Here is a 56,363-nt window from a genome sequence, read left to right as displayed (position 1 = left end):
GAAAGCCCCGCCTACCATCCTGCAGTCGCTGCGCGACGCGCCAGTCGCACCAGTGCCTGCCGTTCCCCACGGCCGTCGCGCAGCGACGGTGTGACTGTAGGCGGGGACTTCAGTCCCCGACCGCCCGTTCCATGATGCTTCGGGGACACCAATGAACATGCAATCGCCCTGGCATCTCACTGCGCATCGAACATCACGGGCAAGAGTCCAACCGGCCGAGATGCCGCGCGCCGAGGCTTCCAGGTACTACCATCTAGCCGAGACGCTCGTTGAAGCAGCAGACAGCCTCTACCGTACTCCCATTCCCGTCCGCCAGGAGCCTGATGTCACCCGCGATCCTCCCACCTCTCGATCTGGCTACGTTCGAATCGCTGATCGGCTTTCGGCTGGATCCCTTTCAGGCCGAGGCCATCGAGGCGTACCTGAGCGGACGGTCGGTGCTGGTGGCCGCCCCGACCGGCACCGGGAAGACGGCGATCGCCGAGTTCGCGGCGCTTGACGCCCTGCGTCGCGGTGCGCGCGCCCTCTACACCACGCCGATCAAGGCGCTGTCCAACCAGAAGCTGCGCGACTTTCGAGCCTTGATGGAGCGAGCGACGGAGCGAGGCATCCTGCCGCCCGGGCACGAGCCGGGCCTGCTCACGGGCGATATCGTCGTCAACCCGAACGGCAGCCTGCTGGTGATGACCACCGAAGTGCTGCGAAACATGCTGGTTCAGGGCCGCCGCCTGCCCGATGAGGCCGCCGTCGTCGTGTTCGACGAGGTCCACTACATGGGCGATCCCGAGCGCGGCACGGCCTGGGAAGAGTCGATCTTGCTCAGCCCCCCGGCGATTCAGCTGGTCTGCCTCTCGGCCACCGTTCCGAACCTGGAGGAGGTCGCCGACTGGATCAGAGTGGCCCACGGCGACCTGACGACGGTCCTCTACGACCACCGCACCGTGCCGCTGGAGCACCGGTACTTCCTGGACGGCAAGGCGGCAGTCATCGTGGACGCCGAGGGGCGGCGGCGCGCCAGTTTCCGGGGGGTCGGCGGTGAGCTGGCAAAAAGGATCACCCGGCCGGGCCAGTGGGGCAGCCCGCACGACGATGAGGATGAGCCGGGGCGGGGCGGGCGGGCCGGCGGCCAGCAGCCGCAGCAGCGCCGCCAGCCCGAGCCGTGGGAGGTGCTGCGGGCGCTGGAGAAGGAGCGGCTGACGCCAGCCATCTACTTCCAGTTCAGTCGGCGGGCCTGCGAGGAGGCCGCTGCCGCCTGCGTGGTGCTCGGGAACGTGCCGCACGGCATGGAGCTGGTCAAGGAGGCCAAGCAGCGGCTGGCCGATCTCTCGCCGGCCGACCGCGCGCTGCGCCAGATCGGACTGCTGTTCAGGCTGCTGCCGCGCGGCTTCGCTGTGCACCACGCGGGACTGCTGCCCGTCGTCAAGATGCTGGTGGAGGAGCTGTTCCAGTCGGGCCGGCTGCGGGCGGTCTTTGCCACCGACACCCTGGCACTCGGCATCAACATGCCGGCCCGAACGGTCGTCGTGGGCGAGATGTCGAAGTGGGACGGCAAGCAGCACCGCCTCATCACCCCGAACGAGTACCGTCAGATGACCGGCCGGGCTGGCCGACGCGGCATCGACGAGCGCGGCGTTTCGGTGATCCTCTACTCGCCGTGGGTCAGCTTCGAGCGGACGCTGGAGATCGTGACCGGCGAGCTACTGCCGCTCACCAGCGCGTTCAGCCCGAGCTACAGCACCGCCATGAACCTCTGGCAGCAGCCCGGCGACCAGGAGCGGCTGGCCGATCTGTACGCCCGCAGCTTCCGACGCTTCCAGCAGGACGCCCGCCTGGGCGACCTGACGTCGGAGCGTGACGCCCAGCGCGACCACTTTGAGCGGATGGCGACGCAGGCCGCCAGCGACCCGCTGACCTGGGACCTGGCGAAGGAGCTGGCCCAGACCGAGCGGGCGCTCGATCAGGCCCACAAGGCGGCGCGCAGCGAGGCCCGCGCGATGGTCTCGGGACTCGGGCAGGTGCTGGAGCGGTTCGGGTATCTCGCAGCCGAGCGTCCGACCTACAAGGCCTCGCTGCTGCGCTCGATCTTCGACACCAACGCCCTGACGCTGGCCGAGCTGATGACGCGGCGGATGCTCGACGGTCTCGAACCGGCCGAGATCGCCGAGGTCTGCGCCTGGTTCTCGTTCGACCGCGAAGCCCCACTGCGAGCGCTGCCGCTCACCAACCGTCTGCGGCGGCTACATGAAGAGGTGCTCGGCCTCCAGACCCGCGTCCTGGACGAGGAGCGCAAAGCCCGCGTCGAGGTCTCCCGGCCGATCAACGACGAGCTGAAGGGCGTGGCCCTGGCCTGGGCCGAGGGGGACGAGCTGGGCGAGATCGCGGAGCGGAGCCGGATCGTCGAGGGCGACCTTGTCGGGCTGCTCCAGAAGACGCTCGACATCCTGGGACAGCTGCGGGCGGCGCTCGAACACGCCGAGGTTCCGCCGCGCCGCGCGGATCGCCTCAACGTCGACGACCTGCTGGAGCGCATGGAAGAGGCCGACGGACTGTTGCGGCGCGGGGTGGTCGAGGAGTCGTACAAGTGGGCGCTGGAAGGCCCGCCCGAGGAGACCGAGGGCGATGCCGACTGGGTGCTGCCACCTGAGCCAGCGCCCGGCCCCAGCTATCCCGACCGTCGGCCGCCACAGCGTCGGCGGGGCGGCCCGAGCCGGTCGACGAAGCCGCGCGGGAAGCTGCGGCCGAAACGGCCCGGCCGCTGAGCACGCCCCGCACCCCAGGACCCAGGACCCACGACCCACGACCCACGACCCACGACCCACGACCCACGACCCACGACCCAGCGTCGACGATCTCTTACCCTTCGTTGACAGTTCGTTACGATCCGTCGAACCCCACGTTAGCACCCCTCCGCCATCCTGAAGCTGACGACAGCGCTGCACGTCAAGCTCAGCGGAGGACACCATCATGCGTACGTGGACCAGGGCGGTCGGGGCCGCCCTCTTGCTCGTCGGGCTGACGGCCAGCCAGACCTTTGCCTGGCCGCATCGTCTCGACGGGCGTCCGGAGCAGCTGGAGATCGGCGGGGACTCAGCGTACTACATCTGGACCGATGGCGAGAACGACTTCCACCTCGCCACGACCGGTCCAGGTCCGGAGCGGCGCTTTGTCGCCGTGATCCACACCAACGGCGAGTTCGAGGACATCGACCAGATTCGCCTGGAGGACGGCGACAGCTACGAGCTGCTCGACGGCGGCCAGAAGCTGATCGTCCGCTTCCAGACGGTGAATCACCTCGATTCCATCCAGTGGAAGGTGCGCGGCGGCGCCGGGCTGACCTTCGATCTGCGCGTGGACGGCCACCCGATTCGCCCGAACAACATCTACCTCGGGCACGAGGGGTACCACCCGTTCGGACCGATCTTCCGGATCGCGCGCTAGGTGGCCTGTCAGTCGTGAACGACCGGGTCGGGTCACTCGATGCTTCCCCCGTCATCCCGAGCGAAGCGACCCATTCGGCACGCTCAGGGCAAGCCTGAGACCTCCCCCGTCATCCCGAGCGACGTGAGGCTGCTCCCTTCACCGTCAGCCCGAGCGGAGTGAGCGTGCGAACGCAGTCGAGGGATCCTCCTCACGCCACTGAAGGAGAAGATCCCTCCACTCCGCTCGTGCCTCGCCGCGGTCGGGATGACGGACGGGTGTGCTCGTTCCTCGCGTAGCTTGCCCTGAGCTTGCCGAATGGGGTCGGGATGACGGACGGGAGGGCGTTTCTCGCTGCTGTCAGGTTGACGATGGGCACCGAGCAGCCCTGCGATTCACGCCTGCCGAGCCACTAGCGGCCCAAGCAGCTTCCTGGTGAGGAACCGTCACACCTTGAAGCGGTTCCTCGCCTGACCGCAAGCCTCGCCAGTCCGAGTACAATGGCAAGCGTGGGCTGCGCGCTTCGCAGACCAGTTGCCCGCCGCGCCCGGTGGCCGCCTCAGCCGGAAGCGGCCGGGTCAGCGACGGGCGGAGCCAGCACCTGTTCCGGGCGACCGCACAATCTGGGCTCCAGGGGGCAAGATGCGGTCGCTCGGCCTGCTGGGCCGCAATCGGGACTTCGCGCTGGTCTGGCTGGGCGGGCTGATCTCCCTGGCCGGCGACTGGGCGCTGCTGATCGCGCTGCCCGTCTACGCCTTCGAGGTCACCGGGTCACCGGTCTCCACCAGCCTGATGCTGGCCGCCCGGATCGTCCCGCGCCTGCTCGTGGGGCCGGTCGCCGGCGTGTACGTGGACCGCTGGGACCGCCGAAAGACGCTCGTCATCGCCAACCTGATCCTGGCGGCCTCGCTCCTACCCCTGCTGACTGCCCAGGGCGCGGACTCGCTCTGGCTCGTCTATCTGGTGGCAGCGGCCCAGGCGGGCGTTTCGCAGTTCGTGACGCCGGCAGAGAACGCCTTGCTGCCGCGCCTCGTGCCGAACGACGAACTGCTCGCCGCGAACTCGCTGAACGCGCTCAACAACAACATCGCCCGGCTGATCGGTCCACCGATTGGCGGCTTCCTGATCGGGCTGACCGGGCTTGCCGGGGTCGCCGTCGTGGATGCGGCCTCGTTTCTCGCGGCAGCACTGCTCGTCAGTGTGACGACGGGCGACACTCGCCCTCAGACGTCCGAACAGCCAACGCGGGCGACGTCGGCCATCGGCGCGGTCTGGCACGAGTGGCTGTCCGGCGTCCGGGTCATGTTGGGCTCACGCACGCTGTCGGTGCTGCTGGCGTTCACCTTCATCACCGCGCTTGGCGAGGGCATCATGGGTGCGCTGATGGTGCCGTTCGTCATCGAGGTGTTGGCGAGCGATGAGCTTGGCGTCAGCTGGGTGGTGGCGGCGCAGGCAGTCGGTGGGCTCCTTGGCAGCCTGGCGCTGGCGTGGTGCAGCCCGGCTTGGAGACCGGCCCGGATGATTGGCGGCGGGGCCATCGGGCTGGCGATCATGGACTGGCTGACGTTCAACTACTCGGTCGTGATCCCCGGTCTGTGGCCGGCGCTGCTGTTCATGGGGATCGTGGGGCTGCCGATTGCGGCGCTCCAGGTCGGCCTGTCCACACTCGGCCAACTTGCGACCGGGGACGAGTATCGCGGCCGGGTGATGGGCGGGCTGATGGCCGCCGCCTCCCTGTCCAGCCTCGTTGGGACCGGGCTGGCCGGTCTGCTGGCGGGCTGGCTCGGCGTGGTGGCGCTGCTCAACATCCAGGGGCTCGGCTACTTCCTGGCCGGCATCCTGGTGCTCATGATGATCCCGTCGCGGTCGCCAGATCCAGAGGTTGCCGCTACGGCGTCGTAGCGGCGGTCAGCCTCTGAACGAGAACAGCCCGATGCCGACCAGCTTGCCTCCCACGAACAGCCGGGCCTCGGCGAAGCCCGCCAGCCGGCCACGCCGCAGCACCGTCCCCTCGCCCTGGACTGTCGCGCCGTCGGCTGGCCGCATGAACTGGTACTGGCCCTCCACCAGCGAAGACAGCGGCAGGTCGAGGGCCTGCGCCGCCACGATGGCCGCTGCCCCGTACATCGCGCCGCCCTGAATGTGGCCGACTCGATTCGCCAGCTCGGGGCCGTTGGTCAGCTCGCCGACAGCGTGATCGTCGAGGGCCGGCTGCCAGCGAAAATGGAGCAGCTCCTCCGAGATGGAGGTGCCGCGCACGCGCGCCCGGTCCGCCGCCGCCTGGGCCGCCGCCACCGCCCGCGCCTCGTCGTCTGACAGTTGAGCGAGGGTCGGCACATCAACCGGCGGCATCTCGTCGTGCTCCCAGGGCATCGGGCGCTGGATCCAGCCGGTCGGCGGCGGCAACGCGGCGAACCAGCCCTGGGCGTGGCCGACCGGCCGTCCGCCAGGACCGACCAGCAGACAGCGGCCAGCCCGCTGCTCGGCCGGGTGCTCCTCGGCCTCGCCGTGCGCCACCACTGGCCCGCTGGTCGCCGTCGGCGGATGCTGCACCGTCAGAGTCGCCGTTGCGAGGCGCGAGCCGCGCTCCAGATGGGAGCGGATCGCGCCGCCGATGGCAAGGTCGGCCACGGTCGCGAGAGCCACGGGCGAGACGCCGGCCACACCGGTGGTCTCAGGCTCGCCCTCGACGGTCAGGTGCGACCGACCGCCCTCCGCGCCGCCGGCCCCGATCCCGATGAAGTGGCCGTAGAAGTGCAATCCGAGCGCTCGCGTACGGCCCACCGCCAGCAAAGCACGCGCCAGGATCGGGTCGTCGGTGGCGGGGGCAGGGGCGAGCGTTGAGGCGTCCGTCGTCGATGGTCGATCGCTCATAGCGTCGCCAGTGTAGCCGGTCGGGCCGGCCGACGACGATGCGGCCACCCCGGCTACCATGCGGCCTGGGAGGAACGACGATGCCAGACAACAGCCGACAGCCAACTCAGGATCAGTTGCTGGAGTGGATGCAATCGCTCTCGAACTGGGGCCGCTGGGGCAAGGACGATCAGAAGGGCACCCTCAACCTGCTCTCACCCGAGAAGACGAAGCAGGCGCTGGGGCTCGTGCAGGAAGGCGTCACCGTCAGTTGCGCCCGCGACATCACCTGGACGCCGGCCGCCGACATCACGCGTCAGCCACAGCACTTCATGATCGGCGGCGGCGACAAGTATCGTCCCGGCGAAGGCCCCGACCGACAGGCCGTGGTGGACTACTTCGGGCTGGTCTTCCACGGGCACACGATCACGCACGTCGACAGCCTCTGCCACTTCATGTGGGACGGGCACATGTACAACGGCGCGTCGTCGGCGCTGATCGACAGCCGCGACGGCGCGCTCAGCCACGACGTCAACGTCGCGAACAAGGGCATCCTGACGCGAGGCGTCCTGGTCGACGCGGCCAGGCTGCGCGGCGTCGAGTTCATCGAGCGCGGCGACGGCGTCGGCCTGGACGACATCGAGCGGGCCGAGCAGCAGTGCGGGTTCAAGATCGAAGAGGGCGACGTGCTGCTGATGCGGACGGGCCAGCTCGGCGCACGGGACAAGTACGGCGCCGTCGACGTGAACGTAGCCGGCAGCGCCGGCCCGAAGCCCGAACTGCTGCCGCTGTTCAAAGAGCGGGGCGTCGCCGTGATGGGCACTGATACCGGCAACGACGTCGCGCCATCGCCGTACCCGCGCTTCTCGAACCCGGTCCACCAGGTGGGGATCGTGGCGCTCGGGCTGTGGATCCTCGACAACGCCTGGCTGGACGATCTCTCGGAGGCCTGCGTGGCCCGCAACCGCTGGGAGTTCCTGATCGGCATCAACCCGCTGCGGCTGCCGACGGTGACCGGGTCGCCAGTGAACCCCATCGCCGTGTTCTAGCGCGCCACCGACTGAACTGGCCCTGCCTTACCGCTACGCCCTCGCTCCCGGTTCGCCGGCGCAGGGGGGGGCGAGGGCGTCCCGGCCCCCCAGTCGGCGTTCTGACCAGCGAAATGGCCGGCTCAGGCGCGGTGACCGAGGTAGGCGGCCACGATGGCCGGGTCATCGCGCAGGGCGGCAGCCGGGCCAGATCGCGTGATCCGGCCGCCCTCCAGCACGTGAGCCGTGTCCGCGACGGCCAGCGCCCGGCGGGCGTTCTGCTCCACCAGCAGGATCGTGGAACCCTGGGCCTTCAGGTCGGCGATCAGGCGGAACACGTCGGCCACGATCAGCGGCGCAAGGCCGAGGGACGGCTCGTCCAGCATCAGCAGGCGCGGGCGGGCCAGCAGCGCCCGACCAATGGCCAGCATCTGCTGCTCGCCGCCGGACAATGAGCCAGCTAACTGATAGCGGCGCTCGGCGAGGCGCGGGAAGCGCACGAACGTCGCGTCGAGGTCGGCGCGAACCTCGCGGTCGCGACGGGTGTACGCGCCAAGCAGCAGGTTCTCCTCGACGGTCAGCGGCGCCAGCACCTGCCGACCCTCCGGCACCTGGACGAGGCCCAGGCTGGCGATGCGGTCCGCCCGCCAGCCGCCGATCTCCTTGCCGTCGAAGCGCACCGAGCCGGCGCGCGGCACGAGCAGACCGCTGACGGTGTTGAGGGTGGTGGACTTCCCCGCCCCGTTCGCCCCGACCAGCGCCACGACCGTGCCGCTCGGCACCTCGAAGGTGACGCCGCGCAACGCAGCGATACCGCCGTACCACGTTTCCAGCCCCTCGACGGCGAGCAGCGGGTCGCTCACGGGCTTGCCTCGCGTCCGGGCTGCTGATCGGGCATGGGGAGGGGGAGGTCGCCGCCGTCGTCGTCGCCCAGGTACGCTTCGACGACGCGGGGGTCTTGCTGGATCTGGGCTGGCGGCCCTTCGGCGATCTTGCGGCCGAAGCTCAGCACAACCACCAGATCCGAGAGCCGCATGATCAGCTCCATGTCGTGCTCGATGACCAGCAGCGTCAGTCCATCGGCCCGCAGCCCCGCCAGGAACTCGGCGAGGCTGGCCGTCTCCGTCGCGTTCAGGCCAGCCGCCGGCTCGTCGAGCAGCAGCAGCTTCGGCCCGAGCGCCAGGCCGCGCGCGATCTCGACCCGGCGTTGATCGCCGTAGGAGAGCGCGCCAGCCTCGGACGCGGCAAGGTGAGCCATGCCCAACCGCTCGATCAAGGCCTGGGCCGCTTCGCGGGCTTCGCGCTCCTCACGGCGGGCGCGCGGCAGCCCGAGCAACGATTCGATCAGGGTGGCGTGCCGGCGCAGATGCCACCCGACCATCACGTTTTCCAGAACCGAGAGATCCGTGAAGAGGCGGATATTCTGGAATGTCCGAGCGACGCCCATCGCCGCGACGACATGGGCCGGCTGCCCGCTGAGCTGCAGTCCGTCAAGCTCGACGCCACCGCTGGTCGGCGGCGTCAGCCCGCTGACGACGTTGAGGAGGGTCGTCTTGCCGGCGCCGTTCGGACCGATCAGCCCGCAGACGGTGCCGGCCGCCACGTCGAACGAGACGTCCTCCAGCGCGGCCAGACCACCGTAACGGCGTGTCAATCCACGTACGGCGAGGCGCGGTGTGCTCGTCGGTCGACGCGCAACCGGATCGGAGACTCCCGGCGCGCTCACGTCGCCGGCTTTCGGCGCTTGAAGAGGCCGCCCCAGAAGCGCGGATCGGCCAGCCCACGGGGCAGGAAGATAATCGACAGCATGATGATCAGGCCGTTGACGATCTCCCGCTGCTCCTGCAAGAAGCGGAGCGTCTCGGGCAGCAGCGTCAGGACCGTCGCGCCGACCAGCGGCCCGCTCCAGTGGGCGACGCCGCCGAGGATCGCGTAGGCCAGGATGTCCACGGCCCGCGAAAAGACGTAGTTTCGCGGGTCGATCACGCGAATGATCGGCGTGCTGAGGACGCCAACGCCGGCCGCCATCATCGCGCCGAGCACGAAGGCCAGCAGCTTGTAGCGGACCACGTTGATGCCGAGTGTGGCGGCGGCCGACTCGTCCAGGCGGACGGCGGCAAGCACCCGACCCTCGTGAGACCGTCTCAGGACCGCCAGGATGACGATCAGCGCCAGCACGTAGAGCAGGAGGGGCCAGGTCGTCTCAGGCAGCCCGAAGACGATCCGCGGCGAGACGTACGGCAGGGTGATCCCCTCGGCTCCCCGGAAGACCGTCAGCTCGGGGTTGCCGCTGATTGCCCGCAGGATCTTGTCGCCGTTGAGGGCCAGCACGTTGACGATCTGCACGAAACCCAACGTGGCGATAGCGAGGTACACGTCGCGGAGCCGCAGCACGGCCAGCCCGAACGGAAACGCCACCGCCGCCGCCAGCACCAGGGCCACGAAGAACGAGACGAACAGCGAGACGCCGGCCTGACTGGCGAGCACGGCGGCGGTGTACGCCCCGATGGCCATGAAGCCGGCGTTGGCCAGCGAGAGCAGCCCCGTTGCGAGCGTCAGGTAGATGCTCAGGCCCAGTGCGATGTTGATCAACACGAAGTTGACAATCGACTGGTTGTTGGCGATCCACTCGAACATCGACGGATCAGGCTCGCACCGCGCGCCCGCGCCCGAACAGGCCAGACGGCCGCACCAGCAAGACGGCGATCAGCAGCGCGAAGACGAAGGCGTCGCGGAAAGAGCTGTCGAGGTAGGCCACGCTCATCACTCGCAGCATGCCGACCAGGAAGGCCGCGACGGCCGCGCCGCCCACGGACCCCATCCCGCCGACGATGATGACCGTCAGGCCGGCCAGCTCGACTTCGTTGCCCATCAGCGGATCGAGGCGATTGAACGCAAGACCGAGCAGCGCGCCGGCCGCGCCGGCCAGCGCCCCCGACAGGAAGAACGTCTGCCCCACCACGATATCGACGTTGATGCCCAGCAGCCGTGAGGTGCGGGTGCTCCAGGCGATGGCGCGGATCGCCCGCCCGACGGCCGTGCGGGTCAGCAGCAGGTGCAGGCCGACGATCAGCGCCAGCGACAGCCCGAGCACCAGCAGTTGGATCGGCGCGATGACGACGTTGCCGGGGAGTTGGTACGGCATGATCGGCAAGGCGGCCGGCGGGAAGCGCGACACCTGGTTGCCGAAGATCCCCTGCGCGAGGCTGATCAGGATGATCGACGCGCCGATGGACGAGATCATCGGGGCCAGCGGCGGCGCCTGCTGAGTGCGGATCGGAGTGATGGCGCGGTAGTCCATCACCACCCCGACCAGCACGATCGCGGCGCCGAGGCCGCCGACCAGCGTTCTGGCCTGCACATCCCACGGGCTCGCCACGCCGAGCAACAGCACCAGGAAGCCGCCCCAGAGGACCAGGCCGCCGTAGGTCAGAGCGCGCAGCGGCTTGAACGCCAGCAGGTCCAGCAGCACGGCCATCAGGCCGCCGGCCAGCATCGCGGCGGGCAGCGCCGCCCAGAACGGCAGCCCGAGCTTCGTGACCATCATCAGGCCGACGTATGCGCCCCACATGTACGTCGCGCCGTGGGCCAGGTTTACGATGTCCAGGGAGCCGAAGACGAGCGTGTACCCCATCGCGAAGAGGGCCAGCGCGCCTCCCTGCCAGAGGCCGTTGACGATCTGCTGAGGTAGCTGCTCCACTGGCCCAACGGCTCCAGAGCGAGTGCTCGGCGCAAGCCGGCAGGAGGGGGACGAAGCGTCCGCACATGATAGACGGGCGAGCCACCGGCCCGCCCGTCACGCGCTCGGGGTGAGTCGCGCCCCAGAACCCAGAACCCAGAACCCAGAACCCAGAACCCAGAACCCAGAACCCAGAACCCAGAACCCAGAACCCAGAACCCAGGCTACGCCTTGAAGACGGCGAACTTGCCGTCCTTGACCTCCTGGACGATGGGCGTGTGGACGGCCTCGCGGTTGGCGGCCACCGAGAACTTGCCGAGAATGGTGTCCACGTCCTTGAGCTTCGCCAGGGCGTCGCGGATCGACTGGCTGTCCGTCTTGCCGGCGTCGCGGATGGCCGAGGCCAACAGGTAGACGCCGGCGTAGGCCTGCGCCGCGAACTGATCGGGCGGGCTGCCGTACTTGTCCGTGTAGGCCTTGACGAACGCCTGGTTGCCCGGCGTCTCCGCCCCGATGAACCAGGCCGCCCCCGAGATCGCGCCCTCGGCGGCCGGGCCAGCCAGCTTGGCAAGCTGCGCCGAGTTGAGACCGTTGCCGCCGATGAACCGAACGCTGGCCGGGATGCCGAGCTGCCGCCCCTGCACCATGATGCCAGCGGCCTCCTCGGCCAGGGCCGAGAGGACGATCGCCTCGGGGTTCAGCGTCTTGATCTTGGTGAGCTGGGCCGAGAAGTCGGTGTCGCCCTTCTTGAAGGTCTCGGTGGTCGCCGTCTCGATCTTGAGATCGGCGAGGGCCTGCTTGAAGACGTCGTAGCCGCTCTTGGTGAAGGCGTCGTCCTCGCCGTACATCACGGCAACCTTCTTGTACTTGAGCGCTTCCGACGTGACCTTGACGGTGTTCGGCACCACGACCGACTCGGGCAGGCTGTCTCGGAAGATGTAGTCGCCGATCTCCAGGATGCCGTTCGCCGTGTTGGAGGTCGCCATCACGACGACCTTCTTGTCCTGGGCAATCGGGTCCGACGCGAGCGCCGAGCTTGAGAGCGTCGGCCCGAGGATGGCCGGCACCTTGTCCTGGTTGATGAGCTTCTCGAACGCCGGGATCGCGCCTTCCTTGACCGAGCGATCGTCCTCGAAGATCAGCTTGATCTTAGCCGCGCCAAGCAGGCCGCTGGCGTTGATCTCGTTCATCGCCAGCTCGGAGCCGTTCTTCTGCTGCGGGCCGTACACCGCCGCGCCGCCCGTCAAGGACCAGACAGCGCCGATCGGGATCTCGCCGGTCAGGTTGGCGGCCGGCTTGGCGGCCGGTGCCGTTGACGCGGCCGGGCTGGCAGCGGGAGAGGCCGCGGCGGCCGGTGAAGCGGCAGCAGCGGGGCTGGCGGCGGCGGCCGGGCTGGCCGCTGTAGCCGGGCTGGCCGCGGGCGCCGCGGCCGGGCTGGCGGGGGCCGCTGGCTTGGCGGCCTCGGTCGGCTTGGCCGGAGCGGCGGTCGGCGCGGCCGGGGTGGACGGACCACATGCCGTGGCCAGCAGACCCAGTGCCGCGACGCGCAGGAACTGTCGTCGCTTCAACATCTCTTCCCTGGACCCCTTCTCTGCAGGATGATGCGGATGGGCGCCACTCCTAAGGATGCGGAAATCGGCGCACACTGTGCCATCCAAACGACCGTCTGGATCGTATCTGCCTTGACTGCTCGGACCTGGACGAGACGGGCACAGTCGGCAATACTGGAACGAAGCGAGAATGGCGGGGATGTGCGGGTTTGCCGCCACCCTGCGCGGACACGGCGCGGAGGGATCCGAGGTATGCATCGGCGTGACCTGTTGAAGCGCGGCATCGGCCTGGGCCTGGGATTGGCGCTCTCGCCGCTGGTGGCTGGCAGCGTCCAGGCGCAGGAGCAGTGGGTTCAGACCTGGCAGCCAGCCGATCTCTGGTCGAACACGGGCCCGACGGCCATCAGCTTCGGCAAGGTCCGGCCGTTCACCTACCTGCGCCTGGAAGGGCCCGTCGAGAACAGCCGCGTCTACGTCTTCAACCCGAAGACCCAGGGGTTCGCCTATGTCGATGCCGGCCTGGTCGGGCCGAGCACCGCGCCCTCGGCGGCCTACCTGGCTGGCCCGCGCGTCCTGAGCAGCATCAACCTGCCGGCCCGCGCGTCTGGCACGGCCAGCATCTACCGCGAGCCCACCGCCGACGACCAGCTGTGGGCGGTCGACCTCGATCACAACGACGTGCTGCTGGTGCAGGATCTCGTCGAGGGCGAGGACGGCCAGCGCTGGTATCGGCTCCAGGACGGCACCTTCGCGATGGAGGATCAGGTCCGGCTGCCGGCCAGGATCGCGCCGCCAACGTCCGGCAAGTGGATCGACGTGCTGCTGCCTGGGCCGACCATCGTGACCGCCTACGAGGACGGCAAGGCGGTCTACTCGGCGCTGGCGATCCACGGCACGGCCGGCTGGGAGACGCCCATCGGCACGTTCCGCACGATCTCGCGGGTGGCGAACGAGCGGATGCGCGGCCCGGGCTACGATGTGCCCAACGTGCTGTTCACCCAGTACTTCACCGGCTCGGGCCACGCCATCCACCTGAACTACTGGTCGTCGAACTGGGGCTATGCCGGCAGCCACGGGTGCCTGGGCATGAGCTACGACGACTCGCTCTGGTTCTGGAACTGGGCGCCGCTGGGGACGCCGGTCGACATCCACGTGTAGCCCGAGGCCCTGCCGTCCGACGCCCGAAAAGCAACTGGCTCGCGCCCCTGCCTTCTGTGCTGGAAAGCGGGGGCGTGCTATGTTGCCGTCAGCAGTCGAGAGGACAAAGGAGTCTGGCGGCATGAAGGTCTACGAAGCCCTGGCGAACACCTTTGTCAAGGAGGGCGTGACCACCGTCTTCGGGCTGATGGGCAACGGCAACATGTACTGGTGGCACACGCTCGACCAGCACCCCGGCGTGTCCATCCACGAGACGCGCCACGAGGGTACGGCCCTCACGATGGCCGAGGGCTGGGCGCGCGCCACCGGCCAGCCTGGCATCTGCACCGTCACCCAGGGACCGGGCCTCAGCCAGCTCGCCACCTCGCTGATGGTGGCGGTCAAGGCCAACGTGCCGATGGTCGTCTTCGCCGGCGAGACGGCCCTCAGCGACCATGACGCGGTCCAGAAGATGGATCAGCAGAAGTTCGTCGACGCCACCGGCGCCGGTTTCGTCCCGATCTGGACAGCCGGCGGCGTGGACGACGCCGTCCGCGAGGCGTTCTTCCGCGCGCGGGTGGAGTCGCGGCCCATCGTGCTGAACGCGCCGATGGACGTGCAGCAACTGGCCTACGACGGCGAGGGCGACGAGTACGAGCCGTCCACGACGCTGCTGCCGGGCCTGCAGCGGGTCCAGCCCGATCCATCCCGACTCCGCAGCGCCCTGGCGACGATTGCCGAGAGCGAGAAGCCAGTCATCGTGGTCGGCCAGGGGGCGGCGAAGGCGGATGCCGGCGAGGCCGTGCTTCGGCTGGCCGACCGTATCGGGGCGCTGGTCGCCACGACCCTCCCGATGAAGGGCTGGCTGGGCGAGAACGAGTACCACGTCGGCGTGTCCGGCCTCTACGCCACCAAGACCACCATCGAGCTGTTTGCCGATGCCGACTGCGTGATCGGGGTCGGCGCGAGCCTGAACCACTACACCACCGAGCACGGCTACATCTTCCCGAACGCCCGCTACGTGCAGATCGATCTAAAGCCGGCCATCGTGATGGGCAACGGCAAGCGGGCCGACCACTACTTGCAGGGCGACGCCCGCCTGACGGTCGAGCTAATCGAGCAGCAGTTGGCGGCGCAGGGCCACGCCCAGACCGGCTATCGCACTGCCGAGACCCGTGCGATCCTCAGCGAATACGATCCCGACCCCCGCGAGTTCGAGCTGGAACCGGGCACGGTCGATCCACGCCGCGTCGCCGCGATGCTGGACGAGCGGCTGCCAGACGAGGTCGGCGTGATCCACGGGACCGGGCACTGCTCGGGCATCACGGCGATCTTCATGCGCAAGCCCCGCCGCCCGACCTGGACGATCAACACGTTCGGATGCATCGGGCAGGCGTTGCCGACAGGCATCGGGGCGGCGGTGGCGCTGAACGGTCAGCCGCTCGCCGTGGTGGACGGCGACGCCAGTGTGTTGATGCACGCCTCCGAGCTGGACACGGCGGCCCGACTAGGCGTCAAGCTGCTGGTGGCCGTCTTCAACGACGAGGCGCTTGGGGCCGAGTACCAGAAATTCGTCTCGAAGAAGATGGACACGCGCGCCTCCGTCATCACGACGCCGGATCTGGGAGCGGTGGCTCGGGCGTTCGGGTGTCGAGGGATGCAGGCCCGCACCCTCGAGGAGGTCCAGGCCGGCATCGACGAGTTCGTGGCAGGCGACGGCCCGATGGTGCTGGACATCCGTGTCTCGCGGAGCGTCATCAGCGTGCCGTACAGCCGGCTCTGGTTTGGCCAGGATGTCTGAGCCAGGCGGCACGGCAAGGGCATCGGCATGATCGAGATCCGCGAGCAGTTCGACGTTGCCGCCCCGCCAGATCGCGTCTGGCGGGTGCTCTCGGATCCGCAGGCCGTCGTCGGCTGTGTGCCCGGCGCCAGCATCGTCAAGGAGAATGAGGACGGGTCGCTGGACACGAGCGTCGTCGTCAAGTTCGGCCCGACCCGCGTGACGTTCCGCGTCCAGGCGACGCTCACGCTGGACGACGCTGCCCGCCAGGGGACCATCACGGCGCAGGGCAAGGACGGCATCGGCGGCACGCGGATGCGCTCGACGGCCCGATTCGGCGTGGTCCCCGGGCCGGCCGAGCAGGGCTCGCGGGTCACGGTCAGCGGGCAGGTGGAGGTGTCCGGGCGGCTGGCGTCGCTGATCGAAGGCGGCGCCAGTCTCGTCGTCCAGCGGATGTCGGGCGAGTTCGCGGAGCGGCTGGCGGCGCGCTGCTCGGCGTAGGCCGCCCGGCATCGCCCTCGGCCCAGCTACGGCGTCTTCGTCGGCGTCGCGATCACGAAGATCGACGGGCCGATGGGCTTGATGGCCGGCGTGCTGGCGGGCGCTTGCGGCTTCTCGGACGGCTTTTCAGCCGGCTTCTCTGCCGGTTTCGAGGCCGGCTTGGGCGCAATCGCCGGTCCGCTGCCGGGCGTCGGGGTCAGGGCGATCGCCGGCGCGGAGGTCGGAGCGGGAGCGCGCGGCCGGTCCGCCGGCGGACTGGTCGGCGCGGGCGCGGCCGGTGCGACGTTTGAGGTCGGCGGGCGCGGGGCTGCCGTCGTGGACGTGGTCGAGCTGGACGGCGCAGCCGCCGACCCACTGGCCGAGCCGCCGTTCGGCAGCCTGACCGGCGTGATGTAGTTGCCGACCGTGTTCTTCGGCAGGGCCGGGTCTGGCTGGGTCTCGAACGTCGGATCGTTGACGAGGTCATAGACATTCCGAGACGCGCTGGACATGGCGTCGTACAGCTCGTCGAAGTCCGCGATGCCGTCCGAGAGCAGGGCGATGACGAAGGTCGCGCGCGGCCCGTAGACGATAGCGACGTCGTGCGCCGCGCTCTCCCAGTTGCCGGTCTTGTTCGCGACGACGGCCTCGGCCGGCATTCTCACAGGGATGCGGTTGCGGACCTGCTGGCGGGCCATCAGGTGCACCATCTCGGCGCTGGTCTCGGGGCTGAGGGCCTGCCCACGAGCGATCAGCTCCAGCAGCCGGGCCATGTCGTAGGCGGAGGTCTTGAGGTCGTCGCCGCGCACGTGGGTGTGGGTCAGCCCCAGACCAGACATGTCCTCGTTGATGCGCGGACTGCCGACCTTCTTGGCCAGCATGTACGCGCCCGAGTTGTCGCTGAGCGTCACCATGCGATCCAGAGCGGTGCCGATGGTGATACGGGTACCGATAGGCCAGGGCAGCGACCCGAGATCCATCTCGGCGTCGTCGGGGCCGATGGTCATCTCCTCATTCAAGCGGAAGAGGTCGAGGTCACGCAGCTTGAAGACCTCGTACATCACCGGCAGCTTGTAGAGGCTGGCCGACTGAAACGGAAAATGCTCGTTGAGGGCAATGGTCTGCCCCGTCCCAAGATCCTTCACGTAGATGCCGAAGCGACCCGAGACGCCGCGAAACGGCGCGAAAACCGCCTCATGCAGCTTGCGGAGGTTGACTGCCTTCGGATCGGGTGTGGGGTCGGCCGGGGCCTGCGGCGCCTGGGTAGCCTGCACGGGCACCGCCGCGACCGGTGCACTGGCGTCCAGGGCCGCGGCGGTGCTCTCGGCAACGGTCAACGGCTCGGTGGCGTCAGCCGGGGTGGGCGGCGTAGCGGCCGGCCACAGCAGCAACACGGCCACCAGCAGCACGACGACGGCCAGTACGGCCGGACCGACAAAGCGCCGGTTCGACCTCGGCGGGGGGACGAGACGGACAGCCTGCTCCGGCAGGCGTCGTCGAGGGGCAACCGCTGGTATCGCTCGCTCCCGCGCTGAGGTCTGGGCGCTGCGTCAGGGACGCAGACCTCGGGCTGGGCGGTACGCGCGTGACGCTGAACCGACTACGGGCTTACCCACCAGTGGGTCATGTCCGAGTGTTCCCCTGCCCGCCGCCATGTGGCGCTGTGCCCAGTATAGGCGCTCCCGGGCAGTCCGGACCATTTCTTGCGCCGCGCATTCGCTCCTGACCGGGCAACTTCTGGCCGCGCTCATGCACCGGGCGCCCGCCGGCCCGGTGCATCCACGCGCTTCTGTCTGGCTAGATTGTCGCCAGGGTGGCGGCGACATCCTGCCACTTTCCGCCGGTCAGTCCGGGCATCGGGCCGAACGCCCACATCGAGTTGACGGAGACCACGGCGAAGACCGGCCCCTCGGCTTTGAGCAGCTTCGGCCACTGGTCGGCCAGCTCGTCCTCGGTGTCGATGCGGACCACGTGCTTGTAGCCTGCCCCCTTGGCGACCGTCGCCCAGTCCATCACGCCACGGCCGGGCGTCGGCTGGCCGCCGCTGGTGTCGTAGGTCGTGCCTTCCAGGACCACGTGCACCAGGTTCTTCGGCGCGAGGCTGGTGATGGTGACCAGCGAGCCGAAGTTCATCAGCAGCGAGCCGTCGCCATCGAGCACCACGATTCGCTTGTCGGGACGGGCCAGGGCCAGCCCCAGCGCGACGGACGAGGCCTTGCCCATGCAGCCCTTGATCGGCAGATCCAGGTCCGGACGGCTCGACATGGTGGGCCAGACCCGCGCCGACGACATGGTCGTGACCATCACCTCGTCGGTGCGGTGCTCGGCGATCATCTCCAGTGCCTTCGTTCCGACGATCATGCCCCGTACTCCCCACCGATCAGCACGGCAGTCGGACCCTGCGACTGCGCCCGCGCGTACATCTCCGGCACCACCCGCGCAACGTCGTCGTCGGTCTCGATCACCTGATACGGGATCTCCCAGGCTTTGAGGACCGGCTCCAGGAAGGTGGCCGCCGAGTCAGCAGACGGCCCGCCGCCCTCATACCCGCGATACCCGACCAGCGTGAGGATCGGCAGCTTCAGGTCGATCCAGAGGCCGCGAATCGAGTCACCCGACTCGTAGAAGCCGGTGTTCTGGATGCACACGACCGGCTTCTTGCCGCCAACCAGCAGCCCGAGGGCGATGGCGTGGGCCTCGCCCTCGCGCGTGACCGGCACCAGCTTTAGCTCGGGATCGTCGCTGAGCGACTGATACAGGTAGCCAGACTCGGTGTCTGGCAGCCAGACGAGGTGCGTTGCGCCACACTGCTTGAGCGTGTCGATCATCACCTGCGCGTTCAGAGGCGCGCGTTCGACGGCCACAGGCACTTCTCCACGGTAGCGGTAGGCATCTGAAATCGATGCAGTCGGGCTCCGGGCGGTCCTTCCCGATGATGGACGCCGCGCGCCACACTGACGCGCTCAGGATCGGCCATCAGTCCGCCCGGGGAATCTGGGGGAACGGTACCCGAACGGCCGGCATGCCGCCAACCGCCGCTACACTCCCGACCAGTGCTACGCTCCCGACGTTCGGACGGCCCGAGGTTCCGGGGATGGCCTGCGGTTCAGCGTCTCGCGGGCTACGAACGCCACCAGCAGCGATGACACGAGGTGGAGCGGCGCAAAGATGGCGAACGCCATGCTGGCGCTGCTCAGGCCGGCGATCAGGCCGCCGAGGATCGGCCCTGACAGCGAACCGACCTCGCCCACCGAGCGGCGGAACGCCTGGATCGACCCTCGGGCGTCAGGCGACACGATGTCGTAGGTGAACGAGGTCATCGTGCCGATAGCCAGCCCGGCCGACAGGCCCATCAGGACCGAGGCAACGGCCAGCCCGAGCGGCTCGGTCGAGACAGCGTACCCGACGAACGATGCGCCAGCCAGGGCGGCGGCCGGCACGACCGCCGCCTTCCGCCCGATCTTGTCCGAGATGAAGCCGGCCGGCACGATCATCAGCATCTGCACCAGGCCGGTCAGCCCGAACAGGTAGCCGACGTCCGACGCGGTGTACCCGAGGTCGGAGACCACATGGACCGGCAGCAAGCTCTGAACGCTGGTGCTGCGGAGCATCGCGCAGAAGGTGGCGAACATCACCACCTGAAAGGTCCGCAGATAGCCGGGCGCGATCGTCGAGAACGGCGAGCGTCGGCCGCCCCGAGGCGGCTCGCTCGATTCAGCCACCCGGGGGCGCGCCGAATGTCCGGCCGACCGCGGTGACGGGCGGTACGTCCAGCCAATCGCGCCAACGGCGACGGCGAACAGCCCGGCTGCCATGAACACCACGCCGTAGCCGAACAGGTCCGCCAGGCGGCCGCCCAGCACCGGACCGACTGTCGCGCCACCGGCCGAGACGCCGAAGAAGGCGGCGATCACCCGGCCGCGCTGCTCGGCGCGGATCGACTCGACGGCGGCGATCTCGCGGCCCAGGCTCCAGATGCCCTCGCCCGACCCGACCAGGGCCTGCCCCACCAGCACCAGGGAGAACCACGGCGTCAGGACGGTGCAGGCCAGCCCCAGCACGACAATCGATGGGCCGAGCACCATCGCGAAGCGCCGCCCGTAACGATCGACGATGTAGCCGGCCGGGAAGAGGCAGGCCACCCGACCGATCAGGTACGCCGTCACGCCCTGAGCGGCCACCTCTGGCGCCACGCCAAACGACCGCGCCACGATCGGCAAGGTTGGCAGCAGCATGCCCATGCCGAAGCCCATCAGGACGGACGGCAGGTAGATGCTGACGATGATGCGCCCGAGGGGCGAGAGCCTGATCGTCATGAGCGGGCCATCCCGGACATCGGAGCGCAGTCACCTCCACACCTGAGCACAGCGACGCCCTCCAGCCTCACGTCGGCGGGAGGGCGTCAGCACGCACGACAACGGAGCGAGATCGCAGAAGGGCGGGCTGCCGCGTCACCCGCCGGCCGGCGCCCGAAGGATTCGGGCCTAGCCCTGCCACTCCTTGGTGCCGCCCCAGATCGTCTCCAGGTTCTGCGCGGCCCACGGGATCTTCCCTCGCACGCTGTCTCGCACTTCCTCCATCCGGGCCTTGCCGCCAGCCTTGTGGAGCTTCTTGCCGATGTTCCGGACCTCGGTCGCCTGCGGGCTGGTCGGCGAGATGCCCCCGTCAGCCTTGACGTCCGGCACATCGTAGAGCGTGAGCAGCTGCGAAAGCGCGACCTGCGGATCGCCGTCGGCCGAGGAATCCTTACCACCGCCAAAGAGCTTGCTCAGGAAACCCATCGGTCCCCTCCCGATCCGAGTGTGTGCCCGAGCATGGTGACAACGTGAAGCCGGGGTCCGGACCGCTCGGAGCGGAGGGAGTATACTCCGCGAGCGCACAGCCTCAACGGGGTTCACGCTCAGCATGCAGATTCTGGTGACCGGCGCGTCCGGGTTCATCGGCCGCCATGTCGTCGCCGAGCTTGCTGGTGCGGGCCATACGGTCACCACGCTCCACCGCGGCGGGCCGCTCCACCTTCCTGACGGATCGACGCTGGCGCACGTTCAGGCCAGCGTCCTCGACCCGGCCGCGCGCGCGGCTGCGTTGCGCGTCGAAGCCATCGTCCACCTGGCCGGGCGCGGCGACGTGCAGGCCTCGTTCCGGGAGCCGCTGGCCTACAGCACGCTGAACGCTGGCGGGACCGCCGCTATCCTCGACGGCGCGCGGGAGTCGGCCGCCCACGTCGTCCTGGCCTCGACCCAGCGCATCTACCGTCCGACCGACGCCGTCATCCACGAGGACGCGGCCATCGCGCCGACTGACCCGTACGCCTACACCAAGCTGGTGGCCGAGCAGTGGTGCCGGATGTACGCCGAGCAGCTTGCGACCCCGACAACCGTTGTCCGCCTGTTCTCGGTGTACGGCCCGGGGCAGGTGGGTCAGGGAAACAGCGGCGTCGTCAGCATCTTTCTGAATCGAGCCCGACACGGCGAGACGTTGGCCGTCCACGCCGATCAGCAGCGCGATCTGACCTGGGTAGGCGACGTGGCGCACGGGATCAGGCTGGCTCTCGAGCGTCCGCCGACCGCCAGCCGGCCGGCACGGGTCTACAACCTCGCCACGGGCATCGGCACGACGCTCTACGGGCTTGCACAGATGGTCTGCGCGGCGGTCGGCTCGCGCTCGGAGATCGTGCCGCCGGCCGCGCGCTCCGACGAGGGCGACCGCGTGGCGGATATCTCGCGCGCGCGCGCCGAACTCCGGTACGCTCCTGCGGTCACGATTCAAGAGGGCATCGCCCGCCTCGCCGCCCAGGACACTGCATCCCGATGACCGCACAGATTCTGCTCAAGGCCCGACCCACGGCCGCTCAGTTGGCAGACCGTCTCCAGACGCCTGGCCTGGACGGGCTCGAACTCTACCTGGACACCGTCGATCTCGCGTCAGACGCGGCAATGGACGCCGTGGTTGGCAATCTGGACGCGTGCGGTCTTCCCGCCGAGTTCGTGCTGCTGGTCGAGGGGCCGATCCGCTCGCTGGACGGCGAGTTCTTCGATCTGACCCGCGACAGCGACGCCGACCGGGAGCTGTCACGGCGATTGATCTCGCTGGCGCAGCGAATCGGGGCGCGCGGCGCGAACGTGCACGCCATCGCGCCTGACGCCAGCCCTGCCAGCCTGACACTTGAAAACCGGTCGCTGCTGCTGGCGCGAGCGCTCGGTCCGACATGCTACTTCGCGGAGCAGGCCCTTGGCGCCGGCATCGTGCCGACGCTGGAGAACATGCCGCCGATCCTTCGGATGCGCGAGAGCGGCTACTTCTACTCGGCCATCGGGATGCCACCGCAGGACATGACCGAGCTTGCGCTGGCTGTCCCGGGCGTCAAGGTCATCCTGGACACCTCGCACGCCCAGCTCTACCTGAACGTGCGGCGGGGGATCGACGAACCGGTGCCGGGACAGGATCTTGGTCCGCTGCGGGCTTTCGTGCGAGACGCGCCCGGCGTGGACTCCCTCGACGCGTACCTGGACGCTCTCGGCGAGACGGCCATCGCCTGCCACCTCGCCAACGCCGGTGGGCTGCTGGGCGAGGGCCTTCCCTACGGCGAGGGCGACATCGACCTGGACCGGCTGCTGCCTCGGCTGGCCGAACGCGTCCGATACATCGTCACCGAGACGCTGGAACCCGACAACAACTGCGCTGACCTGATGCGCGAGGCCCGGAGTCGCGCGCTGGTGGCCCTGGGACGTTAGCTGATGCCGCTGCTCGATCCAACCCGACTAGACCCCGCTACCCTGCTCGGCCGCGACGAGCTGCCACTCGACTGGTCGGTGGCGAAGCGCGAGCTGGCCGGCGCACGCGTGCTGGTCACCGGCGCGGGCGGATCGGTCGGGGCGCGACTGGCCGAGATGCTGCTCGATCTGGGGCCGGCCCACCTGACGCTGCTCGATCACCACGACCATGCGCTCTTCGCGCTCCGCCGGCGGCTGGACGATCTCACCCGGGACCGAACTGATGCGCCGACCTGGAGCCTAGCGCTGGCCGACATCCGCGACAGCGCCCGCCTGACCCGCGTCTTCGACGCTGCCCGTCCCGACGTGATCTTCCACATGGCGGCCTACAAGCACGTGCCGTTCGGCGAAGAGTTCCCGGAAGAGACGTTCGGCGTCAACGTGCTGGCGACGGACCAGATCCTGAAGCTGGCGGTCCGGCGCGGCGTCACGCGGCTGGTCTATCCGTCGAGCGATAAGGCCGTGAACCCACCCAGCCTCTACGGCGCGACGAAGCGCCTGTCGGAGACGCTCGTCGGCGTGGCCGCCGCGACTGCTGGGCGGCAGTTCGTCGCGATCCGCTACGTCAACATCCTCGGGACGCACGGGTCGGCCATCGAGACGTTCGCGGCGCAGGTGGCCGAAGGGCAAGCGCTGACCATCACCGACCAAGCGATGACGCGCTACTGGATCAGTATGCCGGAAGCCGTCTGGCTGGTCGTGCAGGCAGCGGTGCTCGGCAAGCCCGGGTCGGTGATGATGCTCGACGTGCCGGACGAGGTGCCGATCCTCGACATCGCGCGCCGCGTCGAGCGACTGGTTGCGCCAGACGGTGAGCCGCTGCCGATCCGGGTCACGGGCCTGCGCCCGGGGGAGCGTCTCCGCGAAGAACTGCTGAGCGAGCACGAGACGTTCGAGTCTGGGCCATGCGGCGGCCTGCTGGAGGTCGTCAACCTGCGCCGCGAGGAGAACCTCGCCAGCGTGACCGACCATGTCGAGCGGCTCCGACGGCTGGCGGAGGACGGCGACGGCCCCCGCCTCAAAGCCGCCGCGATGAGCGCCGCCCGCGAACTCCAGTAGATCCGGTCGAACCTGCCATGCGTCAATCGCATGCTGTACACTGGCGTTCGTGCAGGAGCGAGGCGGCCCCCGGCGATTCGACGTTGCGTCACGGACGCTGATCGACAGCGATCCGGCCGGCTGGCTGACCTGGGTCGGGCTGCCGGTGGACGGCCCCGTCAGCACGATTGAGTCGGACGTCTCGACCGTCCTGGCCGTTGTGGACAAGGTGCTCCGCGTGGACGGGCCGACGCCCTGGCTGGCCCACCTGGAGGTGCAGGCCAGTCGCGACCGATTCCTGCCCGTCCGGCTGCTCCAGTACCACGCCCTCCTGCTGCACCGACACGACGTTCCAGTCGCGACGACGGTCGTGCTGCTACGGCCCGAAGCCAACGCTCCCGAGCTGACGGGCACGTTCGAGCAGCGCGGCCCCTCGGGCGATCCGACGATTCTGTTTCGGTACGGCGTCGTCAGGCTCTGGGAGCGTCCCGTTGACGAGTTGCTTGCCGGGAGCTTGAATGTCGCGCCGCTCGCGCCACTGGCGGCATTTCATCCCGACCGGCTCGCTGACGTGCTCGACCGCCTCGACGAGCGCTTCTCGAGAGAGTCGCCGTCACCGTCGCTGACGGACGAGCTCTGGGCCGCAACCCTGCTCATGATGGGTGTACGGTACACTGAAGAGCAGATACGCGGACTGAGCGAAAGGGTGCAGCGCATGCGGGAGTCCGTGACGTACCAGATGATCGTGAACGAGGGCATCGAGCGCGGGATCGAGCAGGGCATCGAGCGCGGTGAGGTGCGCGGGGCGCGGCGAATTCTGCTCGGCCTCGGCACCCACAAGTTCGGCCCGCCGGATCCGGAGACCAGCGAGGCTCTGGAACGGATTGAGGATGTCGCGGCCCTCGAACAGCTGGCAGAGGGTGTGCTCGACGCATCATCGTGGCCAGAGCTGCTGGCGAGATCGTCCCAGTAGCCTGCTGGCGAGCGGCATGGCAGACCAGGACAGGCCGCGGCGTGCGACGACCCGTCGCTGACCGGTACAGTTCGGCGGCATGGTCACCCTCTGGATTGTCGCGGTTGCGGCGCTGGCTGTTCTGACGAGCTACGTGGTAGTCGGCCTCGCCGTTCGCCACGCTGAGAAGCTTGGCGCCATCGACGTTCCGCGCGCTGGCGAGGTGCAGGTCCGAGCGGTTCCGCGCAGCGGCGGCTACGGGATGCTGGTCGCCGTCTGGCTTGCCGTGGGGTTTGCCGTGTTCGCGCGCCCCGCTGAGATCCAGGCCGCGCCCGGCGACGACTGGAAACTGCTGGGCGTGGTGCTGGGCAGCCTGCTCGTCATCCCGCTGGCGATGATCGACGACGCCAAGCGGCTCGGAGCGGCGGCGCAGTTCGGCGGGCAGTTCGCCATCGCCGCGATACCGGTCCTGTTCGGACTTCGCATCGAGAGCATCGCCTCGCCGCTCGGCTCGGCCGTCGAGCTGCCGGCCTGGCTCGGCATCCTGCTGACCCTGCTCTGGATCGTCGGGATGATCAACGCCATCAACTTGATCGACGTAATGGACGGGCTGGCGGGTGGGATCGCGCTGATGGGCGCTGGCGTGCTCTTCTTCCGCAGCCTGATGTTCGGGCAGTACACCATCGCCGTGCTGCCGCTGGCGCTGGCCGGCGCGACTCTCGGCTTTCTGCCGCACAATTTCCACCCGGCCCGGATCTTCATGGGCACGTCCGGCTCGGTGTTGCTCGGCTACTGGCTGGCGACGATGAGCGTGATCGGCGGGGCGAAGGTCGGCACGGCGTTCGTGGTGTTGGGCGTGCCGATCCTCAACACGGCCTGGGTGATCGGGCGGCGGGCGCTGGCCGGACGGTCGCCGTTCAAGGGCGGCGACAGCGAGCTGCTTCCCCAACGACTGCACGCCCTCGGCCTGAGCCAGCTACAGAGCGTGATCCTGCTCTACGCCATCTGCGGCATCTTCGGATTGCTCAGCCTGACGTTGCACGCGCCGCTGGAAGGGCCGTACCTGACCCCCCCGATGACCAAGCTCTGGCTGAGCATCGGCATGGTGGCGGTGATGGGCGTGGTGCTAGCAACCGTCACGTACCTGAGCGTCAAGCAGCGGCAGAAGACGATCCACAAGCTGTAAGCAAGCCAACAGCCATTGGCACCACGGTGGGCGTACACTGCCCGGAGGGAACGTAACGCTCGCCGACGGCGTCGTGTCGACCAGGCGTCGGACCGCGAACGATCGCAAGACGTACACCCATGGGCCGGCCGATCCGTTACTGCTGAACGATGCATCGCCTTACTCGCCTGCTCCTGCCCGCGATCCTGGCCCTGACGGTCGTCGGGTGGCCGCTTGCTGCGCCGACGCTTGCGGCCCCACCTGAGCTGCTGTACCTTGCCTTGGGCGACTCCGTACCCTCTGGCGCAGACCTGTCTGACGGGATCGGGTATCCGTACCGGCTCGGGCAGCGCCTGGCCGACGCCAGCGGCCGGCCGGTCCGCCTGCTGAACCGAGCGCGGGCCGGCGAGCGCAGCGACGGCGTGCTGTCGAGCCAGATGGACGATGTCCGAGCGATTCAGCCCGAGCTGGTCAGCGTGACCGTCGGCGCAAACGACTTCCTGGTTCCCGCGTTCGAGTGTGCCTCAGCCACGGTCGACAAGAACCCGCAGACGCGTTGCGACGGCATGACGCTCTTGCGCGCGGTGCCCCAGTACGAGAGCAACCTCCGCGCGATCCTTCACCGACTCTTCAGCGAGACGGGCGCGACGATCATCGTCACGACCTACTTCAATCCGTTCCCGCGCGGCTCGGCCTGCGCGCCCGGCACCACCGACGCCGCCCTGCGCTTCCTGAACAGCACCATCTCGGATGTCGCGGCCGAGTTTGCGCCACGCACGATGGTGGTCGATCTCGCGCCGCTCTTCAAGGGGCACGAGGGCCGCGAGCCGACCGGCTGGTTCTCGCAGAGTTCGCTGCGGGTCTCCTGCACGGACATCCATCCGAACGCCGACGGCCACGACGCCATCGCGACGGCGATCTGGGGCGGCCTCGCACCCCGCCTCGCCCTGGCTCCGTAGGCCCCGCTCCGCTACCAGGGCAACGCCGCCAGCCCCTCCACAGACGGCAGCGCGGCGCGGAGTTTCTTCAGGCGCGCGGCGGCCAGCATGTGCTCTTTGCGGGCGCGGCGGATCGCGCTGGAGACCTGGCGCGGCGCAGTCCCTCCCAGAATGTCGCGAGACTGAACAGAGGTGCGCGGCGTGAGCGGCGGCAGGCCGTCCGACAGCAGCGCGTGGTACTTCGCCAGCTCGCTGGCCGGCTGCCGCGTGAACGACGCGCCGAAATCGCGCACGATGGCCCCGACCACCCCGTGCGCTTCGCGGAACGGCAGGCCTGAGCGCGTCAGGTAGTCGGCCAGATCGGTGGCCAGCAGCAGCGGATCGGAGACGGCGGCGCGCAGGCCCTCAGGCCGAACCCGCAGCGTGGCGACCATCTCGGCGGCCAGTTGCAGGCAAGTCTGCACGTCGTCAACGGCCCGGAAGTACCCTTCCTTGTCCTCCTGCATGTCCTTGTTGTAGGTCATCGGCAGGCCCTTGAGGGTCACCAGCAGCTGCACCAGCGTGCCGACCGCCCTGCCTGACTTGCCACGGATCAGCTCGGCGGCGTCGGCGTTCTTCTTCTGGGGCATGATGCTGCTGCCCGTCGAGTAGGCGTCATCCATCTCGATGAAGCCGAACTCGGCGCTGCTCCAGAGCACCAGCTCCTCGCCGAGCCGCGACAGGTGCACCGCCATCAAGGCCATGATCGACAGGTGCTCGACCACAAAATCGCGGTCCGCGACGGCGTCCATGCTGTTGCCGGCCACCCGGCTGAACCCGAGCAGGCCGGCGGCGTACTGGCGATCCAGCGGGTACGGCGAGCCGGCCAGCGCGCCGGCCCCGAGCGTCAGCTCGTCCATCCGCGCGAGGCAGTCTTCCAGCCGGCTGACATCCCGCTTGAGCATCTCGGCATAGGCGAGCCAGTGATGGGCGATCAGGACCGGCTGGCCGCGCTGGACGTGGGTGTAACCAGGCAGGATCAGGCCACGGTCGCGCTCGGCCCGGTCGATGAAGGCGGCCTGGAGCGCGAGCGCAGCCGTGGTGCCGTCGCAGATGGCGGCGCGGCTCCACATCCGGAGGTCGTTGGCAACCTGGTCGTTGCGGGAGCGGGCGGTGTGCAGCCGCCCGGCCGCCGCGCCGATCATCTCGCCCAGCCGCCGCTCGACGAACGTGTGGATGTCCTCGTCGTCGGCATCGGCCGGGACGCCGCCCGCCGCGCCCAGCTCGGCGTGCAGCCTGACCAGCCCGTCGACGATGGCGCGGGCGTCTTCGGCCGGGATGATGCCCTGCCGGCCCAGCATCCGGGCGTGGGCGATGCTCCCGATGATGTCCTCTTCGTACATGCGTCGGTCAACGGGAAGCGAGTCGTTGATCGCCTTGAGGCCAGCCGCCTGGGCCTTCGTGAAGCGGTGCGAGTAGAGCGTGGCGCCGCCCGCTCCTTGCTGTGAGTCAGCCATCAGGCGTCTGAGCCTCCCTCATCGTCGGCGCGCTGGCCGGCTGCCAGGCGCATCAGTTTGTCAGTCGCGCCCGCGCCCAGCAGCAGCTGCGAGCGGGCCTGGTTGGTGACCGCCATCCCGGCGATCTTGATGAACCCGGCCGACGCCTCGCGGTCGAACTGGTCGCCCTCGCCGTAGGTGGCCAGCGCTTCGTTGTACAGCGAGTGCTCGGCCTTCCGACCGACGACCGCGCACTTCCCCTTGAACAGCTTGACCCGGACCGCGCCGTTCGCGAAGCGCTGGGTCGAGGCGACGTAGGACATCAGATCCTGGGTGTGCGCGGAAAACCAGAACCCGTTGTAGATCAGATGGGCAAGCTCGTTGGAGACGTGCTGCTTGAACCGCATCTGGTCCCGCGTGAGCGTCATCGTTTCGAGGGCGGCGTGCGCGTCGTGGAGGACGGTCGCGGCCGGGCACTCGTAGATCTCGCGCGACTTGATCCCGACGTAGCGATTCTCGACGTGGTCGATGCGTCCGACGCCGTGCGAACCGGCCAGGTCGTTGAGCCGTTCGACCAGGGCCGGCCCGTCCAACTCGTCGCCGTCAAGCGCGACCGGGATGCCGTTCCGGAACGCGATCTCGACGTAGCTTGGCTCGGCCGGCGTGTGCCGCTCGTTCATCGTCCAGGCGTACACATCCTCGGGCGGCTCGGCCCACGGATCCTCAAGAATGCCGGCCTCGATGCCCCGCCCCCAGAGGTTCTGATCGACGCTGTACGGGCTGCCGATGGTCACCGACACGGGGATCCGGTGCCTCTGGGCGTAGAGGATCACGTCCTCGCGCGTCCAGCCCCACTCCCGGACGGGGGCGAGCGTTCGAAGCTGTGGCGCCAGCGCGGCGATGGACACCTCGAAACGGATCTGGTCGTTGCCCTTGCCGCTGCACCCGTGCGCGATGGCGGTTGCGCCCTCCTGGAGCGCGTAGTCCACCATGATCTTGGCGATCAGCGGGCGGGCGAGCGCCGTGGCGAGCGGGTACTGTCCTTCGTAGATCGCGCCAGCCTGGAGGCTCGGCCAGACGAAGTAGTTGACGAAATCGGTCCTGGCGTCGTGGACGAACGCCTTCGTCGCGCCGATGCGGAGGGCCTTCTCCTGAATCGCTTCGACGTCGCGCTCGTTCCCGATGTCCACCGTGACGCAGACCACATCGACGTCGAGTGTCTCGCGCAGCCACTGGATCGCAACCGAGGTATCGAGTCCGCCCGAGTACGCGAGGATGACCCTGTCCATGCGCTGACCGCTCCCGAGCGGGAAGGATGCCGCACGGGAGCAAGCAGCGCAAGTGAGGAGCCGGGAAGAGCACGTCAGCCTGAAGAGCATGTCCTCTGAAGAGCATGTCGCCCTGAGGGCACGTCTTCTGGAGAGCATGTCATCCTGAGTGAAGTGAGCTTGCGAACGCAACGAAGGACCTCACCCGCTGTCCGTCAAGCCCGCGTCATACACCGATCCCCGTGTTCGTCGGCTCCCGCTGTCCGTCAAGCCCGCGTCAGCGGGTGAGGTCCTTCGCTTCGCTCAGGATGACAAGGGTACATCGCGCTCGTGCAATCAGCTCCGCAACTGTCTACTTGAAGTAGTACGTCTCGGGGTGCGCGATCATCGGGTTGTCCGAGACGGCGCTGTTCCACATCCGCTCGGGGACGTTCCCCAGGGTGTTCTTGACCACGCGGACGCCCTGCGAGGCCGGCGAGTTCGACACGATGCCGATCAGCCACAGCTCGTCCAGCGAGATCTTCATCGCCTCCTTGCCCATCCGGATGCGCTCGGTGTCGGGCTGGCCGGCCGCCTTCCGGTAGATGTCCATCAGCTCCTTCATCCGGGCCGGCGGCTCCTTGCCCTGCGCGCCGGCGCTCTGGAACCACACGCCGTAGAGCGGCCCAATCGGGCTGTTGGTGGTGTACGGGAAGAAGAACGGGTTGTGGCCGAAGATGTTGTCGGCACCCCACTGGGTGTCGAAGTAGATCTGTGTCTCGTTGTTCTTCAGGCGGGTGTCGGTCAAGCCGCGCTCCTGCTCCACCACGTCGCCCTGAATGCCGACCTTCTTCCAGTGCTGCGCGATCATCTCGGCGATGCGGGTGAACGGCAGGAACCCGACGTACGCTGTCATCTCGATCCGCAGCCGCTGACCGTTGTCCGTCCGCAGGCGGTACCCCTCGGCGTCCTTCTTCGTCAGGCCGAGCTTGTCCAGCAGTTCGTTCGACTTGTTGACGTCCAGCGTCGAGTGCAGCGTGCGGAACTCCGGTCCGGGCGAGAACAGCGTCTCATCGCCAGGGGCCGCCGACCCGATCTGACCCAGGCCCAGCACGAACGCCTCGTCGATCTGCGCGCGGTCGATGGCCTGCGAGAGCGCGATCCGGAAATCGCGGTTCGTCAGCCACTTCGCGACCTCGGGATCCTTCTCGTAGCTCTGGTTGCAGCAGAGGGCCACGTCCGCGCCCTGGGCCGACGGGTCCAGCCGGACGGTGTAGTTGCCCTTCTGCTGGTTCTCCAGCAGCACCGGCAGCTTGCCGATGTCGATGTGGCGGGCCTGCTCGTCGTACTCGCCGGCCACGGCGCGCAGGTTGGCGACCTCCAGGTTCTCGGCCAGCGTCATCTGGACCTTGTCGATGTACGGAAGCTGGTTCCCCTCGGTGTCCACCCAGATGCTGTACGGGTTCCGTTCGAGCGTCCAGGTCGGCGTGGTGATCGGCGTAGCCGTCTTCCAGGGCGTCAGGACCGGCAGCTCCTCGTTGCGGCAGGCGTCGTTGCGGTTCTTGAACAGGAGCACCCAGCCGTCAAACTTCATGTCCGTGGCGAGCTTGTTGACGGCGTCCTGACCGGCGTACTTCGGGTGGAACTGCTTCAGATAGTGCGCTGGCGCAAAGCCGCCCTGATTTTCACGCCCGAACCGCGCATGGTGGCCGATACCGAGCACCGCCGCCAGCACCGTCGGCAGCGCGAAGTACGGCTCCGGCGCGACAAACCTGACGGTCGTCTCGTCGCCCTTCTCGATCTTGATCGGTTTGCCGTTGATCGACATCGCGCCCATCGGCGTCGGGTTCAGATCCTTGTTCTGGTACACATCCTCGAACCAGAAGACGAAGTCGTCGGCGGTGAACGGCGTCCCGTCTGACCACTTGTGGCCCTTCCGCAGGAAGACCGTGGTGACCTTGCCGTCCTGGCTGACCTCCCAGCCCTTCGCGATGTTCGGGACCAGCTTGGTGCCGGTGTAGTCGAAGAAGAGGATCTTGTCGTTCTGCGCCGCACGATGGCCGTTGGAGGTGTCGAACGGGCCGGTGAAGCCGCGCCGCCAGGTGCCGCCGTACTTGCCAGTCTCCCGCAGCGGCTTGACCACCAGCGGCTCGGTCGGGAGGCGCTGCTCGACGGGCGGCAGCTTGCCGGCCTTGACCAGCTCCGCGAGCATCGGCGCCTCCTTGAACGCCTTGGGCGTCTGCCCGGCATCGAGGACGACCGTCGCCCCCTCGAGCTTGCCGATCAACTGTGCGCCCGGCTTCTGAGCGGCGCCACTCGGGGCGGGAGCTGCAGCGGCGGGCTTGGCCGCTTCCGCCGGCTTGGCGGCCTCAGCCGGCTTCGCGGCGGCCGGCGCGGTGGTCGGAGCCGCGGCTGCCGGCTTGGCAGCCTCAGCCGGCTTGGCCGCTTCGGTGGGCTTGGCAGCCTCGGCCGGCTTGGCCGGGGCAGCAGTCGGCGCAGGAGTTGGGGCCTGCGGCGCGCAGGCCGCTGCCAGCGGCACGGCGGCGAGCGTCACCACACCCGCGCGCAGAAAGAGACGGCGAGTAACACGGCGTCGTGTCGTCGAGACGGTCTCGGGGGACTCACGGCCACTCATGGCGTCGTGCCTTTCCTCTCTCCACCGTTGGAGAGGCGAACGCTCGGTGTCCAATGCCGGTCCTGACGGCGGCCACACTGCCGCCCCGCGTCGAGAGCGCGATTCCCTCCTACTGCTGGATCTCTATGGTGACACGGTCCGTGACCGGCAGCGCAGAAATCCGCACTACCGTCCAGTGCGGACCCAGGAACTCCCAGGCCGCCCTGATCGACTGGCCGTTGCGGCTGAGCGCCACGCGGGACGGCGGACCCGAACACCAGACCCGGACCGTCAGGTCGCGCGTGGACGGCTGGCCGGCATACCGCCCGCTCGTTGCCCCGACCTGTACCCGAGCCAGGCCTCCGTCGAAGCTGCTGCTGACCTCGGTGACGGCGCGTTCGCCCGAGCGGTACGCCTGGGACGTGCCATCGTCCTCGTAGAGGGTCAGCGCGCCGGAGCCGCCTGGGTAGGCCACCAGCGTGAGATCGTCCAGAGGGCGCTCGTCGGTGCGCTGCATGACCGGCCCGAGCGGAATGATGCTGCCGCCCCGCGCGAAGACGGGCACGGTGTCGAGCGGCGTCCGGGCGGCGATGGATTGACCTCCGTCGTACCGTTCGCCGGTCCAGAAGTCGAACCACAGGCCGGCCGGCAGGTAGACTGGCCACCAGTCTGCCCCAGCCCGCGTGAGCGGTGCGACCAGCAGGTCGGCGCCGAGCAGGTACTGGTAGCCCAGCTCCCAGACCCGAGGATCCTCCGGGTAGTGGAGCACCAGCGGACGCATCAACGGCACGCCGGTCGTGTGCGCCTCCCAGGCCAGCGCGTAGAGGTACGGCAGCAGGCGCATCCGCCACTGCATGTAGCGGCGGCAGATCGCCTCGACCTCGGGGCCGTGCGCCCAGGGGAAGTGGCGCTCAAGCTCCCAGCCGTGCGCCCTGAACAGCGGGCAGAACGCCCCGAACTGGAACCAGCGGACGTACAGCTCGCCGTCCAGGGCGTTCGGGTAAAAGCCGCCGATATCCGTGCCCCAGTACGGCACCCCGGACATCGCCAGCCCGAGCCCCAGCAGCACCTGCCCTTCAAAGGTCGTGAACGTCGTGTTGATGTCGCCGGACCAGGAGGCCGCGCCGAGCCGCTGCATGCCGGCCGCGCCGCTCCGACAGAGCATCCACGGTCGCCGGTCTGGACGGTCGCGCTCCTCGCCGTCGTGGAACGCCTTGAAGCGGTACAGGTCGAACGTGTTGTGCAGCAGGACGGCATCGCCGCGATGCATCGGCGCGGGGCCGGTCGGGCCTTCGCCGCCGTCCAGCCACCAGCCGGCCACGCCCAGGTCGATCAGGTGGCGATGCTGTTCCCACCACCAGGCGCGGGCCTCCGGGTTGGTGAAGTCGATGTAGCGCTGATCCTCCTGGTAGCGCTGTGAGCGGCGCGCCGCGTCGCCGTCTTCGCCGTCTTCGCCGGGCAGCGCTGCCGGACGGGGATAGGCCACGTCGAGCAGGAAGCCGCGCCGCTCGGCCTCGGCGAACTGTGGTGCGTCGGGGTGCAGGACCGGATACTCGTGGGTGATGACGTTGAGGTGGTGCTCCTCCTGGAGAGTCCGCATCGTCGCGGCGGGGTCGGACCACAGCTCCTCGTGGAACTCCAGGTGGCCGACCCCCTTGTTCCAGGCCTTCGAGTGGCCGTACGTCGAGAGCAGGATCAGGGCATCGCACGGCAGTTGCTTCTCGCGCATCGTCCGGGCAACGTCGAGGATGTCCTCGGTCTTCTGGAAGAAGCGGCTCGACTGCAGGAACCCGAGCGACCACTTCGCAGGCATGGCGGGGAAGCCGGTCAGCTCGGCGTACGCGCTCAGCACGTCGGCCGGCGTCGGGCCGCCGAGAATGAAGAGGTCCAGTGACGCCACGTCCGCCTCGTAGCGGAACGAGAGGCCGCCCCGGCTGGTGGCGGTGTCGAGACGCGCCATCGCCGCCGTGTCGAAGAAGAGACCGTAGGAGCCGCCCGGTGCGACGGCCACGACGAGCGGGATGCCGAAGTCCGATCCGGGACCGTGGCCGATCTGGGTGTTCCAGAAGATGCGCGAGGTACCCAGCCGGTCAAGCTGGAAGCCGCCGCCCTGCCCGAGACCGTAGAAGTGGACGTCGTCGTCGTAGCCGAGCCGGCTGCGCTGAAAGTGGAGGCTCACCCGGCTGCGCCGAGCATCCGTCCCCTCGTCCACGATTTTCTGCCGCGCGATGCCGCCGAGCGGGTGGGTGCTGAACAGCAGCCGGCCGCCCGCGTCAGAGACGGCGATCTGGACGGCCTGCCGATCGGAGCGGTCCACGTCCACAATCAGCCGGCCGGTGCTGATACGGTCCACGTTCGCTGTCGGCGCGACCGCATCGACGGCGGGCACGGCCGGCCAGTCCTCACGCTGGACGTAGGACGCCTCCTCGACGACCGGCGGCCCGAAGAGGCGGACGCGCACCGCTCCGGGCGTGACCGCACGGACCTCGATCTCGCTGCCCAGTGTCTCCACCCGGATCACCGGGCACGTCTCTGCCATGCAGACCTCTCCTTTGAGCTGACCGGATCGGGTGACGCGTTGTCAGGCGTCGGCGTCCTCACCGCACGACGACGGCCTGGGCGCCGCATCGACGGGAAATCCACGGTGCGGATCGTCGAGACTCGGCGGTTCAGCGTCGATGCCGTGGCGGCCACAGGACGCGCGATAGACGAGATGCCCGCGCACGGCCACGCTGGCCGGCCCGGACCTGAGCTTCATGAGACGCTCAACCAGCAGGCTCGCAGCCGTGCGGCCCAGGTCGTAGGTCGGCCGCGTGACGGTAGTGAGCGCCGGCCGCAGGTAGCGCGACATCTCGCGGGCATCGAAGCCGACGAGCGCCAGGTCTTCGGGCAGCCGCGGGCCACGCGCAACAGCGGCGTCGATAGCGCCCGCCGCCATAATGTCGTTCGCCACGAAGATCGCCGTCGGCGGCTCCGGGCCGTCGAGCAGGCTGGCAGTCGCCTCGAAACCGGACTGGACGGACCAGTCTCCCCGTCGGATCAACGCATCGTCGTAGCTCAGGCCGTAGTCGGTCAGCGCCCGACGGTACCCTTCAAGGCGGTCGCCGCTCGCCTGCCAGGCGGACGGCCCGGCGATGTAGGCGATCCGCCGGTGCCCGTGCCCGATCAGGTGCTCGGTGGCGATGTAGCCGCCGAAGATGTCGTCCGGCCCCACGAAGCAGGCGCCGGCCTCCGGCGGCAAGCGGCGATTGACAAAGACGGCGGGCAGACGGGCCGCCTCGACCTCCTCAGGGAGCCGGTCCATCGGGTGGTTGCTCACGTCCACGACGATCAACCCGTCAACCGACCGCTCCAGCAGCATCCCCAGGCCGACACGCTCCTGCTCCGGGCTGCTGACGCTGCTCAGCAGCATCTGGTAGCCACACCGACTCAGCTCGTCGTGGATGCCGCGCATCGCCTGCGAGCCGAACTCGGTCGCGACCTCCTGCACGACGACCCCGACGACCTTCGTCCGGCGCGAGCGCAGCGAGCGCGCCATCAGATTGGGGACGTAGTTGAGGGTCTCGGCGGCAGACCACACGCGCTCTTTGGTCTCCAGGCTGATGTCCGGGCTGTCGGCCAGGGCGCGCGAGACGGTGGCGAGCGAGACGCCCAGCTCCTTGGCGATGTCCTTCAAACCTGTCGCCATGCGCCGTTTTCCTCAAACGTTTGCGGTGACTTGCAGTCTAGTTCAGCGGGCCAGCGGCGTCAACCGAGGCACCGGGGCTGTCAGAGCGTCACTGCGACTCACGGCTCACCTGGCCGGTCACGTCCTCCCTCGCGTGGCTTGCCGACATCCCTGGCCGGCTCGTACGGTGTCCACACCGAGGCTGAACGAGACGATGCCCGAACCAACCGTCGACCACTCACCACTGACCACTGACCACTGCCGTGGGGTAGCCTGATGAACGATCTGAGCGCGGCCATCGCCGCCGTCCGCGACCAGTTGATCGCCGACCGACGCCATTTTCACGCCCACCCGGAGCTGGCGTTTCAGGAGCATGAGACGGCGGCCTACGTCGCTGCCCGGCTGCGCCACCTGGGCATCGCGATGCGCACTGGCGTCGGCAAGACCGGGGTGGTCGGCGTGATCCGAGGCGGCAAGCCAGGAAAGGCCGTGCTGCTGCGGGCAGACATGGACGCGCTGCCGATCCACGAGACCGGCGAGAAGCCGTACATCTCGAACCGTCCGGGCGTCATGCACGCGTGCGGCCACGACGGTCACACCGCCATCCTGCTGGCTGCGGCGGCGATCCTTCAGGAACGGCGGGAGGCGCTGCCCGGCAACGTGGTGCTGGCGTTCCAGCCGGCCGAGGAGTCGCCGCCGGGCGGGGCACAGGGGATGATCGCGGATGGCGCGATGGACGATCCGAAGGTCGACGCGGCGTTTGGGCTGCACCTGACCTCCGCGCCGGTCGGCACGGTCGGGATGCGGGCGGGCGCGGCCATGGCCGCCGCCGACTCATTCCGCGCCGAGATCGTCGGCCTCGGCGGCCACGCCTCGCGACCTCATCAGGCCGTCGATCCGGTCCTGATCGCCGCGACCTGCGTCACGACACTGCACACCATCGTCTCGCGGGAGGTCGATCCGCTCCAGTCAGCCGTCATCACCATCGGCACCATTCAGGCGGGCACCGTGCCGAACGTGATTCCGGCCACGGCCACCATGGCCGGCAGCGTCCGCACGTTCGATCAGGGCATCCGCGAGGCACTCGCGCAGAAGATCGAGCGGACCATCGTCGGGGTCGCCCGGGCCATGGGCGGCGACGCGACGGTGGAGTACCGCTGGGGCTACCCGGTCATGCGAAACGTCGCTGACATGACCGAGTTCGTCCGGTCCGTGGCCCTGGAGGTGGTCGGCCCCGAGAAGACGCGCGACAACCCGCCGATCATGGCCTCGGAGGACGTCGGCTACTTCATCGAGCGGGCCGGATCGGGCTGCTACTTCACGGTCGGGGTACTCAACGAGGCGAAGGGGATCACGGTGACCAACCACAACCCCGGCTTCGACATCGACGAGGACGCGCTGCCCGTCGGCGTCGAGATGCTGGTGCGCGTGGCCGAGCGGTACCTGTCACGGTAACAGAGCCCCTCACCACCCGGGGCTGAAGAGGCCCTCACACCACTGCGCTGCCCGGCGTGACTATCAGCCTTGCCGACATCATGCGCCTCTGCACGGGCAAGGGACGGACAGTCTCGGCCAGCCAGCTGCCGCAACCTCGTGCAAAACGTGCAACATGCAATGTCACCCTGAGCGAAGCGAAGGACCTCACCCGCTGTCCGTCAAGCCCGCGTCAGTGGGTGAGGTCCTTCGTTTCGCTCGCAGGCTGACTTCACTCAGGATGACAGTGAAGGATAAGAGCGGCACGGCGAGAGCGCCGCTCGTGAACGTCGAGCCAGCGAAAACGTCCCCTGGGCAGCGCTACCTGAGCCGCCCGAGCGGGATCTCGGACGGGGCCGAGCGACCCTGGCCGTCGTCCCAGCCGACGACAAGCCGGGCGCTCTCCGCGTCACCGCTGGGGAACCGCAGCCGCTCAAGCACGATCTGACCGGGCTGCCAGAGGTCGGTGGGCCAGAGATCGTCGAGGACCGAGCCTCGCTCCGTCAGCGTCTGCGGGCCGCCCGGGCCGTTCAAGATCACCTGCGCCGTCCGCGTCAGCCGACCGACCTTCGCCGTGCCCTGCCAGTGGAGCGTCAGCTCCAGCGTGTCGCCAGCGACGCGGCGGTCGTAGCCGTGCAGCCGCACGCCACCCACGTCCCGGTCGAGTACCTGCGACGGCTCTGGCGGACGGTCCAGCAGCAACATCGCCTCCGGGCCGGCCAGCCAGATCGCGTAGGGACGGCTGGCGCGGAGCGGACTCTGCCGCCCGACAAGCGCCTCCCAGGTGCCATCGTTGGAGAGGTCCAGCAGGTACGCTCCAGGGCGGCGCTCGGGCGGCCAGAGCTTGCCGGCGTAGCTGGGCGGGAAGACGTACACCTCGGCGCGGTCGGCGACGCTGCCCAGGGCGCGGCGGCTGGAGACGGTCGAGACGCCGGCCGGCAGCCGCTCGACAAGGTAGGCGTGCTGCTCGGCCCGGTCAGACCAGGCGAGGTCATTGGGATCGTAGTCGCCGCCGAGCGGCAGGTTGCTGTCGAGCAGATAGCAGGAGAGCGTCCCGGCGATCAGCGCCGCCACGCCGGCCGCTCTGAGCCAGCGTCCTCGCAACAACGAGAAGCCGACGACCGCCGAGAGCCAGATCGTCGGCAGCAATGGCGACGACCAGTGTCGGCGGAATCGTTCGCCCTTGTCGGCCAGCAAGAGCGTTGCCGCCTGCGGAGCGTCGATGATCAGGACGTGCGGCGCCAGCAGTGGCAGCCCGCCCGTCGGCGCGATCAGCCAGCGAATGGCGCGGGGCGTGCGGACCAGGGCAAGGTCGAGCAAAGTCTCGGCCGGGTGCTGCCGCAGTTGCGCGAAGTGATCCACCGACCGATTCTCGCCCGACGATGGCAGGGTGGATGGCTCGTGGAAGCGGGGCATCGCGACCATCGCCACCAGTCCCAGCCAGAGCAGCGAGAACGCCGCGAGCGCCAGCCCGATCCGACGCTGACCACGCCGCAGCGCCAGGAAGATGCCCAGCCCGAGCACGGCAAGCCCGGCCTCCTCCTCCATCGGGATGGCCAGGAGGGCCAGGGCAACTCCGGGCCGTATCCGATCCGTCAGGAAGAAGTAGGCCGCGAAGCTGAGCGGCAGGGCGGTCCAGGCAATCGGGTAGAAGGCGTCGAAGGCGACCTCGGTGACGGTCGGCATCAGGAAGTAGCCGGCCACGAAGAGGGTTGGCAGGCAGACTCCGCCGAGCCTGCGACGGGCCAGCAGGTAGATCGGCGTGGCCGCCAGCGCGAGCACCGTCGTCTGGGCCACGAACAGCCAGCGCGGATCGGGCTTCAGCGCGTAGAGCGGCCCGAGCACCGGCAGCAGCAGCGCGAGATGCTCGGCGAGATGTACCCGGTTCGATTCGAGCAGCGTGGTCAGGAACGGGCGGCCGTGGCCCGCGCCCCAGAGCATCTGCAGGTACACGCCGATGTCGCGCGAGGTGCTGTTGAACGTCTGGATCTCAAGAATCGAGTTGGCCGAGGCGTACCCGATCCAGACCAGCGCGATCAGGATCGACGGGAGCGCCGGCGCGCAGGCCGAGCGCCACCGCGGCGTGCGCTCGACGACCGAGCCGGCATCGGCGACGCCAGCATCGTGCGCGGTGGAGAGGGCAGGCTGAACGGCGATGGCACCAGCTCGATAGGGGCAATCTGGGCCGCGCGTCGGCTGCCCCTGGCGGCCGAGACCGGACGGCCAGCCCACCCGGAACGGTACGGAGTGCGGCCGCCGGGCGTCAAGGACGGTGAATATGCAAAGATTTCGCCAGAGGGCTTTACAGTTTTCACTGCCCTCGCTATACTGCGCGCCGTGACGCCCACGCACGACGAGTTGGGGAAGTCGGTGCGCGGGCGGTCTGTGGCGACCGCACGCACGGTCCATGACGCGACCGGCGAAGGCGGCAGATCCATATGGGAGGGCGTCAGACGTGAGCTTCGCTGACAAGACGCTGACCTGCCGAGACTGTGCCAATTCGTTCGTGTTTTCTTCGGGGGAGCAGGCGTTCTTTGCCGAGCGCGGACTACTGAACCAGCCGCAGCGCTGCCACCAGTGTCGTGCCAATCGTCGCCGCGAGCGCCAGGGCGAAGCGCCGCGAGAGCTGCACCAGGTGCCGTGCGCCGAGTGCGGCTCGATCGCACTCGTGCCATTCCTCCCGAGGCTGGACCGGCCGGTCTACTGCAGCACCTGTTTCGACAAGGTGCGCCCGATGGCCCAGGTCTGAACGGCCCAGATCTGAGCAGACAAGTACGGGACGCCCGACGATTGGCGGATGCCGTGGAACGGGTGCTGGACGGCACGGTGGCGGACGTGAACAGCCGGCTCGCCATCATGCTGGCGGCCGAGCGCCTGCGCCGGCACGGCCTACCGGCCTCGTCCTGGCACTCGACCAGGACAATGCTGATACGGGCTATCCGTCATCCCGAGTGAAGCGACCCATTCGGCAAGCTCAGGGCAAGCATCCGGAGCGACGTCGAGGGATCTTCCCCAATAGACCTCCCTTGCGTCCGAGGAAGATCCCTCCGCTCCGCCCGTGCCTCGCTTCAGTCGGGATGACAATCCCCTCAAGTCCAGCGTGGCGCAGTGGTGGCAGTGCCGGCGGCATTTCGTCGCGGCGCGGCCGCGGCCGGTACACTCGTCAGACCGAGGTGCCGCCGATGTCCGCTCACGCCGACCAGCCCACGCCCGCCAACCACCCGGACGCCAGGGGCGACGCGAGCATCGTGGCCCACGATCTGACGAAGGTGTACCGCGTCCAGCGCAAGCCGCCGGGCCTGCTCGCCTCGGTCAGGGCGGTCTTCTCGCGGACGTACAGCGACGTGCGGGCGGTGGACGGCGTCAGCCTGACCATTCAGCGTGGCGAGCTGGTCGGGTTTCTCGGGCCGAACGGGGCCGGCAAGACCACCACGCTCAAGATGATGGCCGGCCTGCTGGAGCCGACCGGCGGGACGGTCCGTGTGCTCGGCCACGAGCCGTTCAAGCGCGAGCATCAGTTTCAGCGCCGGTTCGCGCTGATCCTCGGCCAGAAGAATCAGCTGTGGTGGGATCTGCCAGCATCTGAGTCGTTCCTGCTCAACAAGGAGATCTACGGCGTGCCCGACGCCGAGTACCGCCGCACCCTGGATGAGCTGTCCGACCTGCTGGACTTGCGCCCGCTGCTGGATGTCCAGGTACGCAAGCTCTCGCTGGGCGAGCGGATGAAATGCGAGCTGGCAGCGGCCCTGCTGCACCGTCCCGACGTGCTGTTCCTGGATGAGCCGACCATTGGGCTGGACGTGGTGATGCAGCAGAAGATCCGCCAGTTCATCGGCGAGTATCAGCGGAAGAACCGTGCCACCATCCTGCTGACCAGTCACTACATGGACGATGTGAAAGCGCTCTGTGAGCGGGTGGTGGTGATCGACCAGGGGCGGGTGATCTACGACGGCGCACTGCGCGAGCTGACCCGTCGATTCGGCGACGTGCGGCTGTTGACGCTGGACCTTGAGGCCGCCGTCACCCGCGAGACGCTGGTGTCGCTCACGGCCGGCGGCGAGATCGTCCACTGGGAGCCGAACAAGGTGTCGGTGCGGGTGCCGCGCGAGGCGGTAACGGCGACGGCGGCACGGCTGCTGGCGAGCCTCCAGGTCCGTGACCTCGCGATCCAGGAGCCGGAAGTCGAGGACGTGATCCGCAGCCTCTTCAGCGGCGAGCTGCGTGAGCCGAATTCGGCAGCGTCGATTGCAGCCGGGCCGCTCCCCACCGCTGTGAGCTGACGATGCGGCTGTACCTCGTCCTGGCCCGCATGGCCGTGGCCGACGCGATCCAGTATCGCGTTGAATCGTCGATCTACTTCCTGTACGAGATTCTGCCGCCGGTCATGATGGCCTTCATGTGGCTGGCGGCCTACGAGAGCCAGTCCACGGTGGCCGGCTTCACCCTGGGCGAGATGCTGGCCTACACTCTGGGCGTCATGGCCTTGCGCGGCACCGTCAGCGTCCACGTCGAGTGGGCGCTCGACCACGAGATCCGCCAGGGGCTGCTCTCGACCCACCTGATGCGCCCGATGAACTACTGGGCCTACCTGCTGGTGGACGCGCTGGCGTGGCGCTCGATCCGCATGGCGCTGTCGATCCCGCTGCTGCTCGGATCGGTGGTGCTGCTTGGGCCGTGGCTCGGGGAAGTCGCCATCGCCTGGGATCGCCTGCCGGCGCTCCTGGTCAGCGTGGTGCTGGCGTTTGTCGTGTGCTTCTTCCTGAAGCTGTGCGTCGGCTTCATCGGCTTCTGGACGAACGATATCGTCGGGATCACCACGCTGTACGAGGTCGTGGCAAGCGTCCTGGGCGGCATCCTGATCCCCATCGCGCTCCTCCCCGAGTGGGCGCAGACCGTGGCGCGGCTGCTGCCGATCCAGGCGATCTACGCCACGCCGCTGGCGATCATGCTCGGCAAGAGCGAGGGCGCCGATCCGCTGACCGGCATCCTGCTGCAACTCGGATGGATCGTCGTGCTGTGGGGACTGGCGACGGTGCTCTGGCGGGCCGGCCTGCGCCAGTACGAGTCGGTCGGCGGGTAGCCCGTGGGGACAGCCGCCCACCGCTACTGGCGCGTCTACTGGGCCTGCCTTCGCAACTGCCTCGCCCGAGAGCTGGAGTTCCGCAGCAGCTTCGCGTTCAGCGCCGGCTCGACGGTTCTCTGGGCCGTCTTCTCGATGCTGTTGGCCGGACTGGTCTTCTCGAATGTGCGCGAGGTGGCCGGCTGGGACCTCAACCGCATGTTCGTGCTGACAGGCTCGTTCCTGATCGTGGAAGGCCTCAGCTCGGCGCTGTTCGAGAAGAACATGCAGCGGCTCTCGGACATGGTCAACAAGGGAGAGCTGGACTTCGTGCTGATCCGGCCGATCTCCAGCCAGTTCCTGGTGTCCATACGTTACGTCGACTTCGGCGACCTCCCGACCGCCCTGGTGGGCATCGGCTACGTTGTCGTCGGCGTGGGACGGCTCGGGATCACGCCGGGGCCGCTGGAGATCGCGGCCTACCTGCTGATGCTGGCGTCGGCCTTGCTCGCGCTGTACGCACTGTGGTTCATGGCGGTCACGCTGGTGCTCTGGACGGGCCGGATCAACAACATCTCGGCGGTGATGCCGCCGTTCATCTCGATGGCCCGCATGCCGAGCGATATCTACCGTGGCCTGGCAAAGCCACTGCTGACCTACGGGCTGCCCATCGCCGCCATCGCGACGCTGCCGGCCAAGGCCCTGCTCGGGGTGCTGGAGCCGACGGCCCTGCCGTACCAGGTGGCGCTGACGCTGGCGCTGCTGTGGCTGTCGAGTCGCTTCTGGCGCTACTCGCTTCGGCGGTACACCAGCGCCAGCAGCTAGTGGCCTGTCAGTCGTGAACAACCGGGTCGCGTCACTCGACGCCTCCCCCGTCATCCCGAGCGGAGTGAGGCTGCTCCCTCCCCCGTCATCCCGAGCGACGTGAGCGTGCGAACGCAGTCGAGGGATCTTCCTCGTCAGTCGTCCGTCACCCTGGGACGATCCCGCCACTCCGCTCGTGCCTCGCCGCGGTCGGGATGACGGACGGGAGGGCGTTTCTCGCCGCGGTCGGGATGACGGTGCGGGCAGGTTCCTCGCCGCGGTCGGGATGACGATGGGCACCGAGCGACCCTGCGATTCACGCCTGCCGAGCCACTCGCCCGCGAACTGCTCGATCAGAGATCAGAGATCAGAGATCAGAGATCAGAGATCAGAGATCAGAGATCAGAGATCAGAGATCAGGAGCATACTCACAGATCGTCGCCCGCTGGCATACATGCGATTCCCATTGTCATCCTGAGCGCAGCGAAGGACCTCACCCGCTGACCGTCACCATTCGCGTCAGGGGGTGGGGTCCTTCGCTTCGCCAGGGCGATTGCCTGTTCGTTGGTGTTCCCAGACCGTCGTACGACGCGCAGTCGGCGGGTTGATGACCTTTGACGAATTCCTGCGGTCATAGCCCCTCACACCCCGATCTGACGCGCGGACTCCGCGGTTATGTCGTCAAACGCCATCAAGCCCCGACGACGCTGCACGACCCGCCCAACCCGCAATCGCCCTGTTCACGTCGCTCGTGGCTACCGGGCGGCGGGCAGCACTCCCGAGCGCACGGCAGGCAGCTTCTTCTTCGGGTAGCCAGCCGCGAACCTCAGCGGCAAGGCGCCCGACTTCGGCGGCGGCAGACGACGGAGAGTCCATCGAGTCGCGGACATCGCGCATTCCTCCAGGTCGAGCGCCGACGCACGTTGGACGCGATCCACGTCTGCGCGCTGTCGCCGGCCCCACCCGAGTTCTACGGGTGGGCGTCGCCGCCGCTCACTGGCACGGAACACAACGGTCTGGAGCCATCGGTTGTGCGCCGCGCACAACTGGCCTGCGCCTTGTCCCTGGTCTGCGCCTTGTCCGAGGTGGTCACGGCCCAGACCGTGACCTGCGCCTGGCGACAGGAGAGCGTCAGATGGTGCCGTCAGCATCGACGGCCAGCCCCTCCGGGTGGTTGAGCTGAGGATCGGCGACGATGCCGTAGAAGAAGACGTCGGACTGGTCACGCGGGATCGGCGGCTCGGACTGCTGGCGCATGGGGACACCTCCGGGCAGCGTCGCTCAGATGAGGGAGCGCGGTCAGCGTCTCCCGTGACGGGCGTCAGGACGCAACGGGAGCACGCTCGTCGGCCGTCTTCGCGGTGGCACGCGCCACAGACGGCAGCGCCGACAGGCCCAGCGCCACCAGATAGGCCACCGCGTTGGTGACGAAAACGGCCGCCAGACTGACGCCGCCAATCGCCCCGGCGGCGATGGGGGCGAGCGCGCCGCCAAGCTGGCCGCAGCTTGACAGCGTCGAGAGCGTCAGGCCCGACCGCGAGGCCGGCGCGAGCGTCGCTCCGAGGGTGTAGGCGAGGCTCATGCTGCCGCCGGCCAGCAACCCCAGCCCGATCCGCAGCAGCGCGACCTCACCCCAGCCGCCGACGAACGAGATCAACCCCGAGAACAGCGCGCCACCGGCCAGCGCCAGCATCAGCAGCTTTCGGGTATTCCCGGGCCGTGCCCACTTGCCGTACAGCACCGAGGAGCCGGCCGCCGCGATAGCGCCCGCCGCGACGACGAAGCCGGTGATCGTCGCGAGCTGACTGGCCGGCGTGTCGAGCTTCAGCAGGTAGAGCGGGATGACTGGCGTCAGCGCACGATCCGTGAAGCGCGTCAGGAAGAGGATGGCGAGGGCCGCACCGAAGCCGGGCAGTGCCAGCAGCGAGAAGAACGAGCCGCGCTCGCCGTCATCCACTTTCTCCGCGCCGCTCGTCCCCTTCCTGACCGGCTCGCCGTAGCTGTTCTCCTGCACCATGAAGTAGAGCAGCGCGGCCGGGGCCAGCAGCAGCACGCCCGTCAGCATGAAGTTGAACCGCAGGCCGTAGGTGTCGGAGAGGACGCCCCCGATGGTCGGGCCAATGGCGAGCGGCAGGAACGTCGCCGCCTGCACCAGCCCGATAGCATGGGCCATCTTGTCGCGTGGGCCGATGGCGATCGCCAGGGCCATCGCCATCGGGGTGAAGCCGGCGAAGATGCCCATGACGACCCGCAGGCCGACCAGCGTATAGATGTCGGTCACGAACGCGATGGCGACCTGGAGCACGCCGATCATCACCAGGGCGCGCAGCACCATCGGCTTGCGCCCGTACTTGTCGGCCAGGGAGCCCCAGAACGGCCCCATGATCGAGCCCATCAGCGGCCCAATCCCGACGATCACGCCCGACCAGAACGAGGCCTCGTCAAGGTCGGTGATGCCAAGCTCGAAGACGTAGAGCGGGATGAACGGCTGGGTCAGGTCGAACGCGATGTGCGCGAGCGCCACCGTGAGGACGACGATGTACTGGTTGCGCTGCCACGGTTCGAGCGGCCCGAGCGTCGGGCGACGAAGCGGCCAGAAGGCCAAGAGAGACTGCCCCGGTGCAAATTCTCACCCGGCGGCCAGCGGCGAGTGAGTGACACGGGAGAGGAAAGCAGAAACGGCCGGCCGAATCAAGCCGATGCAGCCGGCCGCGGGCAGGGCCACACCCCTCGCCCCGAAACCCGAAACCCGAAACCCGAAGTGTCTACTTCCCGGACTTGATCAGGTCGGCGGCCTTCTCCGCGATCATCACGATGGTCGTGTGGGTGTTGGCGGCCGGGATCGACGGCATCACCGAGCCGTCCACGACCCGCACGCCGTCCACTCCGCGCACCTTCAGCGACGGGTCCACCACCGCCAGGCTGTCGACGCCCATCTTGCACGAGCCGACAAAGTGGTAGTACGACCCGACGTTGTTGGTCACCCAGTCACGCAGATCGGCGTCCGAGGCCACGCTCGGTCCTGGCGCGACCTCCTGCATGCCCCACGCCTTGAAGGCGTTGCTGGCGTAGATCTCGCGGCCGATCTTCACCATCTGGACCATCCGGTCCACATCCCAGGACTCGGCGAAGTAGTTCGCATCGACGTTCGGGTAGACGGACGGATCGCTGCCGCGGAGGGTGATCGCCCCGCGCGAGAGCGGCTGCACCAGCCCGGGCAGCGTCAGCACGACGTGTGGGTCCACCAGCTGCGTGGCCGACTTGACGGGCTGACCGGTCTGCACTCGCTTCACGACGTTCTCGAAGAATGCCTGCCCGAACGGCGCGCGGTGCACGAGGCAGATCTCAAGGTCGGGCACCGGCATGCCCTGGACGGACGGCCAGAACAGCCCGACCTCCGTCATGTTGCCCCGCGGGTCCGGGCCGGGCCTGTCCATCATCCCGATGGGGCCGATCAGCAGCGGGTGATCGTGGAAGTTCTTGCCGACGCCCGGCAACTCGACGTTGACCCCGATGCCGACCTCCTTCAGGTGAGCCGGGTCGCCGATACCCGAGAGCATCAGCAGCTTGGGCGACTCAATCGCGCCGCACGCCACCACCACCTCGCGCTCAGCCCGCACGATCTGCGTCTGCCCGTCCGCGACGTACTGGACGCCGACGCACTTCCCGTTCTCGATGACGAGGCCGGTCGCGAGCGCGCCGGTCCGCACCGTGACGTTGCCCCGCGCCAGGGCCGGCAGCAGATACGAGGTCAGGACGCCGCCCCGCTGGCCGTCCTTCATGTCGAGGTGGTGCCAGCCGGCCCCGAACAGCGAGGCGTTGAAGTCGTCGATCAGCGGGTAGCCCAGCTCGACGCAGGCATCCAGCCAGCTCTGGGAGACCGGGTTGCCGGTGTCCTTCGCATTGACGACGGTGATGGGACCGCCCTTGCCGGCCGTCGGGTTGGTATCGTCGAGCTGGTTCTCCAGCTTCTGGTAGTACGGCAGCGTCTCCTGATAGCTCCAACCGGTCGCGCCGTGGTAGGCCCAGCTATCGAGGTCTGCCGGCCGGGCGCGGACGTGCATCATGTGGTAGACCATCGAGCTGCCGCCGGTGCCGCGCCCGGCCGCCGAGTAGACCTGCCGGCCGGCCAGTCCGGGCTGCGGCACGCCGTTGTAGGCCCAGTCCAGCTCGGTCAGCAGCAGCTCGTTCCAGCGAAACGGCGACTGGATCGCCGGCGACATCGCGCTCTCAATGGCCTTGCCGCCGGCTTCGAGCACCAGGATCTTGACGTCCGGATCCTCACCCAGGCGATAGGCCAGCGTCGAGCCACCCGGCCCCGAGCCGACGATCACATAGTCGAAGCTGTTCGCGTCTGCCACGGTTGCTCTCCTCCATCAAGCCGGCTGGTCGAGGCCAGGCTCCATCAGAAATCCCGATTGGTCGAACGCCCGGTAGCGTCGCCCGCCGCGGACGGCGGACGGACCGGCTAGGACGCCAGCAGCGCAGCCAGTTCCGCCTCGACGGCCTTCACGTCGTCGCCGCTGAGCTGAAAGGTCGCAAGGTGCCCGTAGATGCTGTCGATCTGGGCGAAACTGGCCCCGCGGATCTTCGCGGCGTCAGCCTTGCCCTCGTCCGGCGGGAACATCGGGTCGCCGGTGAAGGCGATGACCTTCGTCTTCGCCGTGATCCTCGCCAGCGCCTCGGTCAGGTCGCCGCCGTGGCAGGGGTCAGCCGCCCGCGCCTTGCGCGCCTGCACGATCAGGTCGTTCGGATCCTGGGGCAGCCAGAACGCCTCCCAGAACCGCGAGATGAAGTCGTCCAGCGAGGAGAACCCGAGGTTCCGCCACAGCTCATCGCGGTAGAAGCCGTGCGGCGGCAGCGTCAAAGCCGTCCCGTGGGCCTGCCGTCGCAAGCCGGCATGCATCAGGCTCTTGTCGGCGTAGAACCCTCGGTCGTAGGCCGGGTCCGACGTGTGGGGCTCCTCGATCAGCGTGAACAGCCAGAGGCGGGTCCACGGGGACGGCTTCGGCGCGGTGGCGATGGCGGCCACCCGCCTGACCATCGACGCGTAGCGGACGGCCCACTCGTAGGTCTGGAGGCCGCCGGTTGACCAGCCGAGCACTAGTTGCAGTTCGCTGATCCCGAACTGCTCGGTGACCAGCTTGTGCTGCGCGATCACGTCGTCCGCGAACTGGCAGGCCGGGAACGCCCCACGGTCGAACGGCGGCGGCGCGTTGCTGGGCGAGGTCGAGACGCCGTTGCCGAACTGGCCCGGCAGAATGAAGAAGTACTTGCTCGGGTCGAGCGCCCGCCCTTCGCCGATCCACGCGGCCAGCGCGTCGGGGCCGCCGCCGAGAAAGTGCGGGAACAGAACGGCGTTGTCTTTCGCCGGGCTGAGCGTCCCGAGCGTGGTGTACGAGAGCTTGGCGCCCGGCAGCGTGTATCCCGAGAGCAGCGGAAAGTCACCGAGGTCGAACAGCTCCATCGTGGCTCCTCCTCAAGGCTGGGTCGACCTACGCTACGGCCGCTTCGATCTCGTCCTTGGTCAGGGCGGGGAGCAGGTCGAGCACGAGGTACTCGAAGTAGTACTGGCCCCACATCGTCTGCCAGAGCGGGAAGCGCTGGTCGAACGGCTCGCCGCGCCGGGCCGCCAGCTTGACTTCCAGGCCCCAGATCAGCGGATCAAAGTCGGCGTCGGTGAACGGGTAGCCCAGCTCGCTGGCCACCGACATCACCTCGTCCTTGTTCATGGTCTTGAGGCTGTTGAGCAAATCCTTCTCGGAGGCCGGTCCGCGCATGAAGCTGATGACGTTGCGCTTGCTCATCAGGCCCACCCGCCCCTTCCGATCAGATCGCGCAGCTCGGACTCGGAATGGCGGCGGATCACATGTTCGACGAGGTAGCCGAGATGGCGGCGGCCCCACATGCGACGCCACAGGTGGCTGGTCTCGTCGAACTGCTCCTGATCTTTGCTCAAGATCACGCTGGCTTCGAGCTTGCCGGCCACATCCGCGAGGTCATCAGCCGAGAAGACGTAGCCGTCATTCTTGGCATGAAAGAGCACCTGCGAGAGGTTCCGGCCTTCATAGCGGGCGAGCATGCTGGGGCTGCAGTTGAGCGCCAACATGAAGTCGAGAGCACGTGCCTGGGACATGCGTCACCTTTCCAGTGGGAGACGTGGCGCCCGGCCCGCCGTGTGCGGGCTAGGCCGGGCGGACGAGAGGCGCACTACGCGGTGGCGCGGATCAGGTCGGCGGCCTTCTCGGCCAGCATCATGATCGCGGCGTTCGGGTTGCCATTCACGAGCTTCGGCAGGGACGACGCATCCACGACGCGCAGCCCGTCCAGGCCGTAGACCTTGAACTGGGAGTCCAACACGGCGTCCGGCCCGCTGCCCATGCGGCAGGTACAGGCCGGATGCCAGACGGTGCTGGCGCTCTTGCGGATGTACGCGCGGAGACCGTTGCTGCTGGTCACGTCTGGCCCGGGCGCCAGTTCCCGGCCGCGCAGCTTGCTGAACGCGCTGGTCTGGACCAGCTCACGGGCGTAGCGGATGCCGTACTCGAAGACGGCCACGTCCTCCTCACGGGTCAGGTACCGCGGATCGACCTTCGCCAGGGCCGTCGGGTCCGTTGACGCGAGCGTCACGCTGCCCCGGCTGAGCGGCTGCGCGACAATCGGCGCGAAGGTGAAGCCCGGACCGTCCGTCATGTACTCCGGCGCGACAAACTGGACCGGCCCGAAGAAGTACTGCAGGTCCGGCGAGGCGTCTCGCGAGTTGACACCGGTGTAGGTGAACAGCGCCGCCTCGGCCAGCATCTCCGGCGGGTTCAGCGGCTCGGTGCACTCGTAGGCCACGCCGAGCAGCAGGTGATCCTGGAGGTTCTGTCCAACGCCCGGCAGATCCTGCACGACCGAGATGCCGACGCTCCGCAGATGGTCGGCCGGCCCGATCCCCGAGAGCATCAACAGCTTCGGCGACTCGAACGCGCCGGCCGCCACGATGACCTCGCGGTTGGCACTGACCGACTGGACACCGTCCGCCGTGGCGATCTCGACGCCCGTCGCCTTCGTGCCGTCCAGCAGCAGCCGGGTGGCGCGAGCGCCGGTGACCAGCTTCAAGTTGGGCCGTTCGAGGTTCGGCGTCACAAACGCCGAGGATGCTGTCACCCGGACGCCGTCTGGCGTGCGCGTTGACTGGTAGAAGCTCGCACCGGCGTCCTGGTGTGCGCCGTTGTAGTCGTTGCCCTTGAACGTCGCGCCCAGCTCGGCGGCAGCCTCGATGAACGCGTGCCCGACCGACGACGGGGCCAGGTAGTCGATGATCGAGAGCGGGCCGTCGGTGCCGTGATAGTCCGATGGCGCACCGTGGAACTGCTCGGACTTCTTGAAGAAGGGCAGCACCTCGTCGTAGCTGAGGCCCTCAACACCCAGCGACGCCCAGCTGTCGAAGTCGCGCCGGTTGCCCCGCACGTAGATCATCGCGTTGACGGCGCTCGATCCACCCAGCACCTTGCCGCGCGCGATGTCGATGCCGCGACCGTCCAGGCCGGGCTGAGGCGCGGTGGCGTAGCCCCAGTTCTCCGCACCCTTCGGATCCCAGAGGCTGAACATCGAGGTCAGCGGCTTCTCGTAGATGGCGGGGTTGCTGTCCATGCCGCCAAATTCGAGCAGCAGCACCGAGACGCTCGGGTCTTCGCTCAAGCGTCCGGCCAGGATCGAACCGGCCGTTCCAGAACCGACAATCACGTAGTCGGCGCGATACTCAGGCATGCCCACATTCCTTCCGTTGATGGCGGTGCGTGCAATCTGGCCATTCGAAGCGAACCCGCGCGAACGGTCGCTGAGCGGGATGCTTCTGGGGTCGTGCGTCCTTGCACGACGCGGTATGCGATGCCGCTCGTCAGCGCATCGGGTGCTGTTTCACAAAGGCGTGAACGGCCTCGGCCACGGCGACCGGGTTCATGCTCTGCATGCCGTGGGTGGCGCCCTGAATCCCGGCGCGATGGGCGTGTGGCAGCCAGTTCATCAGGAAGCGCTGCGTCTCGCGGAAGCCCGGCATGGCCGCTTCGCTGTCGAGGCCCATCACGGCCAGCACCGGCATGGTTGGCTTCTGCTTGACCTGCTCGTCGGCCTTCGACATCCGGAAGCCCCACTGGGAGACCGCGGGGAAGTCCACCTCGAAGGTCGTCTCGATGCTCTCGGCCACGCGATCCCAGACGTTCAGCGGCCCGGTCATCTCGACGGCGCTCAGGAAGCGCGGGCCGCAGACAGCCTCCATGTAACGAAGGCCGGCCCCGAGCTTGTCGCCCTGTTGATACAGCTCCATCGCGCTCATGTAGGCGTCGATGTTCGCCTTGACGGCGTCCTCGGCCTCGCGAGGCAGGTACGGCTCCAGCAGCGTCGCGGTGTGTGCGCGCTCGGGATAGGAGAGCATGAACTGGAAGCCCAGGACGCCGCCGAACGAAAACGCCAGGATGTGGGCCTTCTCGATGCCCAGGTGATCGAGCAGCTGCTTCGCGTGCTCGGCACCCTCTTCGATGCTGAGCGTCGGCTTCTCCAGGGTGCTGCCGTTGTAGCCGGCCCGGTAGTAGGAGATCAGCTGATACTCTTCGAAGAGCGGCGGGTAGAACTTCAACGGGGTGATCAGACTGTCGGCAATACTCGTCCCATGGATGCAGAGGATCGGCTCGCCTTCGCCGAGGACGGCGTAGCGCAGCTCGGCGTTGCTGACCTTCGCCCGCCGATCGTGGTCAACGTTCCACTCACGCCCGAGATACAGCGCGTGTCGATCCATCCACCCACTCCTTCGCTCCGCGCGACGCTGGCGAGCCCTCCACGGCCCGACCACATCGAAAGAACGAAGATTTCGCCGCAGACGTGCCGGGCAATTTCAGGAGATGGTGTCTGGGTCGGCGGCCAGCCTGGACACGGAAGCGCCCCCGCGCCTGACGATCAGGCGCGGGGGCGCGTGGTTCGGCGCGGCGGTCTGCTCGCGCCGCGCGGGCTGGCTGCCTACCAGCCGCGCTCTTCGAGCAGCTTCTCGATCTGATCGATTTTCAGGCCGGCCAGCTCCGCGAGATCGCCGCCGGCCTCCAGCCAGCGACGGACGCCCGGCGCGCGATCCTCCGAGTCGCGGGAGATCTGATACAGCTCCTCGGCCCGCTCAGCCGACATGATGATGATGCCGTTGTCGTCGGCCACCACCAGGTCGCCAGGGTTGCAGATCACGCCGCCGACGCTGACTGGCACCTGCAGCGCGCCCTCGGGTCGATCCAGACGGTGGCCGATGCGCGCCACCACCGCCCGCGCCCAGGTCGGCATCTGCTGGGCACGGATCTCTGCCCAGTCCGTGGCCGAGCCCTCGATGATCACGCCGACGCAGCCCTTCATCTTGGCCGCCAGCGAGGTCATCTCCCCCCAGCAGGACACCTGATCGTCGCCATCCTGGTCGATGATGAGCACGTCACCCGGCTGGATCGACTGAATCGCCGGGCGGGACATCGAAGCGTCGCCGCGCGGCATGCGGACCGTCCGCGCACGCCCCACGACGGCGAGCGGCGTGAACAGCGGCTTGATCCCGGAGTCCAGGATCTCGGTGCCCGTGAAGTGACCGATAGTTGCCGGCGGGAGCGTGCGATATCGCTCAATCAACTCGTCAGAGGCTGCGCTCATGGTCGATACATCCGTTCTGGAGTGGTGATTCCGAGACACCCACACCCCTTCTCGTGGACGATGGTAGGAGTGTGGTCGGCAGGGCCGCAAACAGGCGAGGCGATCTGGCGCTCACGGAGTACCATCTCGGTGGCGGCCGCGGGGCGGCGGCCATGCTTGCCCAGGGAGACGATGGTGTCGCTGAGAATCGGGCTGATCGGTGCAGGTCGGATCGTTCCGGCCCACCTGTTCGGGTACGCCGAGCTACGCGCGGCCGGCGTGGACGACTTCCGCATCACCGCCATCTGTTCGCGCGATCCGGACCGCGCCCGGCTGCTGGTCTCGGCTGACCCGGACCGACCGCGCGCGCCCTGGCGCTACGGGGACGCCGTGGACACGCAGCCCATCGTCGTGTCCGACTTCCAGACCGACATCCAGCCGCGCCTGTTCTCGGAGGTCCAGGCGATGTTCGACTCCGGCCTGGTGGACGCCGTCGATATCACCTCAGAGGTCAGCCTGCACCATTCACAGGTGGTCGCCTGCCTGGAGGCCGGCCTGCACGCGCTGGTCGAGAAACCCCTGGCGATCACGATGCGGGCCGGACGGATGATGGTGCAGGCGGCCCACCGCGCCAACCGGCAACTGGCCGTGGCCGAGCACGCCCGCTACATCCGGCAGGCCCGGCTCGGGGCCTGGGTTGTGGGGCGGGGCGACCTCGGGACGCCGCAGCTGCTCTCCTGGCCGTCCATCGGCACACGGCTCTGGTCGCCTGACCGGTGGGTCGGAAACGCCTCCTGGCGACACCGGCGGCTGATCGGAGCGGGCGGCGTGTCGCTCGACATCGGACCACACGTCTTCCACCGCGTGCGCGCGCTCTGCGGCGAGGTCGAGACGGTCTCCGCACTGGCACGCATTCTGGAGCCGGTCCGCTACCTCCGCGACGCTGGCGGCGAGATCCTCGACACGGCCGAGGCCGACGCCGACGACGCGTTCATGGCCCTGACGACCTTTGCGAGCGGGGCCATCGGCCAGCTGTCGCACTCCTTCGCGGGACACGGCGAGCCGTTGATTCCGGCCGGTCCGGCCGTGTTCGGCTCACGCGGATCGCTGAACGGCGACCGGCTGACACTGGACGGCCAGGAGCCGACGACGCTCGACGCTCACTGGGAGCGGCACGGCGCAGCCGACGCCGCGCGCGTCTTTCCACGGGGCCAGTCGGACCCGTTCGGCCTGCTGATCGGCGACTGGCTGGCTGCGATCCGCGAGAACCGCCCTGCTGAGACCAGCGGCGACGAGTGCCTGCGCGACCTTGCCGCCAGCTTCGCCATCGTCGAATCGTCGCTGGCAGGTCGGCCCGTGACACTTGGCGACGTGCTCGACGGGACCGTAGACGCCTACCAGCGCGACCTGGACGCGCACTACGGCCTGGCCCACTGACTGCGACGGGCGGGAGGGCAGCCGGGCGTGGTCCCTTACGCACCGTGAGGAGTTGCGGACGGGGTATCCTCCCGCTGGACCATACGGCTCGGGATCGTCAGTGGCGGCCCCCCGAGCGCAGTGCAGAAGGAGGACGACCATGCGGGTTGTCGAGGTCACCGACCTGACCGGCCCCGAGGGCGTGCGGCTGGGCGAGCGGCCCGAGCCGGAGGGCGACGGCATCCTGGTCGCGGTGAAGGCCGTCGGGCTGTGCTTCCCAGACCTGTTGCGGACGCGCGGGCAGTATCAGGACAAGGCCACGCCACCCTACGTGATCGGGCAGGAGTTCGCCGGCGAGGTCGTCTCCGCACCGGCCGGCTCCGAGTACGCAGCCGGCGACCGGGTGGCCGGCATGACCGGCGGGACCGGCGCTGCTGCCGAGCGGCTCTACGCCAACGCAGCCTTGCTGACGAAGCTGCCAGACGCCCTCTCCTACGAGCAGGGCGCGGGCGCGCTCTTCAACTACCAGACGGCCATCGTGGCTATGGAGATTCGCGGGCGGGTCAAGGCTGGCGAGGTCGTACTGGTACACGGCGCGGCGGGCGGCACCGGCACGGCCGTCATCCAGATCGCCAAGGCGAACGGCGCGACGGTCATCGGCGTGGTGTCGAGCGAGGAGAAGGCCGCCGCCGCCCGCGAGGCCGGGGCAGATCACGTCGTCCGGTCGGACGGCGAGTGGAAGGACGCCGCGCTGGAGCTGACCAACGGCCGAGGCGTGGACATCGTGTTCGACCCGGTCGGCGGGGATCGTATGCTCGACACGATCCGCGCGCTGGCCTACGGCGGGCGCTGGGTGGTGATCGGGTTTACGGGCGGCAGCGTCCCGCAGATCCCCGCCAATCGCCTGCTCCTGAAGAACGTGGACGTGGTCGGGTCGTACCTGAGCGGCTACGTCAAGCAGGTGCAGAACGGCCGCGCCATCGTCATGGGGCGGGTGCGCGAGCTGATCGCCAGCGGCGCGATCGTCCCCGTGGTCGGCGCGGCGTTCCGCTTCGACCAGGGCACGGCGGCGCTGAACGAGATGGCCGACCGGCGGGCGCGCGGCAAGGTGGTGCTGACGGTCTAGGCCCCAGGAGACTTCGGCTCCCCGGTGGCGTCGCCTGTCGTCGCCGGGGATCGCCCGCCGGTCGCCTTCTCCAGAAGGTCGCTGAGCAGTTCGATCTGCCGCTGCTGGATCTCCAACAGCTCGGCCCAGCGTCGCAGGCGGAGGTCTTCCAGGTTGCCGTGCAGCTCTTCGATGAGCGTCTCGGCCTTGAGGTCCGTCAGCAGGTCCAGCTCGGCACGCTCGCGGTCGCGCGCCTCCTGCCGGTTCTGGCTCATCATGATGAACGGCGCGGAGTAGGCTGCCTGGAAGCTCAGCATCAGGTTGAGCAGGATGAACGGGTACGGATCCCAGGCGTTGAACCAGCCAGCGACGTTCAGCGCGATCCAGACGATCAGAAAACCGCTCTGGACGATGATGAAGCCCCAGCTGCCCATGGTCTCGGCCACCCAGTCGGCGATGCGCTGACCGAGCGTCAGTGAGTCTTCGCGCTGCTGCTGGCGCGAAGCGTCGCGTGCGAGCCGCTTCTCGCGCACGCGCGCCAGGATGCGGCGCTCGAAGGCGTGGGCGGCCTCCGTCTCCTGCCGAACCAGCGTTGCCGCACTCGCCGGCGCGGCCCGTCCGTGCTGCCTCATCGTTGGCCTCCTCCCCGCGCAAGCCTTGCCTGCGCCATGATCGCACGCCGAGGCCGGTGGGTCGTCAATCTGAGAGAAGACCGCCGACGCTGACCGCTCGACCGGGCTGATCTGAGCGGCGATACGCCAGGGCGATTGCATGTTCATTGGTGTCCCCGAAGCATCATGGAACGGGCGGTCGGGGGTTGAAACCCCCGCCTACCGTCACGCCGTCGCTGCGCGACGGCCGTCGGGAACGGCCGGCACTGGTGCGACTGGAGCGTCGCGCAGCGACTGCAGGAACGTAGACGGGGCTTTCAAGCCCCGACGCGGCGGCACGACGACATCAACATGCGATTGCACTGGTAGCAGCATCAGGGCGATGGCATGTTCATTGGTGTCCCCGAAGCATCATGGAACGGGCGGTCGGGGACTGAAGTCCCCGCCTACAGTCACGCCGTCGCTG

At 68.6% G+C, this 56,363-nt stretch carries 47 protein-coding genes; 21 read left to right on the top strand and 26 right to left on the bottom strand.

Features of this window, described 5'->3' with window-relative positions:
• Nucleotides 1-323 precede the first annotated feature (323 nt).
• From IT306_29190 to IT306_29180, 3 genes are all read left to right on the top strand, one after another.
• On the top strand, nucleotides 324-2,759 hold the full coding sequence (locus IT306_29190; GenBank protein MCC7372524.1) for a DEAD/DEAH box helicase: 2,436 nt from the start codon (nucleotides 324-326) through the stop codon (nucleotides 2,757-2,759).
• 205 nt (nucleotides 2,760-2,964) lie between these two features.
• Nucleotides 2,965-3,438 (top strand): hypothetical protein, encoded by a 474-nt coding sequence (locus IT306_29185; GenBank protein MCC7372523.1) that lies wholly within the window; start codon nucleotides 2,965-2,967, stop codon nucleotides 3,436-3,438.
• Nucleotides 3,439-4,059: 621 nt separating this feature from the next.
• Nucleotides 4,060-5,319 (top strand): MFS transporter, encoded by a 1,260-nt coding sequence (locus IT306_29180; GenBank protein MCC7372522.1) that lies wholly within the window; start codon nucleotides 4,060-4,062, stop codon nucleotides 5,317-5,319.
• Nucleotides 5,320-5,325: 6 nt separating this feature from the next.
• On the opposite strand, the gene IT306_29175 is transcribed toward IT306_29180, so the two are convergent.
• A complete protein-coding gene (locus tag IT306_29175) occupies nucleotides 5,326-6,291 on the bottom strand; it encodes a hypothetical protein (protein ID MCC7372521.1) in 966 nt (321 codons plus the stop codon).
• 80 nt (nucleotides 6,292-6,371) lie between these two features.
• On the opposite strand from IT306_29175, the gene IT306_29170 reads away from it, so the two are divergent.
• A complete protein-coding gene (locus IT306_29170; GenBank protein MCC7372520.1) occupies nucleotides 6,372-7,319 on the top strand; it encodes a cyclase family protein in 948 nt (315 codons plus the stop codon).
• A 122-nt stretch (nucleotides 7,320-7,441) separates the two neighbouring features.
• On the opposite strand, the gene IT306_29165 is transcribed toward IT306_29170, so the two are convergent.
• The 5 genes from IT306_29165 to IT306_29145 form a co-directional block, all read right to left on the bottom strand.
• Nucleotides 7,442-8,149 (bottom strand): ABC transporter ATP-binding protein, encoded by a 708-nt coding sequence (locus IT306_29165; GenBank protein ID MCC7372519.1) that lies wholly within the window; start codon nucleotides 8,147-8,149, stop codon nucleotides 7,442-7,444.
• A gap of 8 nt (nucleotides 8,150-8,157) precedes the next feature.
• Nucleotides 8,158-9,024: an ABC transporter ATP-binding protein gene (locus tag IT306_29160; protein ID MCC7372518.1), complete on the bottom strand. Its 867-nt coding sequence runs from the start codon at nucleotides 9,022-9,024 to the stop codon at nucleotides 8,158-8,160.
• Nucleotides 9,021-9,935, bottom strand: coding sequence for a branched-chain amino acid ABC transporter permease (locus IT306_29155; protein MCC7372517.1), 915 nt, complete (start codon nucleotides 9,933-9,935; stop codon nucleotides 9,021-9,023). Before IT306_29155 ends, IT306_29160 begins: the two co-directional genes overlap by 4 nt.
• 7 nt (nucleotides 9,936-9,942) lie before the next feature.
• Nucleotides 9,943-10,998 carry a branched-chain amino acid ABC transporter permease gene (locus tag IT306_29150; protein MCC7372516.1) on the bottom strand — a complete coding sequence of 352 codons (1,056 nt, stop codon included), beginning with the start codon at nucleotides 10,996-10,998 and terminating at the stop codon, nucleotides 9,943-9,945.
• A 203-nt stretch (nucleotides 10,999-11,201) separates the two neighbouring features.
• Nucleotides 11,202-12,548 carry an ABC transporter substrate-binding protein gene (locus tag IT306_29145; protein ID MCC7372515.1) on the bottom strand — a complete coding sequence of 449 codons (1,347 nt, stop codon included), beginning with the start codon at nucleotides 12,546-12,548 and terminating at the stop codon, nucleotides 11,202-11,204.
• A 231-nt stretch (nucleotides 12,549-12,779) separates the two neighbouring features.
• Between IT306_29145 and IT306_29140 the strand changes: the two genes are divergently transcribed.
• The 3 genes from IT306_29140 (at nucleotide 12,780) to IT306_29130 (ending at nucleotide 15,945) form a co-directional block, all read left to right on the top strand.
• A complete protein-coding gene (locus IT306_29140) occupies nucleotides 12,780-13,685 on the top strand; it encodes a L,D-transpeptidase (protein ID MCC7372514.1) in 906 nt (301 codons plus the stop codon).
• Nucleotides 13,686-13,806: 121 nt separating this feature from the next.
• A complete protein-coding gene (locus tag IT306_29135; protein ID MCC7372513.1) occupies nucleotides 13,807-15,465 on the top strand; it encodes a thiamine pyrophosphate-binding protein in 1,659 nt (552 codons plus the stop codon).
• 27 nt (nucleotides 15,466-15,492) lie between these two features.
• Entirely contained in the window at nucleotides 15,493-15,945 is a 453-nt protein-coding gene (locus IT306_29130; protein MCC7372512.1) for an SRPBCC family protein, read from the top strand.
• A 26-nt stretch (nucleotides 15,946-15,971) separates the two neighbouring features.
• Here IT306_29130 and IT306_29125 read toward each other — a convergent pair whose 3' ends face one another.
• The 5 genes from IT306_29125 to IT306_29105 all read right to left on the bottom strand — a co-directional run bounded on the left by IT306_29125 (nucleotide 15,972) and on the right by IT306_29105 (nucleotide 20,705).
• Entirely contained in the window at nucleotides 15,972-17,333 is a 1,362-nt protein-coding gene (locus IT306_29125) for a serine hydrolase (GenBank protein MCC7372511.1), read from the bottom strand.
• A gap of 388 nt (nucleotides 17,334-17,721) precedes the next feature.
• Nucleotides 17,722-18,285 (bottom strand): thiamine pyrophosphate-binding protein, encoded by a 564-nt coding sequence (locus IT306_29120; GenBank protein MCC7372510.1) that lies wholly within the window; start codon nucleotides 18,283-18,285, stop codon nucleotides 17,722-17,724.
• The gene (locus IT306_29115; GenBank protein MCC7372509.1) at nucleotides 18,282-18,788 is read right to left on the bottom strand and encodes a hypothetical protein; all 507 of its coding nucleotides are present in this window, start codon (nucleotides 18,786-18,788) and stop codon (nucleotides 18,282-18,284) included. The genes IT306_29120 and IT306_29115 overlap by 4 nt, the downstream gene beginning before the upstream one ends.
• A gap of 192 nt (nucleotides 18,789-18,980) precedes the next feature.
• Nucleotides 18,981-20,240, bottom strand: coding sequence for an MFS transporter (locus IT306_29110; GenBank protein ID MCC7372508.1), 1,260 nt, complete (start codon nucleotides 20,238-20,240; stop codon nucleotides 18,981-18,983).
• A gap of 168 nt (nucleotides 20,241-20,408) precedes the next feature.
• Nucleotides 20,409-20,705 carry a hypothetical protein gene (locus IT306_29105; protein MCC7372507.1) on the bottom strand — a complete coding sequence of 99 codons (297 nt, stop codon included), beginning with the start codon at nucleotides 20,703-20,705 and terminating at the stop codon, nucleotides 20,409-20,411.
• A gap of 124 nt (nucleotides 20,706-20,829) precedes the next feature.
• Here IT306_29105 and IT306_29100 point away from each other — a divergent pair, with 124 nt between their 5' ends.
• From IT306_29100 to IT306_29075, 6 genes are all read left to right on the top strand, one after another.
• A complete protein-coding gene (locus IT306_29100) occupies nucleotides 20,830-21,738 on the top strand; it encodes an NAD-dependent epimerase/dehydratase family protein (protein ID MCC7372506.1) in 909 nt (302 codons plus the stop codon).
• Complete coding sequence (locus IT306_29095) at nucleotides 21,735-22,658, top strand: TIM barrel protein (protein ID MCC7372505.1); 924 nt, start codon at nucleotides 21,735-21,737, stop codon at nucleotides 22,656-22,658. The genes IT306_29100 and IT306_29095 overlap by 4 nt, the downstream gene beginning before the upstream one ends.
• 3 nt (nucleotides 22,659-22,661) lie before the next feature.
• Nucleotides 22,662-23,756, top strand: coding sequence for a polysaccharide biosynthesis protein (locus tag IT306_29090; GenBank protein MCC7372504.1), 1,095 nt, complete (start codon nucleotides 22,662-22,664; stop codon nucleotides 23,754-23,756).
• 49 nt (nucleotides 23,757-23,805) lie between these two features.
• The gene (locus IT306_29085; protein ID MCC7372503.1) at nucleotides 23,806-24,708 is read left to right on the top strand and encodes an Rpn family recombination-promoting nuclease/putative transposase; all 903 of its coding nucleotides are present in this window, start codon (nucleotides 23,806-23,808) and stop codon (nucleotides 24,706-24,708) included.
• Between the two features lie 79 nt (nucleotides 24,709-24,787).
• The gene (locus tag IT306_29080; GenBank protein ID MCC7372502.1) at nucleotides 24,788-25,873 is read left to right on the top strand and encodes an undecaprenyl/decaprenyl-phosphate alpha-N-acetylglucosaminyl 1-phosphate transferase; all 1,086 of its coding nucleotides are present in this window, start codon (nucleotides 24,788-24,790) and stop codon (nucleotides 25,871-25,873) included.
• Nucleotides 25,874-26,022: 149 nt separating this feature from the next.
• On the top strand, nucleotides 26,023-26,811 hold the full coding sequence (locus IT306_29075) for an SGNH/GDSL hydrolase family protein (GenBank protein MCC7372501.1): 789 nt from the start codon (nucleotides 26,023-26,025) through the stop codon (nucleotides 26,809-26,811).
• Nucleotides 26,812-26,822: 11 nt separating this feature from the next.
• Here IT306_29075 and argH read toward each other — a convergent pair whose 3' ends face one another.
• The 5 genes from argH to IT306_29050 form a co-directional block, all read right to left on the bottom strand.
• Nucleotides 26,823-28,286: an argininosuccinate lyase gene (argH, locus tag IT306_29070; GenBank protein MCC7372500.1), complete on the bottom strand. Its 1,464-nt coding sequence runs from the start codon at nucleotides 28,284-28,286 to the stop codon at nucleotides 26,823-26,825.
• The gene (locus IT306_29065) at nucleotides 28,286-29,554 is read right to left on the bottom strand and encodes an argininosuccinate synthase (GenBank protein MCC7372499.1); all 1,269 of its coding nucleotides are present in this window, start codon (nucleotides 29,552-29,554) and stop codon (nucleotides 28,286-28,288) included. Before IT306_29065 ends, argH begins: the two co-directional genes overlap by 1 nt.
• 331 nt (nucleotides 29,555-29,885) lie before the next feature.
• On the bottom strand, nucleotides 29,886-32,147 hold the full coding sequence (locus IT306_29060) for an ABC transporter substrate-binding protein (GenBank protein ID MCC7372498.1): 2,262 nt from the start codon (nucleotides 32,145-32,147) through the stop codon (nucleotides 29,886-29,888).
• A 109-nt stretch (nucleotides 32,148-32,256) separates the two neighbouring features.
• Complete coding sequence (locus IT306_29055; protein ID MCC7372497.1) at nucleotides 32,257-34,665, bottom strand: DUF5110 domain-containing protein; 2,409 nt, start codon at nucleotides 34,663-34,665, stop codon at nucleotides 32,257-32,259.
• 42 nt (nucleotides 34,666-34,707) lie between these two features.
• The gene (locus IT306_29050) at nucleotides 34,708-35,814 is read right to left on the bottom strand and encodes a LacI family DNA-binding transcriptional regulator (GenBank protein ID MCC7372496.1); all 1,107 of its coding nucleotides are present in this window, start codon (nucleotides 35,812-35,814) and stop codon (nucleotides 34,708-34,710) included.
• A gap of 255 nt (nucleotides 35,815-36,069) precedes the next feature.
• Between IT306_29050 and IT306_29045 the strand changes: the two genes are divergently transcribed.
• On the top strand, nucleotides 36,070-37,248 hold the full coding sequence (locus tag IT306_29045) for an amidohydrolase (protein ID MCC7372495.1): 1,179 nt from the start codon (nucleotides 36,070-36,072) through the stop codon (nucleotides 37,246-37,248).
• 339 nt (nucleotides 37,249-37,587) lie between these two features.
• Here IT306_29045 and IT306_29040 read toward each other — a convergent pair whose 3' ends face one another.
• Entirely contained in the window at nucleotides 37,588-39,498 is a 1,911-nt protein-coding gene (locus IT306_29040; GenBank protein ID MCC7372494.1) for a DUF2079 domain-containing protein, read from the bottom strand.
• Between the two features lie 223 nt (nucleotides 39,499-39,721).
• On the opposite strand from IT306_29040, the gene IT306_29035 reads away from it, so the two are divergent.
• The 5 genes from IT306_29035 to IT306_29015 all read left to right on the top strand — a co-directional run bounded on the left by IT306_29035 (nucleotide 39,722) and on the right by IT306_29015 (nucleotide 43,150).
• Complete coding sequence (locus tag IT306_29035; protein ID MCC7372493.1) at nucleotides 39,722-40,015, top strand: zinc-ribbon domain containing protein; 294 nt, start codon at nucleotides 39,722-39,724, stop codon at nucleotides 40,013-40,015.
• 41 nt (nucleotides 40,016-40,056) lie between these two features.
• A complete protein-coding gene (locus IT306_29030; GenBank protein MCC7372492.1) occupies nucleotides 40,057-40,221 on the top strand; it encodes a hypothetical protein in 165 nt (54 codons plus the stop codon).
• A 227-nt stretch (nucleotides 40,222-40,448) separates the two neighbouring features.
• Nucleotides 40,449-41,546 carry an ATP-binding cassette domain-containing protein gene (locus tag IT306_29025; GenBank protein ID MCC7372491.1) on the top strand — a complete coding sequence of 366 codons (1,098 nt, stop codon included), beginning with the start codon at nucleotides 40,449-40,451 and terminating at the stop codon, nucleotides 41,544-41,546.
• 2 nt (nucleotides 41,547-41,548) lie between these two features.
• Nucleotides 41,549-42,346: an ABC-2 family transporter protein gene (locus IT306_29020; GenBank protein MCC7372490.1), complete on the top strand. Its 798-nt coding sequence runs from the start codon at nucleotides 41,549-41,551 to the stop codon at nucleotides 42,344-42,346.
• Nucleotides 42,347-42,349: 3 nt separating this feature from the next.
• Entirely contained in the window at nucleotides 42,350-43,150 is an 801-nt protein-coding gene (locus IT306_29015; GenBank protein ID MCC7372489.1) for an ABC-2 family transporter protein, read from the top strand.
• A 1,300-nt stretch (nucleotides 43,151-44,450) separates the two neighbouring features.
• Here IT306_29015 and IT306_29010 read toward each other — a convergent pair.
• From IT306_29010 to IT306_28975, 8 genes are all read right to left on the bottom strand, one after another.
• On the bottom strand, nucleotides 44,451-45,734 hold the full coding sequence (locus tag IT306_29010) for an MFS transporter (protein MCC7372488.1): 1,284 nt from the start codon (nucleotides 45,732-45,734) through the stop codon (nucleotides 44,451-44,453).
• A gap of 160 nt (nucleotides 45,735-45,894) precedes the next feature.
• Nucleotides 45,895-47,490, bottom strand: coding sequence for a GMC family oxidoreductase N-terminal domain-containing protein (locus IT306_29005; GenBank protein MCC7372487.1), 1,596 nt, complete (start codon nucleotides 47,488-47,490; stop codon nucleotides 45,895-45,897).
• A gap of 107 nt (nucleotides 47,491-47,597) precedes the next feature.
• Complete coding sequence (locus tag IT306_29000; protein ID MCC7372486.1) at nucleotides 47,598-48,596, bottom strand: alpha/beta fold hydrolase; 999 nt, start codon at nucleotides 48,594-48,596, stop codon at nucleotides 47,598-47,600.
• Nucleotides 48,597-48,624: 28 nt separating this feature from the next.
• Entirely contained in the window at nucleotides 48,625-48,936 is a 312-nt protein-coding gene (locus IT306_28995; GenBank protein MCC7372485.1) for a hypothetical protein, read from the bottom strand.
• Entirely contained in the window at nucleotides 48,936-49,238 is a 303-nt protein-coding gene (locus IT306_28990; protein MCC7372484.1) for a hypothetical protein, read from the bottom strand. The genes IT306_28995 and IT306_28990 overlap by 1 nt, the downstream gene beginning before the upstream one ends.
• Nucleotides 49,239-49,339: 101 nt before the next feature.
• On the bottom strand, nucleotides 49,340-50,884 hold the full coding sequence (locus tag IT306_28985) for a GMC family oxidoreductase N-terminal domain-containing protein (GenBank protein ID MCC7372483.1): 1,545 nt from the start codon (nucleotides 50,882-50,884) through the stop codon (nucleotides 49,340-49,342).
• A gap of 130 nt (nucleotides 50,885-51,014) precedes the next feature.
• Entirely contained in the window at nucleotides 51,015-51,893 is an 879-nt protein-coding gene (locus tag IT306_28980; protein MCC7372482.1) for an alpha/beta hydrolase, read from the bottom strand.
• 233 nt (nucleotides 51,894-52,126) lie between these two features.
• A complete protein-coding gene (locus tag IT306_28975; GenBank protein ID MCC7372481.1) occupies nucleotides 52,127-52,786 on the bottom strand; it encodes an RraA family protein in 660 nt (219 codons plus the stop codon).
• Between the two features lie 171 nt (nucleotides 52,787-52,957).
• On the opposite strand from IT306_28975, the gene IT306_28970 reads away from it, so the two are divergent.
• The gene (locus IT306_28970) at nucleotides 52,958-54,202 is read left to right on the top strand and encodes a Gfo/Idh/MocA family oxidoreductase (protein ID MCC7372480.1); all 1,245 of its coding nucleotides are present in this window, start codon (nucleotides 52,958-52,960) and stop codon (nucleotides 54,200-54,202) included.
• Between the two features lie 139 nt (nucleotides 54,203-54,341).
• Nucleotides 54,342-55,307: an NADPH:quinone oxidoreductase family protein gene (locus IT306_28965; GenBank protein ID MCC7372479.1), complete on the top strand. Its 966-nt coding sequence runs from the start codon at nucleotides 54,342-54,344 to the stop codon at nucleotides 55,305-55,307.
• Here the strand turns inward: IT306_28965 and IT306_28960 are convergent.
• Nucleotides 55,304-55,918: a DUF1003 domain-containing protein gene (locus tag IT306_28960; protein ID MCC7372478.1), complete on the bottom strand. Its 615-nt coding sequence runs from the start codon at nucleotides 55,916-55,918 to the stop codon at nucleotides 55,304-55,306. The two genes, IT306_28965 and IT306_28960, sit on opposite strands and share 4 nt — an antisense overlap.
• Nucleotides 55,919-56,363: the final 445 nt, after the last annotated feature.

The sequence above is a fragment of the Chloroflexota bacterium genome (assembly GCA_020850535.1).
GTDB lineage: Bacteria > Chloroflexota > UBA6077 > UBA6077 > JACCZL01 > JADZEM01.
The sequence above is the reverse complement of the archived record's forward strand: the minus strand, read 5'-3'. Positions and strand labels throughout refer to the sequence as shown.

Coding starts and splice junctions, on each gene's coding strand:
- IT306_29190 (MCC7372524.1), top strand. CDS start 324: ATGTCACCCGCGATCCTCCCACCTCTCGATCTGGCTACGTTCGAATCG.
- IT306_29185 (MCC7372523.1), top strand. CDS start 2,965: ATGCGTACGTGGACCAGGGCGGTCGGGGCCGCCCTCTTGCTCGTCGGG.
- IT306_29180 (MCC7372522.1), top strand. CDS start 4,060: ATGCGGTCGCTCGGCCTGCTGGGCCGCAATCGGGACTTCGCGCTGGTC.
- IT306_29175 (MCC7372521.1), bottom strand. CDS start 6,291: ATGAGCGATCGACCATCGACGACGGACGCCTCAACGCTCGCCCCTGCC.
- IT306_29170 (MCC7372520.1), top strand. CDS start 6,372: ATGCCAGACAACAGCCGACAGCCAACTCAGGATCAGTTGCTGGAGTGG.
- IT306_29155 (MCC7372517.1), bottom strand. CDS start 9,935: ATGTTCGAGTGGATCGCCAACAACCAGTCGATTGTCAACTTCGTGTTG.
- IT306_29145 (MCC7372515.1), bottom strand. CDS start 12,548: ATGTTGAAGCGACGACAGTTCCTGCGCGTCGCGGCACTGGGTCTGCTG.
- IT306_29140 (MCC7372514.1), top strand. CDS start 12,780: ATGCATCGGCGTGACCTGTTGAAGCGCGGCATCGGCCTGGGCCTGGGA.
- IT306_29135 (MCC7372513.1), top strand. CDS start 13,807: ATGAAGGTCTACGAAGCCCTGGCGAACACCTTTGTCAAGGAGGGCGTG.
- IT306_29130 (MCC7372512.1), top strand. CDS start 15,493: ATGATCGAGATCCGCGAGCAGTTCGACGTTGCCGCCCCGCCAGATCGC.
- IT306_29120 (MCC7372510.1), bottom strand. CDS start 18,285: ATGATCGTCGGAACGAAGGCACTGGAGATGATCGCCGAGCACCGCACC.
- IT306_29110 (MCC7372508.1), bottom strand. CDS start 20,240: ATGACGATCAGGCTCTCGCCCCTCGGGCGCATCATCGTCAGCATCTAC.
- IT306_29105 (MCC7372507.1), bottom strand. CDS start 20,705: ATGGGTTTCCTGAGCAAGCTCTTTGGCGGTGGTAAGGATTCCTCGGCC.
- IT306_29100 (MCC7372506.1), top strand. CDS start 20,830: ATGCAGATTCTGGTGACCGGCGCGTCCGGGTTCATCGGCCGCCATGTC.
- IT306_29095 (MCC7372505.1), top strand. CDS start 21,735: ATGACCGCACAGATTCTGCTCAAGGCCCGACCCACGGCCGCTCAGTTG.
- IT306_29090 (MCC7372504.1), top strand. CDS start 22,662: ATGCCGCTGCTCGATCCAACCCGACTAGACCCCGCTACCCTGCTCGGC.
- IT306_29080 (MCC7372502.1), top strand. CDS start 24,788: ATGGTCACCCTCTGGATTGTCGCGGTTGCGGCGCTGGCTGTTCTGACG.
- IT306_29075 (MCC7372501.1), top strand. CDS start 26,023: ATGCATCGCCTTACTCGCCTGCTCCTGCCCGCGATCCTGGCCCTGACG.
- argH (MCC7372500.1), bottom strand. CDS start 28,286: ATGGCTGACTCACAGCAAGGAGCGGGCGGCGCCACGCTCTACTCGCAC.
- IT306_29065 (MCC7372499.1), bottom strand. CDS start 29,554: ATGGACAGGGTCATCCTCGCGTACTCGGGCGGACTCGATACCTCGGTT.
- IT306_29060 (MCC7372498.1), bottom strand. CDS start 32,147: ATGAGTGGCCGTGAGTCCCCCGAGACCGTCTCGACGACACGACGCCGT.
- IT306_29055 (MCC7372497.1), bottom strand. CDS start 34,665: ATGGCAGAGACGTGCCCGGTGATCCGGGTGGAGACACTGGGCAGCGAG.
- IT306_29050 (MCC7372496.1), bottom strand. CDS start 35,814: ATGGCGACAGGTTTGAAGGACATCGCCAAGGAGCTGGGCGTCTCGCTC.
- IT306_29045 (MCC7372495.1), top strand. CDS start 36,070: ATGAACGATCTGAGCGCGGCCATCGCCGCCGTCCGCGACCAGTTGATC.
- IT306_29025 (MCC7372491.1), top strand. CDS start 40,449: ATGTCCGCTCACGCCGACCAGCCCACGCCCGCCAACCACCCGGACGCC.
- IT306_29020 (MCC7372490.1), top strand. CDS start 41,549: ATGCGGCTGTACCTCGTCCTGGCCCGCATGGCCGTGGCCGACGCGATC.
- IT306_29000 (MCC7372486.1), bottom strand. CDS start 48,596: ATGGAGCTGTTCGACCTCGGTGACTTTCCGCTGCTCTCGGGATACACG.
- IT306_28995 (MCC7372485.1), bottom strand. CDS start 48,936: ATGAGCAAGCGCAACGTCATCAGCTTCATGCGCGGACCGGCCTCCGAG.
- IT306_28990 (MCC7372484.1), bottom strand. CDS start 49,238: ATGTTGGCGCTCAACTGCAGCCCCAGCATGCTCGCCCGCTATGAAGGC.
- IT306_28985 (MCC7372483.1), bottom strand. CDS start 50,884: ATGCCTGAGTATCGCGCCGACTACGTGATTGTCGGTTCTGGAACGGCC.
- IT306_28975 (MCC7372481.1), bottom strand. CDS start 52,786: ATGAGCGCAGCCTCTGACGAGTTGATTGAGCGATATCGCACGCTCCCG.
- IT306_28970 (MCC7372480.1), top strand. CDS start 52,958: ATGGTGTCGCTGAGAATCGGGCTGATCGGTGCAGGTCGGATCGTTCCG.
- IT306_28965 (MCC7372479.1), top strand. CDS start 54,342: ATGCGGGTTGTCGAGGTCACCGACCTGACCGGCCCCGAGGGCGTGCGG.
- IT306_28960 (MCC7372478.1), bottom strand. CDS start 55,918: ATGAGGCAGCACGGACGGGCCGCGCCGGCGAGTGCGGCAACGCTGGTT.